Below are 55,441 nucleotides of genomic sequence, written 5' to 3'. Positions count from 1 at the left end.
CGGCCCTGGCCGGGCTGATGAACGGGCTGATGCCCTGCGCCCTGACTCTTGCCGTGGCGGTCAAGGCCAGCGCCGCGCCGCAGGTCTGGCAGGGCGGGGCGCTGATGCTGGCCTTCGGGCTCGGCACCCTGCCGTCCATGCTGTTCGTCAGCCTGATGTTGGGGCGGCTGGGCGCAGCGGCGCGCGGCTGGCTGCTCAAGGGGGCGGCCATCGTGGTCATCGTGCTGGGCGTGGAGACCCTGATGCAGGGCCTGCGCTTCTTCACGGTGATGAAGAATTTATCCAACTGGTGAGTTGTCTTGGAGAGGAGAACAGAATGAACCGTCGTAAATTTCTGGCCGCTGGTACGACCTTGGGTCTGGCCGCCACAATCGTCGTTCCCGCCGAGGCCGCCGAGGGCGACGGCACGCCGGTGCAGTTCATCCCGAAGAAACCCAAGGATGCCGCGCCTCTGGTGGATGAACTGACCAAGTACCCGAAGTGCCCCTATTGCGGCATGGACCGCAAGGAGTATCACTTCAGCCGCCATCTGGTGCATTACTCGGATGATCTGGTGGATGGAACCTGCTCGCTGCACTGTGCTGCCGTGTCGCTGGCGGTCAACCTGGACCGCGCGCCCAAGGCCATCTACGCTCCCGACAACGGTTCGGGCGAGGCTCTGAAGCCCATGACAAATGCCGAGGCGGCCACCTACGTCATCGGTGGCGGGCATCGCAACGTCATGAGCAAGAAGGCCAAGACCTCCTTCGCGTCCAAGGTCGCCGCCGAGGCGGCCAAGGGGGACGGCGAAGTGGTGAATTTCGACAAGGCCCTGATGATGACCTACATGGGCATGGCCGAGGACACCATGATGATCCGCATGAAGCGGGACGAACGCCGCAAGAAGATGATGAGCGAGATGCATCACAAGGGCTGAACCCGGTGGGGGAGGCCGTCCTTGGCCTCCCCGTTTTTCCAGGAAATCGTCATGCGCCTGATCTGCGTCCTGTTGCTGTCACTGTTCCTGTTCGCCGCCAAGACGGAGGCGGCAGAGGTGGTGGTGGCGCCGCCCGGTCCCAACAGCGTCTGTCCGGTTTGCGGCATGTTCGTGGCCAAATATCCCGAATGGGTCGCCGCCGTGGTGTTCAAGGATGGTCATACCCACTATTTCGACGGCGCCAAGGACCTGTTCAAGTTCATGCGCGACATGGGCAGCTACGCCCCCGGCCATGGTCCCGGCGATTTGGCCATCGTGGCGGTGACCGATTATTACGGGGTGAAGACCCTGGATGCTCGTGGGGCGTTCTTCGTGATCGGTTCCGACGTGCTGGGACCCATGGGGCACGAATTGGTGCCGCTGGCCTCCAGGCAGGACGCCGACGAGTTCATGGCCGACCACAAGGGCAAGCGTATCCTGACCTTCGATCAGGTCGGCGCCGAGATCCTGAGGGGGCTCGACAAGGGCTCACCCAAGTGAAGGCTGTTTCCGTCCCCGAAGATCGGATGTGGGCGGCGCTGGAGGCAGACATCGCCGATGCCGGCCTGAGCCACGCCCTGCGCGGCCGCCGGGGATTGCTGTCGCCTTGCGCCGTCGTTCTGCCGCGCCACGAGGCCGAGCGGGTGGAGCAGGCGGTGTGGGCGCTTCACATCGTCTTCGCGACGCCGTCGCTGGTGGCGGCGGCGTTGGAGATCGCCCGGGGCGACGGCCTGCCCGATCATGGCCTGGGCGGCTGGATGCTGGGCTTCGACTTTCACCTGACCCCGGACGGACCGCGGCTGATCGAGATCAACACCAATCCCGGCGGCATGCTGGCGGTGGCCGCCCAGGCCCGCGCCATGGCCGCCTGCCGCCCCGAGCTGGGGGAGCCCCCCGAGGTGGAGGGCTTCGCTCTGGATGCCTTCCGCGACGAATGGGAGCGCCAGCGTGGCGACCGGCCGCTGGGCCGGGTGGCGATCATCGACGACGATCCGGCCAGCCAATACCTGGAGCCCGAGTTCCAACTCTACCAGCACCTGTTCCGGCGGGCCGGTATCCCGGCGGAGATCCTCGACCCCGGCCAGTTCCACCCCGATACGGTGGACATGGTCTATAACCGTCTGGTGGATTTTAGCCTGAACTTCTCGCCCCATGCGGTGCTGGCCGAGGCGTGGCGGGAGGGGCGGACGGTGGTCACGCCCGATCCGCGCGCCCATTTTCTGTATTCCGACAAGCGGGTGCTGGCCCTGCTCAGTGACGAGTCCGCCCTACGGGCCATCGGGGTGCGCTCCGACATCGCCGCCACCGTCGCCCGCATCGTTCCGCCCACTGTCCCGGTCACCGCCGCCAATGCCGAGGAACTGTGGGGCGATCGCAAGCGCTGGTTCTTCAAGCCCGCCAAGGGCCATGCCGGCAAGGCGGTCTATCGCGGCGAGAAGCTGTCGCGTTCCACCTGGCCCACCATCCTGACTTCTCCCTATGTGGCGCAGCACTATATCCCGCCGCCGCGGCTGGCGGTCGAGCACATCGGCACCAGCCTCAAGATGGACCTGCGGGCCAATGCTTGGGCCGGCCGCGTAGTCCAATTGGCGGCCCGCCTCTACGAGGGCCAGGCCACCAATTTCCGCACGCCGGGCGGCGGCTTCGCGCCGGTCTTCACGGCTGGGCCAGCCGTCCGGCAGGGTTGACCTCCCCCTTGGACCGCCTCCACCACTCTTCGCCTATCATGACGCAGCAATGACGCCGCCAGGAGAACGGCAAGGCGCATTTCCCGGATCACGCCTCCTTGCCGGCGCGGCCAAGTCCTGCTGGCCGATTGTGGCCGGCAGGGTAAGGTCTCCGCCCAGACAGCGACGGTCCGGCGGACTTTTCGACCGACGGAACGCATTTGTGTCGGATGCTTGGCGGTGGTTAAAATAAAAACCATGTATATTCAAGATTCGTGTTTTTTATTAAGTAAATACAATGATAGTTGCGCCATAATTGATTTATACGATTCTCAATTAATAAGTTGTTAGGTTTAATTTGTGTAACACGGCCTGTGTGTGGCAGGCATTCTTTACCAAAGTCAACGAAATCATAGGTGAGTCAATTTACTTAATCTTTGTGATTGACCGAAATCAAATATTCTTTTTCTGTCGTTCACTATCCTGTGGGCCATGAAACGCTCCGTCCTGAAATACGCCGTGCTGTCGCGTCTGTTGGTCGGTCTGCTGGTTGCCGGATTGGCGGTGCAGTGGATGACCAGCGCCGTCGGCATGGGAGGCGGTGACGGCGGAATCGTTTCGGCCGCCACCCTGGACAATGCCGCCGACCGGGTTCTGGCCGACCTTGCCGCTTCCGTCTGCTCCAAGGACAAGGCCGATGGCGGCCAGGTGAAGGCCGCCCATTGCCAGCATTGCGTTCCTGCCGCCTTCCAGTTTTTCACCGCTCCGCAAGGCGAGTTCATTTCAAGATTGGCCCTGGCCGTGCCCATCGGGGCGGCATTCCAATCCCAGACCCTTCCCCCCTCCCGTCGCCAACCCGGCGACGGCCCGTCCCGTGCTCCGCCGCCCTTCGCCTGAGCTTGTTTCGCTTGCGAATGTGACCGGGTTCCCCTGCCTGCCGATGTCCGACCTCCACCTGGCGGTGTGAGCGGATTCGGCTGTGGCGAGGGCTCCCCAGAAGGAGCAAAGGATCATGAGATTGAGCGATGCGCTATCCGCAGGAGGGCGCGCCCCACCTCCTGTCTTCGACCATTGGCCGCGCCGGCGTCCGGAGCGGCAGGCCCTGGAGCGGTTGGGGCAAGTCCCCCCCTTCACCCTGCTTTCGCCGAACCAACTGGCGGATCTGGTGGCCGGGGCCGAGGTTCTGACGTTCACCGAAACCACGCGGCTGTTCGACGTTCAGGCTTCCGCCGACGCCCTTTACGTGGTGCTGCGCGGCACGGTGGTCCTGTTGGGGCCGGACGGCGTCATCGTCGATGGCATCAGCGCTCCCGGCATTCTGGGCGTGGCCGATCTGTTTTCCCGCCGCCATATGTTCAGCGCCGAGGCCATGGCCGCGCCGGTGATTATGAAACTGCCGAGGCGTGACGTCCTGATCGCGCTGGAGCGCAACGGCGCCATGGCCAACGCCTTTCTCGGCCTGGTCGCCGCCAACACCCAGACCTTGGCCAATGCCTTGATGGCCCAGCGCTGCCTGACCGGGGTGCAGCGTCTGGCCGCCTTCCTGCTGGACCAGGCGGATCAGGCCGGCGCCGACCAGTCCTTCGTGCTGGACATCCCCAAGAAGGCCATCGCCGGCCAGCTGGGCATGACGGCGGCCCACTTCGCCCGCTCGCTCACCCGCCTGGCCGAGGCCGGCGTCGAGCGGCGTAACCGCAACACCATCATTCTCAATGACATTTCGGCCCTGCGCCGCCTGCTCGAGGGGGAACTCGGGGTGGCGACCCAGGACGGAAGTACGGCCCAGCACAAGCAACTGGCCGCCTATCGGAATTTCCGAAACGTTTGAACCGGAGGAGCGCAATGTCGGAAGTGCTAACAAAATCCGCCGCCAGAAATATCTTTTATGGCGGCACGGCCTTCTTTTTCATCGTCTTTGTCGGATTGGTGGCGCACAGCGTCAGCACCGTCAACGCCATGTCCGAGTCCCATCCCGTCACCGCTTCCGTGGCGGGGGGCAAGCATGTCTGGGAAAAGCACGCCTGCATCGACTGCCACACCATCATGGGCGAGGGCGCCTATTACGCCCCCGAACTGGGCAATGTCTGGGTGCGCTTCGGTGGGCGCGAGGATGCCCAGGCCGGTCGTGACGCCATCAAGAACTGGATCAAGAGCATGCCCACCGGCATCGAAGGCCGGCGGCAGATGCCCAAGTTCGACCTGACCGAGAAGGAGCTGGACGATCTGGTCGACTTCTTCAAGTGGACCAGCGAAGTCAACACCCAGAACTGGCCGCCCAAGGTTTCCGGTTAAAAAGGGGGAGCAAGAGAGATGAAATACGAATCGCAAAAAGTCGCGCTCTACTACTTTGCCGGAGCGCTCGGTCTGTTCGTGGCCCAGGTGCTGTTCGGCGTGATCCTGGGCACCATCGTGGTGGCCCCCAACACGCTGTCCGAGCTGCTGCCCTTCAATATCGCCCGCATGATCCACACCAACGCGCTGATCGTGTGGCTGCTGATGGGTTTCTTCGGCTGCGCCTATTACCTGATCCCGGAAGAATCCGAGACCGAACTGCATAGCCCCAAACTGGCCATCCTGCAGTTCTGGCTGTTCCTGATCGGCGCAGCCGCCGCCGTGGTGGGCTATCTGTTCCGCATTCACGAGGGCCGCGAGTTCCTGGAACAGCCCCTGTGGATCAAGCTGGCCATCGTCGTGGTGGCGCTGATGTTCCTCTACAACGTCACCATGACGGTGCTGAAGGGCCGCAAGACCGCCATCACCAACGTCCTGCTGCTGGGGCTGTGGGGCATCGCGGTGTTCTTCCTGTTCTCGCTCTACAACCCGTCCAACCTGATCCTGGACAAGGTGTTCTGGTGGTGGGTCGTCCATCTGTGGGTGGAAGGCGTGTGGGAACTGGTCATGGCCGCCGTGCTGGCCTTCCTGATGATCAAGATGACCGGCGTGGACCGTGAGGTGGTCGAGAAGTGGCTGTACGTCATCATCGGCCTGGCGCTGTTCTCCGGCATCCTGGGCACCGGCCACCACTACTACTGGATCGGCATGCCGGCCTACTGGCAGTGGATCGGCAGCGTGTTCTCCACCCTGGAGGTAGCGCCGTTCTTCGCCATGGTGGTCTTCACCTTCATGATGGTGTGGAAGGGCGGCCGCACGCATCCCAACAAGGCGGCGCTGCTGTGGTCGCTGGGCTGCTCGGTCTTCGCCTTCTTCGGCGCCGGCGTGTGGGGCTTCCTCCATACCCTGGCTCCCATCAACTACGTGACCCACGGCACCCAGGTGACGGCGGCCCACGGGCATCTGGCCTTCTACGGCGCCTATGTGATGCTCAACATCGCCATGTTCACCTACGCCATGCCCAACCTGTTGAAGCGCGAGCCCTATAACCAGGTGCTCAACATGTGGGGCTTCTGGGTCACCTCGTCGGGCGTGACCTTCATGACCTTCGCACTGACCTTCGCCGGCGTGGTGCAGACCCATCTCCAACGGGTGATGGGCATGGGCTTCATGGAGGTGCAGGACGCACTGGGCCTGTTCTACTGGATGCGTCTGGGGGCGGGCGTCGCCACCCTGGTGGGCGTCGTCCTGATCGTCTGGTCGCTGGCGGTTCCCGGCGGCAAGCGGGCCGGGGCGGCGATTGCCCAGCCGGCCGAGTAAGTGAGAGCGGGGCGGCGGCGCGTTGCCGCCGCCCCATTTTTCTTCGGAGAAATTCATGTTATCCCCGTTGCCCTTCTACCTGCCCCAAGGCAATGAATGCGGCCTGTTCGAGCTGGCCTGGCGGCACCAATTGCCGCTGCTGCTGAAAGGCCCCACCGGCTGCGGCAAGACTCGTTTCGTCGCCCACATGGCGGCGCGTCTCGGGCGGCCACTCTTCACCGTCTCCTGCCACGACGACCTCACCGCCGCCGACCTCACCGGGCGCTATCTGCTCAAGGGCGGCGATACGGTGTGGACCGACGGGCCGCTGACCAGCGCGGTGCGCGGTGGTGGCATCTGCTATCTCGACGAGGTGGTCGAAGCCCGCAAGGACGCCACCGTGGTGCTGCACCCGCTGACCGACGACCGGCGCATCCTGCCGCTGGAACGGACCGGAGAGATGCTGGCGGCGCCGTCCGAATTCATGCTGGTGGCGTCCTATAATCCCGGCTACCAGAACGTCCTGAAGCAGCTGAAGCCCTCGACCCGCCAGCGCTTCGTCGCCATCGAATTCGACTTCCCCGCCCCCGAACTGGAGCGCCGCGTGGTCGCCGAGGAATCCGGCCTGGACGAGGGCAAGGTCCAGCCGCTGATCCTGCTGGCCCAACGGCTGCGGGCCTTGAAGGGCCATGACCTGGAAGAAGGCGTCTCCACCCGCCTGCTGGTCTATTGCGCCACCCTGATACAGGCCGGGCTGGCGGTACGCGACGCCGTCCAGGTCACCATGGTCGAGCCCCTGTCCGACGATTCCGAGGTCAAGGCCGGGTTGGAAGAGGTGGTCAAGGCCATCTTCGCATGAGCTGGCTGTCCATCCTGGAACTGGAGGAACGGGTCGGCACCCTGTGGCATCGCTGGGTGGGCGAGAAGGCCAGTTGGCCGTCCTTCCCCGAAGCCGAGGTCACCCTGGAATCCATGCGGCCCCGCCTCGCGGTGTTTTTCCGTGGAGTGGGTGGCGACCGGGGGCTCCAGATCGCCAGCGCCGCGGCGCGGGATTCGGGGCATCGCCTCAGCTTTCGCCAGCGCATCGGCATGGAGACCGAGCGGCTGGTCGCCGCGACCCGCGATGAAACCAGCCTGTCCTTGCCGCCCGCCATGGCGCTATTTCCCTCGGCCCAGTTGAACCGTGACCTCTATGTCTGGTTGGCGGCTTATTTCGCGGTGTTGGAGCCTTCGTTGCCGCCCGATGACCCCCTGGCCGCCGATCTGGCCCGTATCGCCCAGGCGGCACGGACCACCCGGGCAGTGTTGGAGCGGTTTCCCGGTCTGCGGCCCCGCCATGGCGCCCTTTGCGCGGCCTTGGCGGAGGTTCGCCCCCAACGCCGCCTGTCGGGTATGGAAGCCGAGGTGGAGGCCATGGTGCGGGCGCTGCTGGCCGATCCCGACGCGGCGCTTGCCGAACTGCCCGCCCAGGCGCCCCGTGACTACCGGCCCTTCCTGCCGGTGCCGCTGTGGGGCGAATGCCGGCCCGGCCTGTCCGGCGCCTTGCCGCCCGACGATGCCGAGCCCGAGATGGGAACCGGGGGCGAGGAAGGAGAGGATCAGGTCCGCCGCAAGGCCGAACGCCGCGACGAGGACAATGCCGACCGCAAGGACTCGCTGATTCTCAATCGCTTCGAGAAGATCCTGGCCATGGCCGACATGGTCAACGTCAACCGCACCGCCGACGATACCGACGAGGAAGAGGCCCGAAAGGCCGCCGAGGATCTGGATGCCATCACCCTGTCCAGGCATTCGCGCAAGGCGGCCACCAAGCTGAAATTCGACTTGGACCTGCCGCCCTCGGCCACCGACACCAGTCGTCTGACCGGCTCGTTCCTGCTGCCCGAATGGGATTGGCGAACCAACGCCTATCACCACGATCATTGCTCGGTGCTGGTCGGCCCGGCCGCCGAGGAGGGCGAGGGCTGGGAACCCGACGATGCCGTGCGCCGCCATATCCGGGCGGTGAAGCGGCAATTCGAGGCGCTGCGCACGCGGCCCATGCTGCTGCGCGCCCAGGCTGACGGGCAGGAACTGGATACCGACGCCCTGGTCCGGGCGCGGGCCGATCTGGCGGCCAGCGGCAACGGCTCGGATCGGGTCTGGCTGCAGCACCGCGCCCAGGAGCGTGATCTGGCAGTGATGGTGCTGGTGGATGCCTCGCTGTCCACCGACGCCTGGATCGACAACCGCCGGGTTCTCGACGTGGAGAAGGAGGCCCTGGCCGTGTTCGCCCATGGACTGGCCGCCTGCGGCGATCCCTTCGCCGTCGCCACCTTCACGTCCCGCAAGCGCGACTGGGTCAAGGTCGATGTGGTCAAGGACTTCCACGAGCCGTTCGGGGACAAGGCCATGCGTCGCATCGGCGCCGTGCGTCCCGGCTATTACACCCGCATCGGTGCCGCTATCCGCTATTCGGTTGCCCGGCTGGAGGAGCGGCCCGAGCGTCACCGCCTGCTGCTGCTGTTGACCGACGGCAAGCCCAACGACGTCGATCATTACGAAGGCCGCTACGGCGTCGAGGACACCAGGAAGGCGGTGCTGGAGGCCCGCGCCAAGGGACTGGCGGTATTCGGCGTCACCATCGACCGCAAGGCCCAGGGCTATTTCCCCCACCTGTTCGGGCGCGGCCATTACGCCATCATCGGCCATCTGGCCCATCTGTCAGCGGCGCTTCCCAAGATCTATCGGCAGTTGGTGGCATGAGCGAGAATGGCGAAGGCGGCTGGGGCGCCCTGTCCGAGCTACCCGGCAATCCCCTGATGTGGGTGCTGATCCTCAGCGAATTGCTGGTGTTCGGCGCGCTGTTGGTCGGTTTCGCGGCGGTACGCCTGCTCCACCCCCAGATGGTCCTGGCCGGGCAATCGGCCCTGTCCATTCCGCTGGGCGGTCTCAACACCCTGATCCTGGTCACCAGCGGCTGGCTGGCCGCCCATGCGGTCCGGCTCCGGTCGACCGGAGACATCGGCGGCTCGCGCCGACGCCTTGCCGGGGCTGGGGCGCTGGGGCTCGCCTTCCTGGTGGTCAAGGGGTTCGAATATGCCGACAAGGCGGCCCAGGGACTGGGGATCGAGACCGACACCTTCTGGACCCTGTTCTACCTCACCACCGGCTTTCATGCCGCCCATGTGGTGATGGGCATCATCATCCTGGCCATCGTCGGCTGGAAGAACACCACCGAAAATCTGGAGACCGGTGCCGCCTTCTGGCACATGGTCGATCTGGTCTGGCTGATTCTCTTTCCCTTGGTGTATCTGCTGCGATGAGCAAGGAAACCCACAGCGTCTGGGCGCGCCGCCTCGACCACGCCTGGATGATCCTGGCCGGGCTGACCATCGTATCGGTAGTGGCAGCCATGCTGAGCCCGCCCGGTCAGCGGACAAGCCTGCTTTCGGTGGTGGTGGCCCTGGTCGCCTCCTTCATCAAGGCGCGGCAGGTTCTGGACCACTTCCTCGACCTGCGGCGAGCGGGTAGCGGCTGGCAAGGGCTGTTCAACGGCCTGTTGCTAACGGTGCTGGGTACCTGCCTCGCCCTCTATCTGGCCGCCTTGAGCCGATAGTCGGCAGCCTTTTTCCCCATGAGCGTCGAGCAGATCCTCGACCGCTACCTGGTGCGCACCTCCGAACTGGCGTCGGCAGCCGCCGCCAAGCGGCTGGAACGCGAACAGGATCGGAACTGAGAGTCTGACAGTCAGACAAAACCGTCAGACTCGTTCGCGTCTGTTCCACAAACCAAAACCCCCGGAAAGCCAGGCTTTCCGGGGGTTGAATTTGGTGGGCGCAGTAGGACTCGAACCTACGGCCAGCTGATTAAGAGTCAGCTGCTCTACCAACTGAGCTATACGCCCTCAGTGTTTCCGGTTTCAGCCGCAGCCCCCGCCGGAGGGCCGCTTTATAGGTCGAACACCGGACCGGCGCAAGCGGAAAATTCACTTCTCCACACACTCTTTGCAACGGCGCCGTCCGGGCGTAAAACCGTACCCACAATACTACATCCCGAAAGGGGAGAGGGAGCGCTGCCATGACTGAGAGCACCAAGTACCTGCTGTCCGAGGATCGCCTGCCCAAAGCCTGGTACAACCTCAACGCCGATCTGCCGGTGCCGGCCCCGCCGCCCCTGCATCCCGGCACCGGCCAGCCCATCGGCCCCGCCGACCTGGCCCCCATCTTTCCCATGGCGGTGATCGCCCAGGAGGTGACCGCCGAGCGCTGGGTGGACATCCCCGAGCCGGTGCGCGAGGTCTATCGCCTGTGGCGTCCCAGCCCGCTGGTCCGGGCGCGCCGCCTGGAAAAGGCGCTGGGAACGCCGGCCAAGATCTACTTCAAGTACGAGGGCGTCAGCCCGGCCGGCAGCCACAAGCCCAACACCTCGGTCCCCCAGGCCTTCTACAACAAGCAGGAAGGCGTCAAGCGCATCGCCACCGAGACCGGCGCCGGGCAGTGGGGGTCGTCCATGGCCTTCGCCGGCTCGCTGTTCGGCCTGGAGGTCGAGGTGTTCATGGTCAAGGTCTCCTATGACCAGAAGCCCTATCGCCGGGCGCTGATGGAGACCTATGGCGCCAAGTGCATCGCCAGCCCGTCCAACCTGACCCATGCCGGCCGCTCGATCCTGGAGAAGGACCCCAATTCCAACGGCTCTCTCGGCATCGCCATCTCCGAGGCGGTGGAAGTGGCGGCCTCGCGCGACGACACCAAATATGCGCTCGGCAGCGTGCTCAACCACGTCTGCCTGCACCAGACCATCATCGGCGAGGAAGCCATGATGCAGATGGAGATGGCCGACGATCATCCCGACGTCGTCATCGCCTGCACCGGCGGCGGCTCCAACTTCGCCGGCCTGGCCTTTCCCTACATCCGCGAGAACCTCAAGGGCGGCAAGACCCGCGTCATCGGCGTCGAGCCGGCCTCGTGCCCGACGCTCACCAAGGGCCTCTACGCCTATGATTTCGGCGATACCGGCAAGCTGACCCCGCTGGTCAAGATGCACACGCTCGGCGCCACCTTCATGCCGCCGGGCTCCCATGCCGGCGGCCTGCGCTATCACGGCATGGCCCCCATGGTCAGCCACGTCAAGGAACTGGGCCTGATGGAGGCCCGCTCCTATCACCAGACCGAGTGCTTCGCGGCGGCCGTGCAGTTCGCCCGCGCCGAGGGCATCGTGCCGGCCCCGGAATCGTCCCACGCCGTCAAGGGCGCCATCGACGAGGCGCTGCGCTGCAAGGCGGAAGGCAAGGCCGAGACCATCCTGTTCAACCTGTCGGGCCACGGCCATTTCGACATGCAGGCCTATACCGACTTCTTTGCCGGCAAGCTGAAGGACAACACCTACGCCGAGGCCGACCTCAAGGCGGCCCTGGCGGAACTGCCCAAGGTGGGGTGAGGCGCCGGGCGGGCGTCCCGCCCGCATCCTACTCCGCCTTCTTCCTGCCGAAGGTCGAGAACAGGCCGCGCAGCGCGTCGCCGGCCTTGAATTTCCTGGGGGCGTCGGAGTTCTCTCCGGCGCCCTTGGGATTGAAGGCCTTGCCCAGGCCCTTTTCCACCAGCCAGCGCTGCAGATCGTTGACGTCGACGGCCTTGACCGGAGCGGCCAGCCGGCCCTCCAGCCGCAGCCCCAGCGCCGGGGCGTCGGGGGCGGCCAGCCTGAAGGCGAACTTCGAGGAAATGGTTTCCTTGGGCAGATCGATGGTGGCGATGCCGGTGGCGCCGCCGCCCTCGGCCACCAGGGCGAGGTCGCGGCTGGCGACGATCCCCCGGTCGGCGGCGAAGGTGCCCGACAGGCTGGAAAAGCGCGAGCGTCCTCCCGACAGCCCGGCCTGGACCAGCCCCAGCAGGCTGCCCAGATTTTCGATGTTGCGCATGCGGGAATCCATGGCGGCGAGATCGAAGCCGCTGACCTCGCCGTCGGCCACCTCCAACCGGCCGTTACCGGCCAGCGATGACACCAGGGCGGCGGGCGAGGTGCCGGCGGCGGCAAGGCGCATCTCGCCCGCCATCCGCCCCTTCTCCAGCCGCAATCCGCCCGAGGCGGGCTTGACCTGGGCGAGATCGGCCCCGCTCAGGCTGGCCGACAGGGTCACGGCATTGGCGGACAGACGGGCGGCGGCGGCCAGTTCGCCGCCCAGCAGGCGGCCCGACAGGCGGTCGAGGTCGGCGACGCCCCTGGTCAGCCCCACATGGAGGCGGGGCTGGTCGAGGCGCCAGCCGGACAGGCTGAGCGCCTTGGCGTCCAGGCTGAGGTCGGCGTCCAGGTCTCGCAGCCAGCCCAGGTCGAGGGGCGTGCGCGACCATCCGGTATCGGACGAGGCCGCCGCCGGCACCACGGGCGGCGGCGGCGGCGCGGCATGGCCTGCGCGGCGGCGGGGCTTGGGCTCCTCGGCCTTGTCCTTGCCCTCGGCGGCCAGGAACGGGTCGAGGGCGATGGCGTTTCCCGACAGGCTGGCGGTCAGTCTGGGCTGTTCCCCGAGGGAGAGGCTGGCCGTGCCGCTGATGGCGGCGTCGCCGGCCTTGGCCCGAAGGTCGTTGAAGGTCAGCAGGCCGTCGCCGCCCTCGATGCGGCTGGTGATGGCCAGTTCGCCGTTGCCGCGCGGGCGGTAACCGGGGGCGACGGCGCGGATGGCCTGGGCGTAGCCGGCGGCCCGCAGCGAGGCGTCGCCCGCCACCTTTCCGCCGTCCAGGGTGCCGTCGAAGCCGAAGGCCAGGCCGGACAGGCCCAATTCGGCCTTGAGCGGCATGGGCAACATCAGACCGGCGCCGACCATGCCGGTGATGCGCCGCTCGTCCAGGTCGAGCGTCAGGGCGTTGAGCGACAGGCGGTTGTCGGCCAGCCGCACCTTGCTTTCCAGCCGCGCCTTGACGGGGGTGGCAGCGGAACCGAGCCCCAACAACTTACGCAGTTCAGGGAGGTTGCGGCTGTCGGCCTTCAGTTCGCCATCGAAACGGGGGCGGCCCTCGGGGGTGGCCAGGGCGCCGGTCAGCTTGACCGCCCCGCCGCCGGGAAGCCTCGCCGAGGCCTGGGACAGGGTCAGGCGTCCACCCTCCAGCAGGGCATTGAGCTGGATGTTGGAGACGGTCTGGCCCCGCCAGATCAGGCGGCCGATGCCGAAATCCAGATTGGCCGCCAGATTGTGCGGCAGTTCGAAGGGTTGGGAGGCGGCGGGCGCGGCCTGCGGCTGCGGCGCTTGCGGTGATGTGGCGACGGAGGCGGGGACCTTGGCGGGCACCGGGACCGCCGCCGGGGCGGGGGTGCGCCGGGCATCCAGGTCGAAGCTGTCGGCCCGCAGCGCGATGTCCATCAAGGCGGGGGCGCCGGTCAGGCTGGCCACCACGCTGCCGGTGATGGTGGACTCGCCCAGAATCACCCCCAGGTCCGAAACGACCAGTTCGTCGGGCGACAGCCGCAATCCGGCCTGGGCGGAAAGGGGGGCGTCGGGCAACTGGTCCGATCCGGCGGTACGGGACAGGGAGGCCAGGGACAGCTCGAGCTTGCCGTTCAGGCCGCCCTTGCCGATGGTGCCCTCGAAGCCGGCGCTGCTTTCCAAGGTGGGCAGAGTTAGGGTGGCTTTCAGCGCGCCACCTGGACGGCGGCCGCTGGCCTCCAGGGTGGCGGGCTTGCCCCACAGCCGGCCGCCGCCGCCGAGGGTGAAGGCCTCGCCCGTTGCCGAGGCGCGCAGCGTCAGCCCGTCCAGGGGACCCATGCGGCCCCCCTCGATGCGGATGTCGTCCAGTTCGGGCCGCCCGGCCAGCAGGGCGCCCAGCGACAGGCCGAGGCGTACCCGGTCGAGGGCGGCGGCATCCTCCACCGCCACCGCCGCCAGGGTCACGGCGGGCGAGGGCAGGATGCGCAGCGTGATGGGGCCGGCGACGGTGACCTTGCGGCCCGCGAGGGCGGAGGCCTCGGCCTCGATGCGCCCCCGCCAGGCATCGCCGTCCATCAGGACGGGGGCGGCCAGGACGAGCGCCAGCCCGCCGGCCGCGATGGCGGCGGCGATGGCGGCGGGCGGGCTGACCGGCAGGCGGGACAAGGGCGGCCTCACAGAACCAGGGACAGGATGACCATCCATACCGCGAGAAGCAGGGCGCCGACCAGAACGAAGCGGCGGTTCCAGGTACGCGACACCACCTTGACCGGCACTTCGGCGACGCGGGCCACCGACATCACCGCCGCTCCCACCGGGGTGGTGCAGATGGACAGCGCCCAGGCGCCCAGCAGGCCGCTGGCCATGACCTGCGGGCTGATGCCGGCCTGGGCCAGGCTGCCGAGCGCGCTGCCCGCCAGGGTGACGGTGACCAGTTGCGAGATGCCCGCATGGGCCGCCGCCATCACTCCCCAGGCGATCAGCACGGCCAGGGCGATGGGCGGCAGGGGGATCAGGGCGATGGCCCGCGCCATGTCCTCGGGCGCGACGAAGGCGGCGACCACGACGCCCAGGAACATGGCGCCGCCCAGCATGGCCACCTCGGAACGGAAATTGGGCAGGCTGACGCCCAGGCGGCGGAGGAACAGCCGGGCGGTGAGCGCCGCGCGGGGCCGCGGCGGCCCCGATTGCTGCCGGTAGAGCCAGATTGCCGCCGAGGGCGGCACGACGATCATGGCGCCCACCACCAGACGGGCGTCCAGCACCTCGGCCATGGCGACGGCGCCGGCCACGATGGCCGCCACCAGGGCGGTCAGGCTGAGGATGGGCCGGAAATCGGTCCGGTGCGGATGATGGGGCAGGCGCCGGGTATGGGGCGGGAAATCCATGCGGTCCAGCGCCCAGCCCCAGCCCATCAGGATAAGGGAGAGGGTCACCTGCAAGGGCAGCAGCCGCCACCAGACCAGCCCCGGCACCGCCTGCTCGATCACCGTGAACGACACGGCCAGCGGCGACCACACGGTCATCATGGCGAAGCCGCGCATGACGGCGGTCATCATGCGGCGCTTGCGGATGCCCTTGACGATCTCGTCGCCGTTGGCGGCACTCAGCGTGTTGCCCTTGGCGACCATCACGCCGAGCAGGGCCAGTACGCCGAAATTGAGCACCAGCGAGATCAGGTGGCTGCCCAGGCTGAGCGCCGCATAGCGCCGTCCCGGACGCTGGCGCACCATCTGCTCGCCGCAGCGGCGGATCAGGCGCGAGCTTTGGGCGCTGTCGCGCAGCATGCCGAGCGTGGTGAACAGGCCGACGATGAAGGCGGCCTCGGCCAGGCCATGGCGCAGCACCGGCACGGCCTGGGGCAGCAGGACCAAGGCCGCCAGAGCGGCCGCCAGGGCGGCGGTGGCCATTTTGCGCCCGCCTCGGGAAATAGATGGCCATTCCAGCGCCAGGTAGAGGAGCAGGGCGGCCCCGGCCGCGTCGGTGGCCCAGGGCCAGCGGAACACCGCCCAGGCCACCGCACCGTTGATGACGACGATGATCGCCAGGGTGGCGAGCGCCGCCCGGATTTCCGTCCTGGTCACGACGGCCCGGCGGCGAAGCGCGAGCGGGGGGCGGGCAGGACCTTGGCCGGGCGGGGCAGGTCCTTCATCAGGCCGGGTCCGTTCATCATGGCGAAGCCGCCCAGCACGGTGCCCACCACCACCTTGCGCCGCCGGACGCCCCAGACGCAGACGGCGAGGCCGGCGGCGGCGGCCTCGCGCCGCACCTGCTGCAGGGCGGCCAGCAGGTGGTCGTCGTCGGTCTTGTCGGCATTGGGAAGTTCGGCGAGGTCGACGCCGACCATGGACACCCCGGCCAGGGCGGCGCGGTCCAACGCCGGATGGGTGAGCGGCACGCGGATCATGATCTCGCGGCACAGGGGACGGATGGCGGTGACCGCCTCGGACAGGGCGATGGGAGCCAGATTGGCCGGCAGGCCGAACAGGTCGATGATCAGTCCCTGGTTGCGGACCACCTCGGGAATGTCGGCGAAGGGGCCCAGCACCGACAGGCGGGCGCTGGTGCCCAGCGAGCCCCAGTGCAACGGCACCACCATGCGGGCGGTGCTGCCGTCGGCCATGGCCGCCTTGATGCCGCGCACCGCCGCGCCGGCCACGAAACGGTCGAGCCTGGGGATGGATTCGCCGTCGGCGGCGGGATAGGCGCGCGAGCCCTCATAGGCCGGTTCGCCCGGCTGGTCGACGCGCAGCACCTGGGCGCGGTAGGCGCCGATCACCTCGCCCTCCTCCATCCAGGTGGGGCGCCAGACCAGGGACAGGGCCGCGTCGCCCGGCAGGGGCGGGGTGGCGTCCAGGCCGGGGGCGGGGCCGCCGGCCGGCGCGCGCTCCACGGCGGCGCTCTGCCAGTTGGGATCGCCCCTGTCGCGCGCCGCCGCTTCCATGGCCGCCCATTGCGGTTCCTTGCCGCGCCGGGGGGCGGCATCGCCGCCCGGGGCGATGGGGCCGCGAAGGGGCTCCGTTTGCCCGGCGATCACCGCGCGGGTTTCGGTGATCGCGGCGGCCAGGGCCTCCAGGTCCAGTTCGCCGTCATCGTTCAGGGCGTCGGCCAGGGATATCTCCGCCGCCAGGGCCAGGGGGCGGTCGTGGCCGGTGAACTGGCTGCCCACCAGCCTTGTCCCCAGTTCCTGGGCGATGCGCACGGCGCGGCGCCGCGCTTCGGCGGGCGGTGTGGCGCGGAACACCAGGACGAACAGGTCCGAGCCCTTGCGGCCATAGACGTTGCCGGCCCCCAGGTGGAGATTGATGACCCCTTCGGCGATCAGCATCACCTTCTCGGCGATGCGGGACCACTTGTCGCCCACCGCCTCGTGGAACTCCACCAGGGAGATCAGGTGCAGCTTGGTCTGGTACTGGCCGTCATCCTCGGCCAGCAGCCCTTCCAGCGCCATGGTGAAGGAATCGTCCACCAGCGACGATGAGGAGGTTTCCCTGGGCAGGGCGACCGGTTCCTCGCCCGCCGGCCTGCCGCCGCCCACCAGCCGCCCGAGGGCGGCCAGCGGCCGAGTCAGGGCGGTCATCAGACCACTGCCGGAGGACTTGCCCTTCTTCGCCATGGGAAGGCCCCTAGGCCTTGAAGTACTTGGCGGCCAGTTCGACGTATTTTTCCGCCGAGACCGGGAAGAAGGCGATTTCCTCGTCGCTGAGGCGGCGCAGCAGCTTGGCGGGGTTGCCGCCCCACAATTCGCCCGCCTTGACGCGCTTGCCCGGCGTCACCACCGCGCCCGCCGCCACCATGGCCCCCGATTCCACCACCGCGCCGTCCAGCACCACGGCGCCCATGCCGACGAAGCAGGCGTCTTCCAGGGTGCAGGCGTGCAGGATGGCCCCATGGCCGATGGTGATGTCCGAGCCGATATAGGTGCCCAGTTTGCCGCCGGTGACGTGGATTATGGTGCCGTCTTGGATGTTGGTGCGTTCACCGATGCGGATCTCGTGCACATCGCCCCGGATGACGCAGTTGAACCACACCGAGGTGCCGGCGCCGATCACCGTGTCGCCGATCACCGTGGCGGTGGGGGCGACGAACACGTCGGGCGCGATGGTCGGGCTGACGCCCTGGAAGGGAAGGATATTGTCACTCATCGCTGTCCTCACGGGAACATGGGTTGCTGGGCCAGCGCCAAGGTCTCGGGCAGGCCGAACATCAGGTTCATGTTCTGCAGCGCCTGGCCCGACGCGCCCTTGACCAGATTGTCGATCACCGAGGTGATGATGATCCGTCCCGGCACCCGGTCGTCGAAGACGCTCATCAGGCAGTGGTTGGAGCCGCGCACATGCCTTGTGTGGGGCACCACGCCCTCGGGCAGCACGCGCACGAAGGGCTCGTTCTTGTAGACCGCGGCGAGCCGGGCCCGCAGGTCGGCGGCCTTGGCCCCGTTCCTGGCCTTCATGTAGATGGTCGATTGCATGCCCCGGCTCATGGGGATCAGGTGGGGGGTGAAGCTGACCAGCACCGGGGCGCCGGCGGCTTGCGACAGGCCCTGTTCGATCTCCGGCGAATGCCGGTGGCTGGCCACGCCATAGGCGTGCATGCCTTCGGTCACCTCGGTGTAGAGGTTGGCCTCCTTGGCGGCGCGCCCGGCGCCCGACACGCCCGACTTGGCGTCGATCACGATGTCGGCGGCCTCGATCAGCCCGGCCTGGAGCAGCGGGATCAGCGGCAGCTGCACCGAGGTGGGGTAGCAGCCGGGATTGGCTACCAGCCGCGCCTTGGCGACCGCGTCCCGGGCCAGTTCGGTCAGGCCGTAGACCGCCTGCTTCTGCAACTCGGGCGCCCGGTGCTCGTGGCCGTACCACTGGGCGTAGGTGTCCACGTCGAACAGCCGGAAATCAGCGGACAGATCCACCACCTTGACCGAAGCGGGCAGGGCGGCGATCACCTCCTGGGTGGTGCCGTGGGGCAGACAGCAGAACACCGCGTCGACGCTGGTGAAGTCCACATGGTCGATGGCGACCAGATCGGGAAGCTGAAGGCCGCCCAGATGGGGAAACACCGAGTCCATGGACTGGCCGGCCTTGCGGTCGCCGGTCATCACCTTGATCTTGAAGGAGGGATGCAGCGCCAGCAGGCGCACGAGCTCGGCACCGGTATAGCCGCTGGCTCCCAGGATGGCGACCGAAACGTCCTTCATGATGACCCTACTCTCTTGACCATGGGGGAGCGGACGATAGCAGGCCCCATTCCTGCCGACAACCGCCGGAGCTTGACGTCTCCATTGCGGCATTGTAGAGCCATGTTCGTCCTGCATCCCGGAACACGGTGAAATTCCGTGGCGGTCCCGCCGCTGTAATCGGGGACACGGACCACGGGGGCGCTTTGCGCCCCAGCCACTGGCGAAAGCCGGGAAGGCGTGGTTTCCGTGGCTGATCCGAGAGCCAGAAGACCTGCTGGACATGGTTGAACGAGGGGCGGAATCCGATGGCAAAGGGTTTCGGCGAAGGCGCATCCGCGTCTTGGCCGACAGCCCCTTTGGCTAACGTGAAGGATTATCGCCATGACCAGGACTGAAACCAAACCCCGCCCCGCCGTCATCGCCAGCCGCAAGACCTGCGATGCCGAGGGCACCGGCCTGTCCCATTACGTCCTGATGGACAAGCAGGTGAAGCCCGGGCAGGTGACGCGGTGAATCAGGCGGCCCCCATCCTTGGGGGCCGTCTTCCCGACGGCCTCCAGCGGTTCGAGATCGGCCATGCCGACTACACCGCCCTGATCGACGCGGACAACGCCTTCTGGGCGCTGGTGCGCAAGGACGAGATGGACAAGGTCCTGGACGACGGCGCGCTGGAACGCGACTGGCGCGCCAAGCGGGACGATTTCGCCCGCGAGATGGACATGCTGCGCTTTCACCTGAAGCCCTCGGCGGTCTATTTCAATCCGACGGAACGCTGCAACCTCGACTGCTCGTACTGCTACATTCCGCCGAAAATGCGCAAGACCGGCGAGCATATGAGCCGCGAGAAGCTGCTCGACGCCATGGCGCGGCTCGACGAATATTTCCGCCGTACGGTACCCGAAGGCCGCAAGCCGCAGATCATCTTCCACGGCGCCGAGCCGCTGCTCAACCGCGACGCCATGTTCGAGGCCATCGACCTCTATTCCGACCGCTTCCGCTTCGGGGTGCAGACCAACGCCACCCTGCTGGACGACGCGGCGGTGGCGTTCCTGACGTCGCGCGGCTGCGGCATCGGCCTGTCGCTGGACGCTCCCGTCGCCGAGGTGGCCGACCGTTCCCGCAAGCGCTGGACCGGCGACGGCGTCTTCCAGTCCACGGTGGACGCTATCCGCAGGCTCAGGGGCTATGCCGGCTTCAACGTCATCTGCACCATGAACCGCGAGAATCTGGGGCAGCTGACCGAGATGGTGGAATTCCTCCACGCCGAGGAGGTTCCGGCCTGCATGCTCAACGTGGTCCGCTGCACCCAGCCGGGCGGACAGAACGCCTGGGCCGAGGACCAAGCGGTGTCCAAGGCCTATCTGGCGGCGCTCGACCGCACCCACCAGCTCTACCGGGAAACCGGGCGCAAGCTGGTGGTGGCCAATTTCGTCAATATCCTGATCTCCATCCTGGCCCCCACCGCGCGGCGGCTGATGTGCGACATCTCGCCCTGCGGCGGCGGCCGGTCGTTCTTCGCCCTGGCCCCCGACGGCTCGCTGTTCCCGTGCTCGGAGTTCATCGGCCTGCCGGCCTTCGCCGGCGGCAACCTGTTCACCGACAAGGTCGAGGACGTGCTGGAAAGCCCGGCCTTCAAGCTGGTGACGGGGCGCAAGGTCGAGGACATCAAGGCTTGCTCCACCTGTCCGGTGCGGCATTTCTGCGGCTCGCCCTGTCCCGCCGAGGCGCACGAGGCCAACGGCGGCATGGAGGAGATCGGGGCCTATTGCGGCTTCTATCTGGATCAGGCCCAGTACGCCTTCCGCCTGATCGCCGACGGCATCGCCCCGGATTACATGTGGGACGGCTGGGACGACGGCACGGAAACCGCCTTCGCCTTCGGCTGCTGAAACTGATGTCCGGCAGGGTGGAATTTATTCCGCCCTGCCTTTAATTCCTGCCGCCCCCTCCCAACGTGACTCCGGATCAACACGAAAGGGGCATCATGATGAAATCATTCTTCGCCGCTACGCTGGCTCTCGGCCTGCTGCTGGGAAACCCCGCCGCCCGCGCGGCGGGCGCCATCGCCGTCGACGACGCCGACGCGACCAAGGCCAGCGAGGTGGGCTACGGCGTCGGTACCGGTTCCACCCGCGAGGAGGCCGGCATCGACGCGGTGCGCGAGTGCAAGAAGGCCGGCAACAGCAGTTGCAAGGTGGCGGTGCGTTACGATACCTGCGGCGCCTATGCCACGTCCAAGGACTACACCGGCGTGGGCTGGGGCAGCACCGAGGGCGAGGCCAAGAGCAACGCGCTGGAAGCCTGCGGCAAGGGTTGCAGGGTAGCGGTTTCCGACTGCCAGTAGATCCTGATCACTGCTTCGTCGGACGGGGCATGGGCGGTTCTTCGGCCGCCGGCCCCGTTTCGACGTTCTGGGCTTCCACCTTGGCCGGTTTGTCCGGGGCGGGCAGCGGCTTGGCCTCCACGTCGGGCAGTGGCACGGCGCTCTGGTTGGGCGCCGGCTTGGCGGCCTGCGGCGGAGTGATGGGCGTGGGGGCGGCCGGATCGGTGGTCTTGGCGACGGGAACCGCGCCGCCTTCCAGGCGCGGCAGCATGGCGCTCATCACGTTGGTGGCCAGGTTGTGGGCGATCACCGCCAGCTTGGGCGGCTTGCGCTTGCGCTCGAAGCCGGACGAGGTCGCCTTGTAGCGCTGGTCGGCGCGTTCCGGGCCAAAGCTCTCGTCGTCCTCGTCGGGCAACTCGAAGCCGCTGGAGGTGGCGGCGGCCTTGTCTGTCTTCTGCCATTCCTTCAGCGCCCGGCTGTTGACCATGGCCAGCACCCGGCCGCTCTTGACATCCAGGATGCGGGCGCGCAGCTCGTAGCCGGTGGTGGATCGGGCGGAATCGGCCACCAGCACCTCGACCATCACATCGGCCATGCCCTGCATGGCCATTACTTCCACGGTCTTGGGATCGATCTCCTCGGCCCCCGCCCCCATGATGCGGGTGATCATGGTGCGGTCGACCACATTGGCGTCGGCCTGCAGGAAGGGGGAGAGGAAACCGTCCTGGAACTCCCAGTCCCAGGTTTCGTCGCGCGCCGGGCGCTCGGCCGAATCGCCGGCGCGGCGCTGGGTCTCGGTGACGCTCTGCTTGGCCCCCGACTGCTTGAGGGAAAGGTCGCCCTCGGTGGAATTGCTGCTCTTGTCGGCGGTGACGGTGCGGGTCTCGGAATACCACTGGGCCAGGGTGTCCGACAGCTGCCGGTTCCACCAGATGGCCAGACGCGGCCGCCCGCCCTGGGCGTAGGCGTCGCGGAAGCGGTCGATGACGTCGTCCTGCGGCTTGAACGGGTTGGGCCGGGGCGCCGCCGCGTCCAAAGCCTCGCCGCCGTCGCGTGCCGGAGGGGCGGCCTTGGCCGGGGCCTGGTAGGGTGGTACCTTGGCGCCGACGGTCTGGGCCTCCGCCATGAGCGGGACCAGCAGGGCGAGGGCCGAAACGGCCAGGAGACGGGTGATCATTTGCCTTCCCTCATCTCGATCATGTAGCCGTCCACGGTCTTGTCGCCCAGGGACAGTTCGCGGTAGGTGTTGGAGGTGCGCGCCGGAAGCTGGAGGCGCCGCCAGGCGCTGACCGGCTCGGACGCCGCCCCGTCGTTGGCGTAGAACTGGGTGCGGGCCTCGGCGTTCAGGGGGAAGTCGGTGCAGTTGACCACCTGGGCCACCACCTCCACCGTCCCCGTCCCGGTGCGCCGCGCGGCGATGGAACGCACGTAGAGCTTCCGGATGATGTTGGGGTCGGTGATGCTCACCGAGTTCATGGGCATCTCCTTCAGCGGCGATGTCTCGCCCTCGACCATGGCGGGGCCGGCGACCAGGTCGCGCTGGCCGGCGACGCGGGACATGTCGCAATGGGGGGCCGGGTCCAGGGAGGCGCAGCCGCCGAGCAGCAGCAGGCCGAAGGCGGGGACGAGCAGGCGCTTCATTGGGGTGACTCCTTGGATTTGGCTTCCATGACGGCGGGCTTGGCCTCCGCCGCCGGAAGGACGATGGGCGAGGCCATCACGTCGGGGGGAACGCTGTTGGGGGCGCGGGGATTGCGGGGAACCGTCTGGCCGTGCCGCGCCCAGACCAGACCGCACTTGCCGGCGCGCAGGATGGGGCTCTCCACCGCCTCCAGGGGGGCGCCGCCCGGCGACTGGAACTCGACGGACAGGGTGGCGACCTTGTCGGGCAGGGCCAGGGTCAGCCCCTGGACCCGGTCGGAGAGGTTGTCCCAATAGCGGGTGTCCGCCTGCGCTTCGATGGAATGGGCGAACAGCTTGGACAGCCCGCCGACCACCGCGAGGCCGAGTCCGATCATGGCGGCGCCGGCCTGGGCCTGCTGGCGGACCTCCCGCTGTTCCTTGGTCTCGCGGCGCCGGGGGCGTTCGGTGGCCACCTTGGCCGCCACCGCCGCGCCGATCAGGGCGACGTTGCCCACCGTGTCGGCGGTGTCCTTGTACTCGGCCTTGCCCTCCAGGATGGAATCGAAGGGCCGTCCACCCCGGGTCGAGGCCTGGCGGAAGATATCCTCGAGCAGGATGGCGTCGCCGGCGGAACGGTCCTTGGGATGCTCGGGATCGGCCCAGGAGATGCGGGCGGTCTCGGTGGCGCCGCTGCGCTTGATCTTCAGGCGCGGTCCGTCGGAAATCTTGACCGGGGCGCTGCCGGTTTCCACCAGCACCAGCACGTTGTCCTTGTCGCGGGGCAGCGGCGCATCCTTGTTGAGGGCGCGGAACTCCTTGAAGTCCTCGGCGGCCAGGGATTGGTTGCCCGAGCAATGGGCGGCCCAGCCCTGCAGGAAGGGCATCAGGGCGAAATCGGCGCGGTACTGGTCCTCCTCGGCGAAGGCATCCTGCAGCAGGCCGCCCTTGAAGCTGGCCCGCGCGTTCTCGTAATCACCGGCCTTCATGTAGAGCAGGCCGCGATAGTAATAGGCCATGACCCGCTCGTAGGGCTCGCCCTTGAAGTCCTTGACGGTCTCCCCGGTCCACAGGCCGCGCGCCTTCCTGGCCTCCTCGTTGTCGGCGTAGACGGCCTCGATTCCGGCCAGCGCGTCGTCCAGCAATTGCTCGGCCAATCGGTCCCGGCCCAGGGCGAAGGCGGCCAGTCCCAGGCGCATGTGATTGAGCACCCTGTTGCGATCCCCTTGCGCCAGGGCGACGGCGAAATGGCGGTGCAGTTCGGCGGGCTTGTCGTCCAGATAGGCGCGGACCACGGCGGGGGTCGGGCTGGTCTCTTGCTCGCGCGCCGTGACGCAGCCCGACGCCAGTCCGGCGACCACCACTACGCTTAACCAGGAAGGCCGGGCGGCCATGGGAATGTTCCCCTCGGGGCTAGCGATAGATGATGTCGTCCTGGGCGGCCTTGGCGAATTCGTAGATACCGCTCCAGACGATTTCCGAACTTTCCAGGTCGACCATCTCGAAGACGATCTGGTTGTAGCGTTGCATCATGCCGCTCTTGGGATCGCGGGAATCGAGCGAGGTGATGCGGCCGCCCAGGCGGTAGTCGCCGCCCTTGGGGGCGCGGGCGGCGGGCAGGGTCGCCTTGTCCACCACGCCCTGGCGTTTCAGCTCGCGCTCCTTGGCCACCATGTCGGCGTAGTGGCGCCCGACGAACTGCATGCGGCCGGCCGCCGCGCGGTTGAGGCCCACCCGCAGCCGGTCGGTGATGGAGTTCTTGTTCAGGCGCGACGAGCTCTCGTTGTGGAAGTATTCGGAATCGATGATGACGTTGGGCGCCGCCTGGGCGTTGGCCAGGCGGGGCTGGGCCAGCATGTCGCGCATCATCTGGTCGGTCATGCCGATGATGTCCTGGGATTCGATGCCGACGCCCTTGACCGGCCCGACGCTGCCGGGGTCGATGTAGACGCTGGGGCTTCCGGCGGAATTGTCCACGCTCTGGCAGGCCGAGAGGGCCAGTCCGGCGGCGAGGGCGGAGGCAAGGGCGGGCAGGCGGCGCATGGCGGACGTCCTCGAGGAGAAGGGAACCGATGACAGAATCACCCGGAATTGGGGCGATGATATGGCATTCCCGTGTACCACGCATCACGCTTCCGCAAACCGGCGTAGGCGGTTAGTATCAGCGGAACGGGCCGGGCGGGTCGGCCAATTCGGGGGATCGCTGCGCCTTGTCGGAAACCATGTTCGCTCTGCTGGTTGAGGATTCTCCGACCCAGGCCCTGCTGACCCTCGCCGAGCTGGAGAAGGTCCCCAACGTCAAGGTGGATCATGCCGCTTCGCTGGCCGCGGCGCTGGAGTTCATCCAGCGCAAGCGCTACCACGTGGTCTTTCTCGACCTGACGCTGCCCGATTCGGTGGGTGACGAGACGGTGCGGCGCTTCTGCGGCGCGGCGCCGGAACTGGCGGTGGTGGTGCTGACCAACCACGACGACGACCAGCAGGCGCTGATGGCGCTGGAGCAGGGCGCCCAGGACTACCTGCTCAAGGCCAAGCTCGACGCCGCCTCCCTGTCGCGCTCCTTCCGCTACGCCATTCACCGGAAGCGCGCCGAGATCCTGGTGCGCGAGGCCCGCGACGCGGCGCTGGAGGCCAACCGCCAGCTGGAACGCCGCATGCGGCAGATCGACTGCATGTACGGCGTGTCGCGCATCCTGGAATCGCCCGAACTGCCGCTGCAGGTGGCGCTGGAGCAGGTGGTGGCCAAGGCGCCTTCCGCCTGGCTGAAGCCCGACACCATCGGCGTCCGTCTCAGTTGCATGACCGGCCTGTTGCCCAGCGGCATTGTCGAAACCCCCGGCTTCGTGGAAACCGCCTGCCGCCTGGAGGCCCAGGTGTTCGCCGGCTCGCGCCCGGCCGGGCGCATCGAGATCTGCTGGACCGAGACGCCGCCCGCCGAGGGCGACGAGGCCTTTTCCACCTCCGAGCGCGAGCTGGTGCGCGAACTGGCTCGCCGGGTCGGGCTGGCGCTGGAGCGGGCCTGCGTCCAGAAGGAACTGGTGCAGCTGGCCACCACCGATTTCCTCACCGAGGCCTGCAACCGCCGGCATTTCATGCAGAGCACCGCGGCGGAAATTCAGCGCGCCGGCCGCTATGGCCGGCCTTTGTCGCTGCTGATGATCGATCTCGACCACTTCAAGCGCATCAACGACCAGCGCGGCCACGCGGCGGGCGACGAGGCGCTGAAATCCTTCGTGGTCATGGCCCGCGACCTGTTGCGCGACCAGGACATCATCGGCCGCATGGGCGGCGAGGAATTCGCCATCGCCCTGCCCGAGACCGCGCTGAACCCCGCTTTGGTGGTGGCCGAGCGCCTGCGCATCCGCCTCGCCGGGCTGCAGGTGCCGGTCAGCGGCGGCGAGCCCATCACGCTCAGCGCCAGCTTCGGTGTCGCCGAGTGCAAGGTGGGCGCGGGCGAGGGGCTGGAGGCCTGCCTGGGCCGCGCCGACGCGGCGCTCTACCGCGCCAAGGCCACGGGCCGCAACCGGGTGGAGCCCGCCGAGTAGGTCAGAGCTTGCGCAGGCTGAACGGCCCGGTGCGGACGTAGAGCCAGGGATATTGCTCCGCCATGCGGCGGACCAGGGTCCGGCGCCAGGCCAGCAGCCCGATGGCGGCCAGCACGGCGCTGTCCAGCAGCCAGCCGGCAAGCGACAGCAGTTCGCCGCCGAACAGGGCGAAGCCGAGGAAGCGGTCGGCGGCGCCCAGCATCAGGGCATAGGGGATCACCTGCCACAGGGGCCGCCAGGTGGCGGCCAGGGCCTGGCCGGTCATGAAGGCGCAGCCGCCGAACAGGATGAGGGTCAGGCCGGCGAAGACGGGAAGCGAGGTGATCATCCGTGTCCTCCCCCCAGGTAGTGGGCGCGGATTTCCTCGTTGGCCAGCAGTTCGGCTCCGGTGCCGCTCATGGTGACCTTGCCGTTGACCATGACGTAGCCGCGATGGGCCAGCTTCAGCGCGTGGAAGGCGTTCTGCTCCACCAGGAAGACGGTGACGCCCTGCTCGCGGTTGATCTCGGCGACGATCTCGAAGATCTGGCGCACCACCAGGGGGGCAAGACCCAGCGATGGCTCATCCAGCAGCAGGATCTTGGGCCGGCTCATCAGGGCACGGCCGATGGCCAGCATCTGCTGCTCGCCGCCCGACAGGGTGCCGCCGCGCTGGTGCAGGCGTTCGGCGAGGCGGGGGAACAGTCCCAGCACCCGCTCGAGATCCTGGGCGAAATGGGCGGGATCGGCCATTGCCGCGCCCATCTGCAGGTTTTCCAGCACGCTCATGCGCGGGAAGATGCGCCGTCCCTCGGGCGAATGGGCCAGGCCGCGCCGCATGATGTGGTGGGTGGCCAGCCCGGTGATGTCCTCGCCGGCCAGGACGACCCTGCCGGCGCTGGCGCGGGGATTGCCGCAGATGGTCATCAGCAGGGTGGTCTTGCCCGCCCCGTTGGCGCCGACCAGGGCGACGATCTCGCCCTCGGCCACCGAGATGTCGACACCGTGCAGCGCCTGGATGCGGCCATAGCCCGATTGCAGCCCCTCGATGCGCAGCATCAGCCGGCCTCCTCTTCGTCGGGCTCGCCCAGATAGGCGCGGATCACCGCCGGGTCGGCCTTGATGGCCGTCGGCGCACCCTCGGCGATCTTGCGGCCGTAATCCAGCACGACGATATGGTCGGAAATCTCCATCACCACGCTCATGTCGTGCTCGATCAGCAGCAGGCCGATGCCGTTCTCGGCGCGGATGTCGAGCAGCAGGCGGTTCAGTTCGGCGGATTCGCGCGGGTTGAGGCCGGCAGCGGGTTCGTCCAGGCACAGCAGCACCGGCCCGGTGCACATGGCCCGGGCAATCTCGAGGCGGCGCTGGTGGCCATAGGGCAGGCTGCCCGCCTCCTCGTCGGCGAAGGCGGTCAGGCCCACCTTGTCCAGCCAGTGCCGTGCCCTCTCCACCGCCTGGGCCTCGGCTTGCGCGTAGCGCGACAGCCCCAGCAACCCGGCCAGGGAAAAGGCCGAGGCCGCCATCAGCCGGGTATGCTGGGCGACGATCAGGTTCTCCAGCACGCTCATCCTGGCGAACAGGCGGATGTTCTGGAAGGTCCGCGCCACCCCGGCCTTTCGGGTGATGGTGTAGTCGTCCAGCCGCTCCAGCAGCAGCGGTCCCGACGGGTGGTTCAGCGTGATACGGCCGACCTGCGGCTTGTAGAAGCCGGTGATGCAGTTGAACAGCGTGGTCTTGCCCGCCCCGTTGGGGCCGATCACCGCCGTGATCTCCTGGGGCCGGGCCGAGAACGACAGGTCGTTGACGGCGAACAGGCCGCCGAAGCGCATGGTGACGTGTTCCACATCGAGAAGCGCCTCGCTCATGGGGCGTCCTTTAAGCGGATGGCGGGCTCACGGGTCGACAGCAGTCCCGACGGCTTCCACAGCATGATCAGCACCATGGCGCCGCCGAAGGCCAGCATGCGGAACTGCTGCAGCTCGCGGAACCATTCCGGCAGGCCGACCAGCAGCAGGGCGGCCAGCACGATGCCGATCTGGCTGCCCATGCCGCCCAGCACCACGATGGCCAGGATCACCGCCGATTCGTGGAAGGTGAAGCTTTCCGGGCTGATGAAGCCCTGCCGTGTCGCGAAGAACGACCCGGCGAAGCCGGCGAACATGGCCCCCGTGGCGAAGGCCGACAGCTTGACCGTGGTGGGGTTGATGCCGAGCGAGCGGCAGGCGATCTCGTCTTCCCGCAGCGCCTCCCAGGCGCGGCCCACCGGCAGGCGGCGGATGCGCAGGGTGAAAAGATTGGTCAGCAGCGCCAGGGCCAGGATCAGGAAGTAGAGAAAGATCACCCGGTGGTCGGCGGAGTAGTCCAGGCCGAAGAATTCGGCGAAGCCGCGGCTTCCCTCGGGCGGGACCATCTTGAACGACAGGCCGAAGAACGACGGGCGCTCGATGCCGGAAATGCCGTTGGGGCCGCCGGTGACGTCCTGCCAGTTCTGCAGCACCACCCGGATGATCTCGCCCAGGCCCATGGTGACGATGGCGATGTAGTCGCCGCGCAGGCGCAGCACCGGGAAGCCCAGCACCAGCCCGAACCCGGCGGCCAGCATTCCGGCCAGGGGCAGGCAGAGCCAGAACGACAGGCCGAAGGTCTGGCTCAGCAGGGCGTAGGAATAGGCCCCGACGGCGTAGAAGGCGACGAAGCCCAGATCCAGCAGGCCGGCCAGTCCCACCACGATGTTGAGGCCCCAGCCCAGCATGACGTAGATCAGCACCAGGGTGGCCTTGTCCACCATGTTGCGCCCGGCGAAGGGCAGGAAGGGCAGGATCAGGGCGAAGGCCACCATGGCCCAGCCCACATAGGTTATCAGGGCGCGCGGCGGCGCCGGCAGGCTGGGCCCCCTGCCGGCCAGGGTCAGGCGGAGCGCGCCGATCAGCAGCCGCCCGCCGGCCACGATGCCCGCCGCCCACAACACCCAGTCGAAGCGGCCGCCGAGGGAAAGGCCGGTGGCCCCGTCCTCCAGCCGCACGCCCAGCATGGGCAGCGCCATGGCGGCGGCCACCAGCCCGCCGAGGGCGGCGTCCACAGCCAGGGCGCGGGCCTTGCCCCCCATGTCAGATCTTCTCCACGTCCGGCTGCCCCAGCAGGCCGGTGGGGCGGAACACCAGCACCGCCACCAGGATGGAGAAGGTGGCGACGTCCTTGTACTCGATGGAGAAATAGGCCGACCAGAACGCCTCGATCAGGCCGATCAGCAAGCCGCCCAGCATGGCACCGGGCAGCGAGCCGATGCCGCCCAGCACGGCGGCGGTGAACGCCTTGATGCCGGCCAGGAAGCCGATATAGAAGTCGATCACCCCGTAATAGAGGGTGACCATCATGCCGGCCACCCCGGCCAGCCCGGCGCCGATGACGAAGGTGGTGGAGATCACCCGGTCCACGTCGATACCCAGCAGCGAGGCCATCTTCATGTCCTGCTCGCAGGCCCGCTGGGCGCGGCCCAGGGCGGTGCGGGTGATCACCCAGGTGAACGCCGCCATCAGGCCGAGCGTCAGCGCCATGATGACCATCTGCATCCAGCTGAGGCTGACCACGAAATCGCCGCTGTCCATCAGGGTGACGCCGCCCCGGAACACCGGCGGCAGCGGCTTGGCCCGCGCCCCCTGGGCCTGGGCGACGAAGTTCTGCAAGACGATGGAGACGCCGATGGCCGAGATCAGCGGCGCCAGACGCGGCGCGGCGCGCAACGGGCGATAGGCCACCCGCTCGACGCTCCACCCCCACAGGGCGGTCAGCCCCATGGCGGCGAACAGGGTCAGCACCAGGGCCAGCGGCACCGAGGTGCCCAGCACCGTGGTGGCGGCCAGGAAGGTGATCAGTGAAATGAACGCGCCCACCATGTAGATGGTGCCGTGGGCGAAATTGATCATGCCCAGCACGCCGTAAACCATGGTGTAACCAAGGGCGACCAGACCGTAGATGGCGCCCAGGGTCAATCCGTTGATCAATTGCTGGAGAAAGTACTCCATCCCCCCACCCTGGCTGACGGCTTCAATTCAGTCGGATGGCAAGAAACCTACTCGGACGGGCGGTTCTGTCAACTGCCAAGGCGGTTCCGGCGGGATGATCGCCGCGCTTTTCCCCGCCGGCCGGCGCGGGGCTTGCCAATTCCATCGGCCATGCCCAGTTGCTTGGGGAGACTATTCCTTAAGTCAGGGGAGTGCCGGCGAGGGCCGCCGGAGCCGCCCCCGTATTCAAGGGGTCACGTTCATGCTTGACCGTTTCAACGTCGCCCAGAAACTGCTGATCGCCTTCGGGCTGGTTCTCATCGTGGTGATCGGCCTGTCGGCCTTCGCCATCAATCGCCTGGCGACCATGAACCTGGCGACCCTCGATATCGCGGAGAACTGGCTGCCGGGGCTCGGCGCGGCCCGCGAGGTCGATGGGTTGCTGGGCAAGCAACGGGCGACCACGTTCCGCCATATCCTGACCACCGACGACAAGCAGATGGTCGAGGTCGAACGGCTTCTGGAAGCCCAGGTCAAGGACTTCAGGGCCGCCAAGGAGCGTTACGCCAAGCTCCTGGCCACGCCGGAGGAAAGGGCCAATTACGAAGCCTGGACCAAGGTGATGGCCGATTACGACGCCATGGCCGCCAAGGTGCTGGAGCTTTCCCGCCAGAACCAGAACGACGCCGCCCGCGACATGGTGCTGGCCAACGTGAAACTCTATGCCGATTCCCAGATGCATGCCGCCAAGGCGGTGCAGATCAACGCGGAAGGGGCGAAGGGGGCATCCGAAACCGCCGCCGCCCTTTATTCCTGGTCGCGGGCGGTCATGATCGGCGCGGTGGCGGCGGTGATCACCCTGGTGGTGGCGTTCGGCCTGATGCTGCGCAACAGCATAGCGACTCCCATCATCGCCATGACCGCCGCCATGAACCGCCTGGCCGACAAGGACCTGTCGGTGGTCATTCCGGCTCAGGGGCGGACCGACGAGGTGGGGCGCATGGCGGCGGCCATGCAGACCTTCAAGGACAACATGATCCGCAGCGAACAGCTCGAGGCGGAGCAGAAGGCCGCCCAGGAGCGCAACGTGGCGCGCGGCCGCGCTGTCGAGAATCTTACCCGCGATTTCGACAATGCCGTCTCGCGCATGCTGGGTGAGGTGTCCGCGGCCTCCCACGACATGGAGCAGGCGGCCCAGGCCATGAGCGCCACGGCGCAGCAGACCAGCCGGCAGGCGGTGCTGGTCGCCGCCGCCACCGAGGAGGCGTCGTCCAGCGTCCAGACCGTGGCGTCGGCCGCCGAGGAACTGGCCGCCTCCATCCACGAGATCGGCCGTCAGGTCACTCAATCCTCGCAGGTGGCCCGCCTCGCCGCCGACGAGGCCGCCAGGACCAACCAGACGGTCAACGGCCTGGCGGAAAGCTCGGCGCGCATCGGCGACGTGGTCAAGCTGATCAACGACATCGCCAGCCAGACCAACCTTCTCGCCCTCAACGCCACCATCGAGGCGGCCAGGGCCGGGGATGCCGGCAAGGGCTTCGCGGTGGTGGCCGGCGAGGTCAAGCACCTCGCCAACCAGACCGGCCGCGCCACCGAGGAGATCAGCCAGCAGATTTCCGCCGTGCAGGAGGCCACCCTCCAGGCGGTGGACGCCATCGGCGGCATCGTCAAGCGCATCGAGGAGATCAACCAGATTTCGGCGGCCATCGCCTCGGCGGTGGAGGAACAGAGCGCCGCCACGGCGGAAATCGCCCGCAACGTCCAGCAGGCCGCCTCGGGCACCCAGGAGGTGTCGGCCAATATCGGCGGCGTCACCCAGGCCGCCGAGGAGACCGGTTCGGTGGCCACCACGGTGCTGACTTCGGTCCAGGCGGTCAACCGCCAGGCGGATTCGCTCCGGGGCGTCGTCGCCAATTTCCTGACGGGCGTCAAGACCGCCTGACGGCGAAAACAGGTGTTGACCTTCCAGTGACGGGAAGGTCAACACTGGGTCCATGAATCGCCAGCCGAGGACCCAGCCATGACCAGTCAAAGCCTGTCGTTGCCGGTGAAGGGAATGACCTGCGCCGCCTGTTCCACCCGCCTGGAGCGGGTGTTGGGCAAGGTGGACGGCGTCGAGCAGGCGCTGGTCAGCCTGGCGGCCGAGCGCGCCGACATCCGTTTCGACGGCGGCAGGGCGCGGCCGGAGGATTTGGTCTCGGCCATCGTCAAGGCCGGCTTCCAGGCCGATCTCGCCCAACAGGGCGACGAGGACCTGGACCGGGAGGAGGCCGAGCATGCCGCCGAATCGGCCCGCCATCTGCGCCTGCTGATCATTTCCGCCCTGCTGACCCTGCCGCTGGTCGGGCAGATGGTGCTGGACATGGCCGGGCTGCACATCATGATTCCGGCGGAAATCCAGCTGCTGCTGGCGGCGCCGGTGCAGTTCTGGATCGGGGCGCGCTTTTATACCGGCGCCTGGGCCTCGCTGAAGGGCGGGGTGGGCAACATGGACGTGCTGGTGGTGCTGGGCACCTCCGCCGCCTTCGGCCTGTCGGCCTGGCATGTGGTGGCCGGCGACGCCCATCACGGCAATCTCTATTTCGAAGGCGCTTCGGTGGTCATCACCCTGGTGCTGCTGGGCAAGCTGCTGGAAGGCCGCGCCAAGCGCTCCGCCGCCGGGGCGATCCGCGCCCTGATGCGCCTCAAGCCCGACACCGCGCGGGTCGAGCGCGACGGACTGGTCATCGAGGTTCCCGCCGCTCTGGTGGCGGTGGGCGAGGTGGTGCTGATCCGCCCCGGCGAGCGCGCTCCCGTCGACGGCAAGGTGGTGGACGGCGAGTCCCAGATGGACGAATCGCTGATCACCGGCGAAAGCCTGCCGGTGCCGCGCGGTCCCGGCGACGAGGTGGTGGCCGGTTCGGTCAACGGCGACGGGTTGCTGCGGGTCGCGGCGATCCGGGTCGGGGCCCAATCCACCATCAGCCGCATCATCCGCATGGTCCAGGGCGCCCAGGCGGCCAAGGCGCCGGTGCAGAAGCTGGTGGACCGCATCTCCGCCGTGTTCGTGCCGGTGGTGACGGCGATCGCTTTGGCTTCCTTCCTCGGCTGGTGGCTGCTGGCCGGCGACCTGCAGACCGCCTTCGTGGCGGCGGTGTCGGTGCTGGTCATCGCATGCCCTTGCGCGCTCGGCCTCGCCACCCCCACCGGCATCATGGTCGGCACCGGGCTGGCGGCGCGGCACGGTATCCTGATCAAGGACGCCGAGGCGCTGGAACTGGCCCACAAGGTCCAGGTGATGGTGTTCGACAAGACCGGGACGCTGACCGAGGGCCGCCCGGCGGTGGCGGCGGTCAGGGCCGCCGACGGCGACGGGGCCGGCCTGCTGCGCCTTGCCGCTTCCGCCCAGCAGGGCAGCGAGCATCCCCTGGCCCGCGCCCTGCTGGCCGCCGCCGGTACGTCCCTTTCGCCGCTCGGCGCCTTCCGCAGCCTGCCCGGAAGGGGGCTGGAGGCCGAGGTCGAGGGCCGTGCCCTGCTGATCGGCAGCCGCCGGCTGATGGCCGAGCGTGGCATCGTTCCGGGTCCGCTGGCCGCCGCCGCCGAGGCCGAGGAGGCTCAGGGCCGCACCCTGATGTGGGTGGCGGAAGGAGCGCGCATGCTGGGCTTCGTCGCGGTGGCCGATCCCGTCAAGACCAGCGCGGCCGGCGCCGTGGCGCGGCTGAAGGCGATGGGCATCGGGGCGGTGATGCTGACCGGCGACAATGCCCGCGCGGCCGCCGCGGTGGCCCGCGCCGCCGGGGTCGACCGGGTGCTGGCCGAGGTGCTGCCCGAGGACAAGGAGGCGGAAATCCGCCGCCTGAAGGACGAGGGCAAGGTGGTGGCCATGGTGGGTGACGGCATCAACGACGCCCCGGCCCTGGCCGCCGCCCATATCGGCATCGCCATGGGCACCGGTACCGACGTGGCCATGCAGGCGGCGGGCATCACCCTGGTCAAGGGCGACCCCGCTCGTCTGCCCGAGGCCATCGCCATCTCGCGCGCCACCACGTCGAAAATCCGCCAGAACCTGTTCTGGGCCTTCGCCTACAACGTGGTGGCCATTCCGGCGGCGGCGCTCGGCCTGCTGACCCCGGTGATCGCCGGCGCCGCCATGGCCATGTCCTCGGTGTCGGTGGTGAGCAATTCCCTGTTGCTGCGGCGCTGGAGGATGAAATGAACATCGGCGAGGCGGCACGGCGCTCCGGCGTCTCGGCCAAGACCATCCGCTATTACGAATCCGTCGGCCTGATCCCGGCGGCGGGGCGCACCGCCGCTGGCTACCGCGCCTATACCGCCAACGAGGTGGAGACGTTGCGCTTCATCCACCGGGCGCGTTCGCTGGGCTTTTCGGTGGGGAACGTGGCCGGGCTGCTGGAACTGTGGCGCGACCGCTCGCGGGCCAGCGCCGACGTCAAGGCCATCGCCCTGAAGCATGTGGCCGACATCGAGCGCAAGATCGCCGAACTGGATACCATCCGCCGCACCCTGCTGGACCTCACCACCCGCTGCTGCGGCGACGATCATCCCGCATGCCCGATCCTGGAGGAACTGGCGACGTGAACGATATCGCCGCGATTGTTTGCTAGGTAAACAATCTTGTTGCCAAAGTCGTTGACCTGGTCAACAATGCCCGGAATTGGAATGAGGGTATCGCCATGTCGGGCAGTCAGGTCATCGCCGCCGAACAGGACGAGGGAAGGGGAACCTCCTTCGGTCCCATGACCGACGAGCTGGGGTTTCACCTGCGCCGTGCCCAGGTGGCGGCCTTCAAGCATTTCGCCCAGACCGTCACCGCCGCCGAGGGCATCACGCCCGGCCTCTACGGCATGCTGCAGGTGATCGCCAACAATTCCGGCCTGACCCAGAGCCGTCTGGCCGAGGTGATGGAGGTGGACCGCTCGTCCATCGTCAAGGTGGTCAACGCCCTGGAGGACAAGGGGCTGATCCGCCGCGACGCCGCCCCCAACGACCGCCGCTCCTACCACCTGCGCATGACGCCCGAGGGCAAATTGGCGCTGCGCCGCATCGAGGAAGGAGTGGTCCGCCAGGACCTGGATTTTTCCGCCGGACTGTCCGAGGGCGATCGGCGCCTTTTGATCAGCCTGCTCAAGCGTCTGTACTGAACAACAAGACCCAAAGCTTCCGAGGGAGGAAGACCTTGAAAAGCATCCTCAGATTGACCCTCAACGGCCGTGCCCGCGAGGATCTGGTGCCCGACAACATGCTGCTGCTCGACTACCTGCGCGAGGTGACCAACCTCACCGGCACCAAGCAGGGCTGCGACGGCGGCGAGTGCGGCGCCTGCACCGTGCTGGTGGACGACCGGCCGCGCCTGGCCTGTTCGACCTTGGCCCACCAGGTGGCCGGGAAAAAGGTGGAGACGGTGGAAAGCCTGGCGACCCAGGGTACCATCTCCAAGCTGCAGGCCGCCTTCCACGAGAAGCTGGGCACCCAGTGCGGCTTCTGCACCCCGGGCATGCTGATGGCCTCCGAGGCGCTGCTGCGCAAGAATCCCAATCCCAACCGGGATCAGATCAAGGATGCGCTGGCCGGCAATCTGTGCCGCTGCACCGGCTATGTGAAGATCATCGAATCGGTGGAAGTGGCCGCCAAGGCGCGCTGCTCCTGTCAGGAGGCGGCCGAATGAGCCCGAGATTCCCCAAGAACGGTACGGTCGGCGCCCGCACGCCCCTGGTCGACGGCGTCGAGAAGGTGACCGGCAAGGCCAAGTACACCGCCGACATCGCCGCCCCCGACGCCCTGGTGGGGCGCATCCTCAGGAGTCCCGTGGCCCATGCCCGCATCGTCTCCATCGACACCTCGGCGGCCGAGGCGCTGGATGGCGTGTTCGCCGTCTGCACGGGCGTCGAAACGCCGGTCCCCTATGGCGTGCTGCCCATCGCCGAAAACGAATACCCGCTGGCCCAGGACAAGGTCCGCTATCGCGGCGATCCAGTGGCCGCCGTCGCGGCCATCGATGAACTGACCGCCGAAAAGGCCCTGGGGCTGATCAAGGTCGAGTACGAGGTGCTGCCCGCCTACATGACGCCCAAGGCGGCCATGAAGGAAGGCGCCGTCGCCATCCACGACGACAAGCCCAACAACGTGCTGCGCGAAGTGCACGCCGAGTTCGGCGACGTGGAGGCCGCCTTCAGTGAGGCCGACCTGATCCGCGAGAAGGTCTACACCTTCGCCGAGGTCAACCACGTCCACATGGAACTGAACGCCACCCTGGCGGAATACGATCCCGTCCGCGACATGCTGACGCTCAACACCACCACCCAGGTGCCGTACTACGTGCACCTCAAGGTGGCGGCCTGCCTGCAGATGGATTCGGCCCGCATCCGGGTGATCAAGCCCTTCCTGGGCGGCGGCTTCGGGGCGCGTACCGAGTGCCTGCACTTCGAGATCATCGCCGGCCTGCTGGCCCGCAAGGCCAAGGGCAATGTGCGCCTGATCCAGACGCGGGAAGAGACCTTCATCGCCCATCGCGGCCGTCCGTGGACGGAAGTGAAGATGAGGATCGGCCTGAAGAAGGACGGCAAGATCGCCGCTTTGGCCCTGGAGGCCACCCAGGCCGGCGGCGGCTATGCCGGCTACGGCATCATCACCATCCTCTACACCGGCGCGCTGATGCACGGGCTCTACCACATCCCGGCCATCAAGCACGACGCCTGGCGTGTCTACACCAACACGCCGCCCTGCGGCGCCATGCGCGGCCACGGCACGGTGGACACCCGCGCCGCCTTCGAGGCGCTGCTGACCGAGATGGGCGAGGAACTGGGCATCGACGCGTTCAGTATCCGCGAGCTCAACATGCTGCCGCAGATTCCCTACACCACGCTCTACGCCCAGAAGGTGATGAGCTACGGCGTGCCGGAATGCCTGGAGAAGGTCAAGGCGGCCTCGGGCTGGGATGCCCGCAAGGGCAAGCTGCCCAAGGGCCGGGGCCTGGGCATCGCGCTGTCCCACTTCGTGTCGGGCACCTCGACGCCGAAGCACTGGACCGGCGAGCCCCACGCCACCGTCAACCTGAAGCTCGACTTCGACGGCGGCATCACCCTGCTGACCGGCGCCGCCGATATCGGCCAGGGCTCCAACACCATGGCCTCCCAGGTGGCGGCCGAGGTGCTGGGCGTGCGGCTTTCCCGCATCCGGGTGATCTCGGCCGACAGCGCGCTGACCCCCAAGGACAACGGCTCGTACTCGTCGCGCGTCACCTTCATGGTGGGCAACGCCTCCATCTCGGCGGCCGAGGAGCTGAAGGCCGTCCTGGTCAAGGCGGCGGCCAAGAAGCTGGACGCCCGCGAGGAGGACATCGAGGTCATCGACGAGGTGTTCATGGTCTCCGGCAGCCAGGACCCCGGCCTGACCTTCCAGGACGTGGTCAAGGCGGCGCTGATCGACACCGGCACCATCACGGTGAAGGGCACCTATACCTGCCCGACCGAGTTCCAGGGCGACAAGAAGATCAGGGGCAGCGCCATCGGCGCCACCATGGGCTTCTGCTACGCGGCGCAAGTGGTCGAGGCCAGCGTCGACGAGATCACCGGCCGGGTCACCGCCCACAAGGTGTGGGTGGCGGTGGACGTGGGCAAGGCCCTCAATCCGCTGGCCGTCGAGGGCCAGACCCAGGGCGGCGTGTGGATGGGCATGGGCCAGGCCCTGTCCGAGGAAACCCGCTGGGAAGACGGCAAGATGATGCACGGCAACATCCTCGACTACCGGGTGCCGACCATGGCGGAAAGCCCCGATATCGAGGTGATCATCGTCGAAAGTCTGGACCCCAACGGGCCGTTCGGCGCCAAGGAGGCGTCCGAGGGCATGCTGGCCGGCTTCCTGCCGGCGGTGCACGAGGCGGTCTACGAGGCGGTGGGGGTGCGCTCCACCAAGTTCCCCTTGAGCCCCGAGACCATCACCGAACTGCTTGACGCGAAGGAAGCCGCAGAATGAACATCCTTCCCGATTTCCGGACCCTGCGCCCCGCCTCGTTGAGCGACGCGGTGGCCGCCCTGGCCACTCCGGGGGCCGAGCCCCTGGCCGGCGGCACCGACCTGCTGCCCAACCTGCGCCGCGGCTTGGGGCGTCCCGAGACCCTGGTGGACCTCACCGGCATCAACGGCTTCGCCGCCGTTTCGGTGGGGGCCGACGGTACCCTTCGCCTGGGGGCCGGCGCCACCCTCGAAGCCATCGCCGAGGATGCCCGCATCCTGGAATCCTGGCCGGCCGTCGCCCATGCTGCCTCGCTGGTGGCCGGGCCCAGCCATCGCGCCGCCGCGACGCTGGGCGGCAATCTGTGCCAGGACACCCGCTGCGTGTTCTATAACCAGTCCGAGTGGTGGCGGTCCGGCAACGGCTTCTGCCTCAAATACGAGGGCGACAAGTGCCATGTGGTGGTCAAGTCCGACCGCTGCTACGCCACCTATCACGGCGACGTGGCCCCGGCCCTGATGGTTTTGAACGCCTCGGCCGAGATCGTCGGGCCCAAGGGCCTGCGTCAGGTCGCCCTGGCCGACCTGTTCCGGGAAAGCGGGGCCGAGCACCTGACCCTGGAAGCCGGCGAGGTGCTGGCCGCCGTGCTGGTGCCGCCCGCCACCGGCTGGGTGACCGCCTATTTCAAGGTCCGCGTGCGCGACGCCATCGACTTCCCCCTGGCCGGGGTGGCGGTGGCCCTGAAGCGTGACGGCAACGTCATCGCCGGCCTGCGTGTCGCCATCACCGGCACCAATTCGGCGCCGCTGATGGTTCCCGCCGACGCCCTGTGGGGACGCCCGTGGAACGACGAGACCGCCGAGGCTCTGGTCCAGGCGGTGCGCAAGGTCTCCAACGTCCTCAAGACCACGGTGGCCGGGGTGAAGTACCGCCGCCGGGTGCTGCTGGCGGTCGCCCGCAAGCAGATGGACGACCTCTGGAACGGGAAGTAGCGCCATGTGCCTCGACGCCATCAAGTGCGACCCCGCCGACATGGCCGCCGATGACTGCGAGGTCCTGGCCACCGCGCTGAAATGGATGGATGAAGGCCGAAGGGTGGTCATGGCCGTGGTCATGGTCACCTGGGGCTCGGCGCCACGCTCCATCGGCTCCTACATGGCGGTGGATGCCGACGGCACCTTTGCCGGTTCGGTGTCGGGGGGCTGCGTCGAATCCGCCGTCATCGCCGAGGCGCGCGAGCTGGAGCCGAACGAGCCGCCCCGGCAACTGGCTTTCGGCGTCGAGGACGAGACGGCGTGGCAGGTCGGCCTGCCCTGCGGCGGCAACATCCGGGTGGCGGTGTTCCATCCCGAACGCGACCTGCTGGAAGAGGCGGTGCGGAGCCAAGCCGTGCGCCAGCCCACCGCCCTGGTTCTCGATCTGGCGACCGGCGCCCAGGCGCTGGTCGGCGACGACGGGGCGAGGGGGACGCTGGCCCTCGACGAGACCCGGCTGGTGGCCGCCCAGATGCATCTGGGGCAGGGAACCTGCGGCGTGGTGGCGGACGAGGTCTTCGTGCGCAGCCACGAGGCGCCCTGGACCCTGATCATCGGGGGCGCGGTCCATATCAGCCAGATCCTGGCCGGCATGGCGCGCCAGGCCGGCTTCGCCGTCACCGTGGTCGATCCTCGCCGGGCCTTTGCCGACGAGGCGCGCTTTCCCGGCATCACCCTGATCTGCGGCGAGCCCGACGAGGTGCTGGCCGGCATCACCATGGACCGCCGGACCGCCGTGGTCAGCCTGACCCACGTTCCGCGTCTCGACGACGCGGCGCTGCGGGCGGCGCTGGGCTCGGAGGCGTTCTACATCGGCGCCCTGGGCAGCACCCGCACCCACGCCAAGCGCTGCCAGCGCCTGGAGGACCTGGGGCCGGCGCTGAAGCGCATGGCCGCCCCGGTGGGCTTCGACATCGGCGCCCGCACCCCGGCCGAGATCGCCGTGTCGGTCCTGGCCGAACTGATCGCGGTGCGGCGGGGGAAACCCATGCGGGTGAGAGGTTAGGGCGGGCGTCCCGCCCGCACCTCTCGACTGCCCGAAAACGCAAAAGGCCCCCGGAGATTTCCGGGGGCCTTGGCGTTTCACCCTTGGGGCGAAGGGATCAGCCGTTGACGGCGTCCTTCAGGCCCTTGCCGGCGGTGAACTTCGGGGCCTTGGAGGCCGCGATCTTGATGGTGGCGCCGGTACGGGGATTGCGGCCTTCCTTGGCGGCGCGCTGAGTCACCGAGAAGGAACCGAAACCGACCAGGCGGACATCGTCGCCGGCCTTGAGCGCCGAGGTGATGGCGGCGAAGGTCGCGTCGATCACGTTGTCGGCAGCAGCCTTGGACAGACCGCTGAGCTCGGCAACCTTGTTCACCAGATCCTGCTTGTTCATGAGACCCCCAATGGAATTGTCGTGACCGGTTGAAAATGACACGACCGTTGCGGACGTCAACAACTCTGTTGCAAGGACGCCGTCCGGCCGAAACCCGAACCCCAGGCTGAAAACCCTGTCACAGGTGGGTTTCCGGCCAGCGGGGAGTTAAGCAATGTGTCGGGTTTTCCGCAACAATACAACGGTCCTGTCCCGAATCGCTGGGGGTTTTCCCCAGGAATCATCAAGCGATGAACACCTCATCGGGTAAAGACCCGAGTTCCGACGGATTTCGGCACATTTCGGCCAGATGACAGGCCTCGGGGAGCATCCAGTCGCGGACGAAAGCGGCCACGGCGCGGATGCGCGCCGGGTTGGCGGCATGCCCGGCCGCCGCCTCCAGCCGCGCCCAGGCCGAGCCAAAGGCGACTAATCCGGTCAGCCGCATATAGGCGGTGGCGGTCAGGCCGATATCCTTGCGGGCCAGCAGGAGGGGGCCGGCCTCGTTCCAGGCGGCCAGCGCCCGGCCCAGTCCCTGGGCGAAGGCGGGGGAGGCGACCGCCATGGCGGCCTCGACCTCGGCCTTGAATTCCGACAGCGCCTTGCCGTTGTCCAGGCGGATCACCCGCCCGGCCAATGTGGCGGCCTGGATGCCGTTGGTACCTTCGTAGATGCGGGTGATGCGGCCGTCGCGCAGGATCTGCTCGACCCGGTATTCCCGCAGGAAGCCGTAGCCGCCGTGCACCTGGATGGCGTGATCGGCGGCCTCCATGGCGGCCTCGGTGGCGAAGGCCTTGCACACCGGGGTCATCAGCTCCATCAGGGCCGGCCGGTCGCCCAGTTCCAGGTCGACCAGGGTGCGCATCACCATGGCGCGGCACCCCATGGCCAGGGCCATCTGGGCCAGCAGCATGCGCCGCACGTCGCCGTGTCTGGCGATGATGTCGGGACCCGTGTCCTTCCCGGCGCGGCCCTGCTTGCGCTCGTTGGCGTAGGCCAGGGAGCGCTGCAGCGCCACCTCGGCCAGTCCGACCCCTTGCACCGCCACGTCCAGGCGTTCGGCGTTCATCATGGTGAACATGCGGGCCAGCCCCTCGCCCGGCGCGCCGATGATCTCGGCCCGCGCGCCGTCGAAGGCCACCTGGCAGGTGGGCGAGGCGTGCATGCCCATCTTCTCTTCCAGCCGCACCACCTGGATGGGGTTGCGCGAGCCGTCGGGCAGCAGGGACGGGCAGAGGAACAGGGCGAGGCCCCTGACGCCGGGCGGCGCGTCGGGGGTGCGGGCCAGCACCAGATGCATGATGCGGCCCTGGGTCAGGTTTTGGTCGCCGCCCGAGATGAAGATCTTGCCACCCGAGATGCTCCACGAGCCGTCGGATTGGGGCGTCGCCATGGTGCGCACCAGACCCAGATCGGAGCCCGCCTGGGGCTCGGTCAGGCACATGGTGGCGAGATACTCGCCGGCGGCGAGGCGGGGAATCCAGGTCTTGCGCTGTTCTTCCGAGCCGCTGGCCGCCAGGGTCCGCATGGCGCCATGGGCCAGGGACAGCACCATCTGATAGGTGATGCAGGCGCCCGACAGCATTTCGGACAGGGCCGAGGCGAGGATATGGGGCAGGCCCTGGCCGCCGTCCTCCTCCGGCACGGCGAGGCCCTGCCAGCCGTCGCCGGCGAACTGGCGGTAGGCGTCGACGAAGGGCTGGGGCATCACCACGCGGCCGTCCACCAGCCTTGTGCCCTCGATGTCGCCCACCGGGTCGAGCGGCGCGATGATTCCGTCGACCATGGCGGCGGCGTGGGTCAGCACGGTCTCGGCGGTCTCGTCGTCCCAATGGGGCAGGCGGGCGGCCCCGGCCCCATGGCGGAGAGCGAACAGCAGGTCGCTAAGGGGAGTGCGATAATCGATCATGGTCTTGTCCCTGGGCTTTCTCTCGTCATCCCGGCCTTGAGCCGGGATCCAGGGGAAGCGGCTCCTGGATCCCGGATAGCGCTTGCGGGATGACGAATTTCATATGGATCGGGATGACGCTTTAAGGTCAACCCATCCGGATGAGGTCGGGATCGTCACCGGGGGCGTAGAGCTTCTCCACCAGTTGGGCGCGGTTGGTCAGCACGGCCCGCTGGTTGATGTAGCCCTTGTCGGTGATCTCGTTGGCGTCGATGGAGGGCGGCGCATCCATCAGGATGGCGCGGGCGATGCGGTGCGAACTGCCCTTGCCCTCGGCGGCCAGGGCCTTCATGGCGGCCAGCATCTTCTCGCGCACGGGGGCACGCTTGATCAGCTCTTTCAGGGGCGTGTCGGGCGCCGCGTCGGGGCACAGGCGCAAACAGCCGGGCAGGCTGGCGAAGCCCAGCAGGCCCACCTCCCCGCGGTCGTGGCCGGTGATCACCGCGTCCTGCAGCACCGGCGCGGCGGCGTCGATCACTGCGAGGCGCAGCGCCCCAACATGCACCCAGGTGCCCGAGGTCAGCTTGAAGTCCTCGGCGACGCGGCCGTCGAACACGATGCCCTTGGACGGATCGTCGGGATCGGCCAGCTTGCCGGCGTCGCCGATGATGTACCAGCCGTCCTCGTCGAAGGCCTTGGCGGTCAGGTCGGCGCGCTTGAAATAGCCCGGCGTGACGTTGGGGCCCTTGATGCGCATCTCCAGCTTACCGCCGTTGGGGATCATCTTGACCTCGCAGCCGGCCATGGGCAGCCCGATGATGCCGGCGCGGGAGATGTCGAAGTGCACGCTGGTAATCGCCGGCGAGGTCTCGGTGGAGCCCCAGGACGAGATCATGCGCACCTTGTAACCGAGGGTGCGGATGGAGAGCTGCTCCATCTTCTCCCACAGGTTCTGGGGCAGGGCCGCGCCGGCATAGAAGATGATCTTCAGGTTCTTGAAGAAGCTGGCACGCAGGTTCTCGTCCTTCTCCAGCAGCGGAATCAGCATGTCGAAGCCGCGCGGCACATTGAAGTACAGCGTGGGCGAAATCTCCTTGAGGTTGGCGGCGGTCTTCTCCACCAGGCCGGGCATGGGCTTGCCCTCGTCGATGTACAGGGTCCCGCCGTGGCGCAGCACCAGGTTGAAATTGTGGTTGCCGCCGAAGGTGTGGTTCCAGGGCAGCCAATCCACCAGCACCGGATGGCTCTCCAGCAGGAAGGGCCAAGCCTGGCGGATGGCCTGCTGGTTGGAGCACAGCATCTTCTGGGTGTTGATCACCCCCTTGGGCATGTCGGTGGAGCCCGAGGTGAACAGAATCTTGGCGATCGTATTGGGCCGCACGGCGGCGAAGGCGTTCTCCACCTCGGGGCCGGGGGTGCTGCCCAGCAGGGTGTCGAAGGTCACGCCGCAGGCGATGGGATTGATGCTGGTCACCACCTCGACGCGGGCCAGTTCCGGGATCACCAGGGCGTCGGCGAAGCGGGCGCCGTCGGCGGCGTAGACCAGGCCGGGCTTCAGCAGATCGGCGATGTAGCGCAGCTTGGAATGGTCCTGGGAGACCAGGGAATAGGCCGGCGAGATGGGCGCCACCGGCACGCCCACATGCATGGCGGCGAGCGCCAGCAGGGCGTGGTCGATGCTGTTGTCCGACAGGATCATCACCGGCCGGTTGCGGTTCAGCCCGCGGTCCAGCAGGGACTGGCCGATGGCCTCGACCATGGAAAGCGCCTGCTTCCAGGTGACCCTGCGCCAGCCGTCGCCGGCCCGCTGGGCCAGAAAGGTCCGGTCGGGGATGCGGTCGGCCCAGTGGACCAGCAGGTCGCCCAGGCAGCGCGAGAACGGCTTCAGGCTGTCCGGCGAACGGATGATGAAGGCGCCGTCGTCCAGCTTTTCCACTTCCACCCGCGCGGGCGCGAAATTGATGGGTGCCCAGGCAACCGAATTCATAGTGACCTCCCTAGCCGCCTTCAAAGGACCGCTTCTTTTTGTCGTCCCCGCGGAGTCCTTACAGGCCGAGATAGGCCTGGCGGACTCCGTCGTCGTTCAACAGGCCGGCGCCGGTGCCCGAAAGCACCACCCGGCCGTTTTCCAGCACATAGCCCCGGTCGGCCAGCTTCAGCGAGGCCGAGACGTTCTGTTCCACCAGAATCACCGTCATACCCTGGGCATGCAGTTCCTTGATGATCTTGAACATCTCGCCGACCACGGCGGGGGCCAGGCCGAGCGAGGGTTCGTCGAACATCATCAGGCGCGGCTGGCCCATCAGGCAGCGGCCGATGGCCAGCATCTGCTGCTCGCCGCCCGACAGCGTTCCCGCCGCCTGGTCCGAGCGGACCTTGAGCTTGGGGAACATCTCGTAGCAGCGTTCCAGCGTCTCCTTGCGCTTGGTCCGGGCGCGGGGCAGCACGGCGCCCATTTCCAGGTTCTCGGCCACGCTCATGGAGGGGAAGATCTGGCGGCCCTCGGCCACCTGGGCGACGCCTAAGTCGCAGATGATCGAGCTGACCCGTCCGGTGATGTCGTGGCCATCGAAGGTGATGGTGCCCCGGGCCGGCTTCTTCATGCCGGCGATGGCGCGGATCAGCGAGGTCTTGCCGGCGCCGTTGGCGCCGATGATCGCCACCACCTCGCCCTCGGCCACCTGGAGGGAGACGCCGTCCAGGGCCTGGGCGTCGCCGTAGAACAGGTCGAGATCGCGAACGTCCAGCATCATCCGTGATCCTCTCCCAGATAGCATTCCAGCACCTTGGGGTGGCTGGTGACCTCGGCGGGCGTGCCCTCGGCGATCTTCTCGCCGTGGTGCAGCACCACCACGTGGTCGGAGAGCGCCATCACGGCGCGCATGACGTGCTCGATCAGCAGGATGGTCAGCCCGGTCTCCTTGTTGAGGCCGGTGAGGATGGCCACCATGCGGTCGCATTCCACCGGGCGCAGGCCGGCCATCACCTCGTCGAGCAGCAGCAGCTTGGGCCGCGTCGCCAGGGCCTTGGCCACTTCCAGCCGCTTGCGGTCGGGCAGGGTCAGGGTCTGGGCCGGGTCCTTGGCGCGGTCGCCCAGTTCCAGCAGGTCGAGGATGGCCCGCGACGCGGCGCGGGCCTTCTCCACGTCGCCGTTGTCATGGCGCAGCGCGCCGACCATGACGTTCTCCTCCACCGTCAGCCCGGCGAAGGGCTTGACGATCTGGAAGGTACGGCCGACGCCGGCGCGGCAGATGGCCGCCTGGCCCAGGCCGGTGATGTCCTCGCCGTCCAGCACCACCGTGCCGTCGCTGGGCGGCAGGGCGCCTGCGATCAGGTTGAAGGTGGTGGTCTTGCCCGCCCCGTTGGGGCCGATCAGCGCGACGATGTCGCCGCGCGGCACCGAGAAGGCCACCTGGTTGACGGCGCGCAGGCCGCGGAAGCTCTTGCCCAGGTTGTCGACGGTGAGCATGGGAGTGGGAGCGTTCATCGTCCGTCCCCCTCCAGGCGCAGCAGCTTGCGCAGCCACGGCCACAGCCCGCCCGGCTTCAAGACCAGGATCAGCATCAGACAGATGCCGTAGGCGATCTGCTTGACCCCGTCGATACCGATATGGGCGCCCAACTCGGTCAGCAGCTCGCCCAGCGCGGTCAGCACCACGGCGCCGAGGATCGGCCCGAACAGGGTGCCGATTCCGCCGATGATGGTCCCCAGCATCAGCTCGATGGAGCGGTGCATGGAGAAGATGCTCTCGGGGTAGAGGTTGTTGTTGAAGAAGGCCAGGAACACGCCGCCCAGGCTGGTCATGGCCGCCGAGATCAGCACGGCGATCATCTTGTTCCTGAAGACGTCGATGCCCAGCGCGTCGGCGGCGTCCTGGTCCTCGCGGATGGCCTGCCAGTAATAGCCGATACGGCGCATCAGCAGGGCCCGGCTGAACCAGAAGGCGGCCGCCGTCATCCCCAGGATCACGTAGTAGAACATGGTGGTCGAGCCGCGCAGCAGCCACAGATTGTCCGGGCTGTTGTTGGGGGCGGGGGGCAGGAACAGCCCCGACGAGGCGCCCACCCAGCCCCAATGGTCGAACAGCACGCGGGTGAACTCGGCGAAGGCGATGGTCAGCAGGGCGAAATAGACGCCCATCACCTTGAAGCGGAAGCCCAGCGTGCCGATCACCGCGCCGACGGCGGCCGAGACCGCCATGCCGGCGATGGCGCCGATCCACGGCGGGGTGCCGTAATGGACGAACAGGGCGCCGCCGGCATAGGCCCCCAGGCCGACATAGAGGGCGTGGCCCAGGGAGAACTGGCCGGCGAAGCCCATCATGACGTTCCAGCTCATGCCGAGATAGGCCTGCAGCAGCACGGTGATCAGGATGGACAGCAGGTAGTCGCCCGCCGCCAGCGGGGCCAGGGCGAGGATCGCCAGCAGGCCGAGCAGCAGGACCGCGCGGCGGTCTTGGAACAGGGCGCTCATGGCTTCTTCCCCAGGATGCCTTGCGGACGCAGCAGCAGGACCAGGATCAGCAGGCCGAAGCTGAACATGCTTTTCAGGCTGGGGGCGATCAGCACGCCCGACAGCGCCTCGGACAGGCCGACCAGGATGCCGCCCAGCAGGGCGCCGCCCAGGCTGCCCAGTCCGCCCAGGATGACGATGATGAAGCCCAGCAGGGTGTAATCCGACGACAGGTGCGGGTGCACGTCCACCAGCAGCAGCAGCAGGCAGCCGGCGGCGCCGACGCAGGCGGTGCCGATGCCGAAGGTGATGGCGTAGAGCTTCTCCACGTCCAGGCCCACCACCCGCGCCCCCACCGGATTGTCGGCGCAGGCGCGGATGGCGGTTCCCGTGGTGGTGTAGCGGAAGAAGGCCCACAGCAGCAACGCCACCCCGCCGGCGGTGAAGGCGGCGATGACGCGGACCTTGTCCAGCACCAGGCCGCCGAGGCTGTAGCTCTCGAAGCTGGCGTCAAGCTGGATGTTGCGGGCGTCGGGGCCGAACACCATCAGGACCACGTTGGTGATGATCATGGCCACCGAGAGCAGCAGCAGGAACTGGATGTGCTCGGTGACTTCGAGGAAGTGGTTGATCAGGAAGCGCTGCAGCAGGTAGCCGACGACGAACAGGCCGCCGGCCACCAGAGGCAGCGCGGGGACCGGTTCGATCCCCAGCTTGGTGAAGAGCAGGAAGGCGGCGTACATCGCCACCACCATCATGTCGCCATGGGCAAAATTGACCACGCGCATGACGCCGAAGATGACCGATAGCCCAAGGGCCATCAGGCCGTAGACCAGGCCGGTCAAAAGACCGGCGCTGATCACGTTCATGAAGAAGGTGGCGTCCATCCCGGCTCCCCGCCAAGCATTGCCGATCGTACGGCTTTTTTAGGTGCGGCCCTTGAACGCCGGCATGGGGAAGACCAGCTTGGCCTCCGAGGATTCGGTGGGCAGAACCACCGTCGGCTTGCCGCCCAGGTTCTGCACCACCGCCGAGCGCAGGTTCATGTTCTGGCCGTTGGCCTCGAACTTGATCGGCCCGCCGATCATGGCCCGCTTGGCCAGGTTGGTGGCGCGCAGCGCCTCGGTCAGCGCCTGCGGATCATTGCTGCCGGCCCGCTTGTGGGCATCGGCGGCGATCAGCACGGCCTCGAAGGTGAAGCCGACGTTGAGGTCGAAGCTTTCCTCGGGGAAGGCCTTCTCGAAGGTCTTTTCCAGGGTCTTGGCCATCTCCTGCTTGGGATCGAACCAGGGAATGTTGACCGAGCAGTATTCGGCATATTTGCCGAGTGCCTTCACGAACTGCTTGTCGTACATGCCGGGTGATCCGGGGGAGGTGATCCCCATGGTCTCCACCTGCTGCTTGACCATTTCGCGGACCAGCAGGATGGCGTCGTTCAGGCGGGTGACGGTCATGACGAAATCGGCCTTGGCCGCCTTGGCCTTGGACACCTCGATGGAGAGGTCGCGGGCCTTGGGGTCGTAGGCGATGGTCTCGACGATGGTGAACGGCATGTCGAGCTTGGGCATCAGGGCGTTGATGCCGCCCAGCATGGCCATGCCGAAACTGTCGTTGATGTGCAGCAGGACGGCGGTCTTGGGCGTCACGCCGGTGGCGGCGAACATGTCCTTGTAGAGCAGCAGCCCGCCCTTGCCCAGCATGCCGGCGGAGGGGAAGTTGCGGAAGGTGTACTTGAAGCCCTGTTCGGTCAGTTTGGGTTCGGCGGCGATGTTGACGACGAAGGGCACGCCCTTCTGCTCGGCCACGCCGGCGATGGCCAGGGTGGTGGCCGAATCGAAGGCTCCCATCAGCATGTTGGCGCCTTCGCGGATCAGCTTTTCCGCCTGGGTGCGCCCCACGTCCGGGTTGGATTCGGTGTCGGCGTTCATCAGCTCGACGGAATAACCCATGTCCTTGAGCATGGGCAGGCCGATCTCGGCGCCGCGCTGGCAAGCCTGGCCGATCAGGGCCAGATGGCCGGAACGGGGCAGCAGCACGCCCAGCTTCAGCGGCGTCGCCGCCCGGGCCGGGCGCAACGGCAATCCGGTGGTGGTAACCAAGGCGCCGGCCGCCGCGGCCGTAGTGAACTGACGGCGGGTAATGGTCCGTGACGCGGACAGACTCGTGGTGTTGTCAGACATTGGGACGTCCCTTTCGCGTTCGAAAGCCTCCTGGGTCGCTCTGCGGCGACTTTGATGAACACGACTGTGAGGCAGTCGCCCGCGTTCGTCAAGAGGCATTGTTGGGCATAAAAACTGTTGTGCTGCACAACAATAAAATCGGTAAAGGATTTGAAATCCGGGCCGTTCCCTTGCTCCCGGCCCCCGGGAATGCGATAAAGGCAGCCTCTTTTCTCATGGATGCCTGGACATGCCCTCCGCCGCCGCGATCCGCGCCGCCATCCCCGGCGTGCTTACCGAAGCCGAGTTCCCCGAACTGCCCAATTACTACCGGGGCAAGGTGCGCGAGAACTACGACCTGCCGGACGGACGGCGCATCCTGATCTCCACCGACCGCCAGAGCGCCTTCGATCAGGTACTGGCGGCGGTGCCGTTCAAGGGCCAGGTGCTGACCCAGACGGCGCGCTTCTGGTTCGAGGCGACCCGAGACATCTGCCCCAACCACGTGATCGAGTATCCCGATCCCAACGTGGTGGTGGGCCGCCGCCTGGACATGCTGCCCATCGAGATGGTGGTGCGCGACTACCTTACCGGCTCCACCGACACCTCCATCTGGTCCATGTACAAGGCCGGGCGGCGCAGCATGTACGGCCTGGACTTCGCCGACGGCATGGTCAAGAACGACAAGCTGCCGGCCACCATCCTCACCCCCACCACCAAGGCCGACGTTGGCGGGCACGACGCCCCGGTCTCGCCGCAAGAGGTGGTCGGGCGCGGCCTGTTGTCCCAGGCCCAGTGGGACGAACTGGCGCGGCTGTCCCTGGCGCTGTTCGCCCGCGGCCGCGAGATCGCCGCCCGGCACGGCCTGATCCTGGTGGACACCAAGTTCGAGTTCGGGGTGGACGGCGAGGGGAAGATCACCCTGGCCGATGAAATCCTCACCCCCGATTCCAGCCGCTACTGGCGGGCCGACAGCTATCCCGGGCGCCACGCGCGCGGCGAGGAGCCGGAAAGCCTGGACAAGGAATTCCTGCGCATCTGGATCGCTTCGCGTTGCGATCCCTATACCCAGCCCATCCCGGTGATCCCCGACGACACCCTGGTGGAATTCTCGGCCAAGTATATCGCGCTGTTCGAGACGGTGACCGGCCAGGCCTTCGAAGCACCCTCCACCGCCGAGACGGTGAAGGAGCGCATTCGACGCAATCTGGCGCGGTACTTCCCCTGATCCCCCTGCGGTGAGGGCTGTCGCCTTGTCACCCTGCGGTGGGGATCATTGTTTTGTCACCCTGCGGTGGTGATCAATATTTTGTCACCCTGCGGTGACGTAGGCCCGCATGGCTTCGGCCTCGAACTCGGCGCGCTCCAGGCTGTTGGACACCAGGTCGCGGATCGAGACGATGCCCTTCAGCTGGCCATTCTCCATCACCGGCATGTGACGGAAGTGATGGGTGGACATGGTGCTCATCACCGAGGCGACGGTGTCGCTGCCCTGGCAGGTCAGCGGATTGCGGGTCATGTGGTCGCCCACCGGGTTCTCCAGGACGGCGGCGCCATGGGCCGCCAGGCAGCGGGTGACGTCGCGCTCGGTGAAGATGCCCAGCGTGCCGCCCTTTTCGTCCACCACCAGCACCGCCCCCACCTTGAAGGCCGCCATACCCTGGACGGCTTCGATCATGGCCTTGGACGGCAGGATCTTGAAAATCTTGTTGCCCTTCTTGGCAAGGATTTCGGAAACAAGCATCGGCGGTCCTCCACTTCGGAAACAGGCCCAGCAGGATAACCTGAACGGGCCGCTCCACAACCGGGATAATGGCGGACGACGCTTTCGCCTCAAAGCTCCTGCAGAATGTCGAATCCTTCGAATTCCGGGTGGCCCAGGACGATGCCCGACAGGCGGCCGTCGCCCTGATGGGATTTGCCGAAGGCCTGGGACTCCACCCAGCCGTCGAAATGCGTCCTGGACTTCCAGAGTGTATGCGAGGCGAACAGCGTGTGGTCCTGGGTGCTGGGGCCGCGCAGCAGCTTGAAATTGACGAAGCCGTCCATCTCGGGCAGGCGCGTCTCGCGGGTGCGCCATACCGTCTCGAACGTCTGTTCCTGGCCGGGAACCACCTTGAAGCGATTCATCGCGATGAACATACGGAACTCCTTATGAAGGGGGGGATTAGCGAAGCTGAAAGCGGACCGGCACCGCCAGGTCGATCCGGTCGCCGCTGCCGCCTGGCGGGCGCGGCAGGGGCTGGGCTCGTTCGATCAGGGCGAGGCCCTCGTGGTCGAGGGATTCGACGCCGCTGCCCCGTTCCAGCACGGCGGACAGCACCCGGCCCGAGGAATCCATGACGAAGCGGATGGTGGCGGCCCCTTCCTGGCGGCGCATCCAGGCGTCGCGGGGATAGCGCTTGTGCCGCTCCAGATGGGCGAGCAGCACGCCCTGCCAGCGCGCCAGCTCGGCCTGGGGCACGGCAGGGACGGAGGGCGCGGCGGACGGCGGAGTGGCGGCGGTCGTCGTCTCGGTCTGGGCCTGGACGGCGACCGGTTCGGCCGCCTGGGCGCTTTCGGCGGCCGGAACCGATGGGGCGGCGGCGGCCGGCTTCGCGGCGGACTTGCGAACCGGGCGGGGGAGCGGCGGGGGCGGTTCGGCCCTGGCCTGGGGGGGCTCCGCCTGGGGCTGGGGAGGCTGGGGCGGGGTTGGGACGGCGGCGGCCTCCAGGTCGATGGCGAAGGAGGGGGCGGGAACCGCCACGGGAAGCGGCGCCGTCCACCCCATGGCGGCCCATAGCAGCGCCGCGTGGGCGGCGGCCACCAGCGGGGCGGACAGCAGGATCGGCCGGACTTCCGGCTGGGCCGCCGGGACGGTGCTCACGGGTTGTCTCCGCCTTCCTGGCCGGCCAGCGCCACCTTCAGGTAGCCGGCGCCGCGCAGCCGGTCGAGCAGGCCCATCATGGAGCCGTAATCGACGCTGCGGTCGGCCTTCAGGTGAATCCGCGTCTCGCGGTTGCCGCCGGTCAGCCCGTCCAGGGCGCCGCCCAGGGCCTCGGGCGCCACCGGGACGCCATCGACCCGGACGGAGCGGTCGGCGGTCAGGGTCAGGGTCACCGGCTTGTCCGGCGTCTCGCGGCGGGCGGCGGTGGAGCCCGGCAGGTCCACGTCGGTGTCGACGGTGGCCAGCGGCGCCGCCACCATGAAGATGATCAGCAAGACCAGCATCACGTCGATGAACGGCGTGACGTTGATCTCGTGCATCTCGCCGGCATCGCCGCCGGGCTCGAACCCGCCGGCCATCACGCGGCCGCCTGGCGGAACGAGGCGCGCCCACGGTCGAGGTCGCGGCCCAGCAGCCGCAAGATCGCGCCCGAGGCCTTGGCCAGATCGGCCCGCCGGGCGGCGATGGCGCGACCCAGCAGGTTGTAGATCACCACCGCCGGAATGGCCGCCGCCAGTCCCAGGGCGGTGGCCAGCAGCGCCTCGGCGATGCCCGGCGCCACCACCGCCAGGCTGGTGGCCTGGGCCTTGGAGATGCCGACGAAGCTGTTCATGATGCCCCACACCGTGCCGAACAGGCCGACGAAGGGGGCGGTCGAGCCGATGGTGGCGAGGAAACCGGTCCCCGCCGCCAGACGCCGTCCGTGATCGGCTTCCAACTGGGCGAGGCGGGACGCCGCCCGCTCGCGGACGCCGTCGGGGGGCAGCCCGGCGGACTCGGCCATTTCCGCCAGGGCGGCGGCCACCGGCCCGGCGGCGTCGCCGGCCTGGGTCGCCTCGGCCAGGCTGCGCGAGCGGCCGAGGACGTCCAGCAGCCGTCCCAGGCGGCGGCCATGGCGGCGCAGTTCCACCACCTTGGCCAGGCCGATGCTCCAGGTGACCACCGAGGCGAGGGCGAGGCTGACCATCACCGCCTGGACGACCATGTCCGCCGACAGGAACATGCCCCAGGGCGTCAGTCCGTGCGGCAGGGCGGGAAGGGGGGTGTTCATGGCGTCATGCTCCGCATTGGGCAAGTTCGGGGAGGTCGTCGAAATCCTGTTCCGGGCGCTGCTGCCGCCGCCACAGGGCGGCATAGACCCCGTCCATGGCCAGAAGGCGGGAATGGTGGCCGCGCTCGACGATGCGGCCTTGGTCCAGCACCAGAATCTCGTCGGCGTCGACCACGGTGGACAGCCGGTGGGCGACGATCAGGGTGGTGCGGTTATGCGACGCCGCGCGCAGGGAATCCTGGATTTCCCGCTCGGTATGGCTGTCCAGCGCGCTGGTCGCCTCGTCGAAGATCCAGAGGGACGGAGCCTTGAGGATGGTCCGCGCGATGGCGACGCGCTGCTTCTCGCCGCCCGACAGCTTCAGGCCGCGTTCGCCCACCCTGGTGCCGTAGCCCTGGGGCAGCGAGACGATGAAGTCGTGGATGCGGGCCAGCCGCGCCGCCCGCTCGACGTCGTCGGCGGATGCGCCGGGGCGGCCATAGGCGATGTTGTAGCGGACGGTGTCGTTGAACAGCACGGTGTCCTGGGGGACGATGCCGATGGCGGCGCGCAAGGACCCCTGGGTCACCTGGCGGATATCCTGGCCGTCGATCAGGATGCCTCCGCCGTCCACGTCGTAGAAGCGCATCAGCAGCCGCGAGATGGTGCTCTTGCCGCCGCCCGACGGCCCGACCACCGCGACGGTATGGCCGGGCGGAATGTGGAAATCGACGCCGTTGAGGATGCCGCGCTCCGCATCGTAGCCGAAGCGTACCGCCTCGAAGCGCACCTCGCCGCCCGAAAGCACCAGCGGCCGGGCGCCGGGGCGGTCCTCGACCTCCGGGGGACAGGCCAGCAGGCCCAGCATGGCCTCGATGTCGGCCAGGGCGTGCTTGACCTCGCGGTAGACGAAGCCCAGGAAGTTGAGCGGCAGGTAGAGCTGGATCACATAGGCGTTGACCAGGATGAAATCGCCCATGGTCATGGAGCCTTCCACATAGCCCCGCCCGGCCAGCAGCGTCACCGTCACCAGACCGGCGGCGATGATCAGCCCCTGGCCGATGTTGAGCAGCGACATGGTGCTCTTGCTGACGATGGCGGCGCGCTCGAAGCGGGTCAGGGCGTGGTCCAGGCGGCTGGCCTCGTGCTCCTCGTTGCCGAAATGCTTCACCGATTCGAAATTGGTCAGCGAGTCCATGGAACGCGACGCCGCCTCGGAATCGCACTCGTTCATGGCGCGGCGGAACTTGGTCCGCCACTCGGTCACGCCTAAGGTATAGACGATGTAGGCCAGGATGGTGGCCACGGTGGCGGCGGCGAAGACGCCGTCATAGAGGCGGGCCAGCACCACCGCCACCAGCACGATCTCGACGATAGTGGGCAGGATGCTGAACAGCATGAAGTTGAGCAGGTATTCCACCCCCCTGGTGCCGCGCTCGATGGAGCGGGCCAGCCCGCCGGCCCGGCGGTCGAGGTGAAAGCGCAGCGACAGGCGGTGGAGGTGGCGGAACACCTCCAGGGCGGCGGTGCGGATGGCCCGCTGACCCACCGCCACGAAGGCGAAGTCGCGCAGCTCGGTGAACAGCGAGGCCAGCACCCGTGCCGCGCCATAGGCCGCCAGGACGCCCACCGGCACGGCGGCCCAGCCCATGGCGGCCTGCCCCGCCGCGCCCAGGGAATCCACTGCCTCCTTGTAGAGCAGGGGCACCGAGATGGTGGCGGCCTTTGCGGCCACCATCAGGAGAAGGGCGATCACCACCCTGGCGCGCAGCACCGCCTGTCCGGCCGGCCACAGGAAGGGCAGCAGACGGCCGAAGGCCCGCCATTCCGAACCCGGAGCGGCGGCGGATCCCGACAGGGGCGACAGGGAGGGCGAGCCCCTCATGGGTGCATCTCCCCTCAGGCCGCCGCGGTCAGGCGGAACTCGACGGTGTCGTCGGGCGCCGCCAGCCGGGTGCGGTCGATGGCCGACAGGGTGCGGCCCAGCACCAGCCTGTCGGTCAGGCAGGGCAGCAGCACGGCGGCGAGGTCCGGGCGGGTGATGCGGCCGTGAACCCGGGCATCCCCGTAAAGGGCGCCCTGGCCGGTGGGCGGGTCGCCGACCAGCCCGCCCGGCCTGACGATCACATGGGGAACGCCCGAGGCGCGCAGGTGATCCTCGGCCTGGGTCTTGGCCAGCAGCACCTCGCCGATGGCGTCCAGCAGGCGCTCGGAGGCGTAGGCCCGGCTGTCGCCGCAGCCCAGCGAGGTGACCAGGACCATGCGGCTGGCGCCGAACGCCTTGGCCGTGTCGGCCACGTTGACGTTGCCCAGGTGGTCCACCGGCCGGCCGGGGGGCCGGCCGCCCAGGGT

55 protein-coding genes, 1 tRNA gene and 1 riboswitch (1 of these 57 cut by a window edge) are annotated in these 55,441 nt (G+C 67.9%); of the genes, 26 read left to right on the top strand and 30 right to left on the bottom strand.

Going from position 1 to position 55,441, the window contains the following annotated elements; translation table 11 throughout:
* The 12 genes from H261_RS04985 to H261_RS04930 all read left to right on the top strand — a co-directional run.
* On the top strand, positions 1 to 293 hold the end of the coding sequence (locus H261_RS04985) for a sulfite exporter TauE/SafE family protein (RefSeq protein WP_008615030.1). It extends 397 nt beyond the left edge of the window; 293 of the gene's 690 nt are visible here — the last part of the coding sequence; the start codon falls outside the window, past its left edge; it ends in the stop codon at positions 291 to 293.
* Between the two features lie 23 nt (positions 294 to 316).
* The gene (locus H261_RS04980) at positions 317 to 916 is read left to right on the top strand and encodes a nitrous oxide reductase accessory protein NosL (protein WP_008615029.1); all 600 of its coding nucleotides are present in this window, start codon (positions 317 to 319) and stop codon (positions 914 to 916) included.
* 21 nt (positions 917 to 937) lie between these two features.
* The gene (locus H261_RS04975; RefSeq protein WP_008615028.1) at positions 938 to 1,456 is read left to right on the top strand and encodes a nitrous oxide reductase accessory protein NosL; all 519 of its coding nucleotides are present in this window, start codon (positions 938 to 940) and stop codon (positions 1,454 to 1,456) included.
* Positions 1,453 to 2,643 carry a hypothetical protein gene (locus tag H261_RS04970; protein WP_235062868.1) on the top strand — a complete coding sequence of 397 codons (1,191 nt, stop codon included), beginning with the start codon at positions 1,453 to 1,455 and terminating at the stop codon, positions 2,641 to 2,643. The genes H261_RS04975 and H261_RS04970 overlap by 4 nt, the downstream gene beginning before the upstream one ends.
* Positions 2,644 to 3,114: 471 nt before the next feature.
* Positions 3,115 to 3,519: a hypothetical protein gene (locus H261_RS04965; protein WP_008615026.1), complete on the top strand. Its 405-nt coding sequence runs from the start codon at positions 3,115 to 3,117 to the stop codon at positions 3,517 to 3,519.
* A gap of 115 nt (positions 3,520 to 3,634) precedes the next feature.
* Positions 3,635 to 4,450, top strand: coding sequence for a Crp/Fnr family transcriptional regulator (locus tag H261_RS04960; RefSeq protein WP_081608854.1), 816 nt, complete (start codon positions 3,635 to 3,637; stop codon positions 4,448 to 4,450).
* A 14-nt stretch (positions 4,451 to 4,464) separates the two neighbouring features.
* Positions 4,465 to 4,914 carry a c-type cytochrome gene (locus H261_RS04955; RefSeq protein WP_008615023.1) on the top strand — a complete coding sequence of 150 codons (450 nt, stop codon included), beginning with the start codon at positions 4,465 to 4,467 and terminating at the stop codon, positions 4,912 to 4,914.
* Between the two features lie 18 nt (positions 4,915 to 4,932).
* A complete protein-coding gene (locus H261_RS04950) occupies positions 4,933 to 6,273 on the top strand; it encodes a cbb3-type cytochrome c oxidase subunit I (RefSeq protein WP_008615021.1) in 1,341 nt (446 codons plus the stop codon).
* A 55-nt stretch (positions 6,274 to 6,328) separates the two neighbouring features.
* The gene (locus tag H261_RS04945) at positions 6,329 to 7,111 is read left to right on the top strand and encodes a CbbQ/NirQ/NorQ/GpvN family protein (RefSeq protein ID WP_040475710.1); all 783 of its coding nucleotides are present in this window, start codon (positions 6,329 to 6,331) and stop codon (positions 7,109 to 7,111) included.
* Positions 7,108 to 8,997 (top strand): nitric oxide reductase activation protein NorD, encoded by a 1,890-nt coding sequence (locus tag H261_RS04940; RefSeq protein ID WP_008615019.1) that lies wholly within the window; start codon positions 7,108 to 7,110, stop codon positions 8,995 to 8,997. Before H261_RS04945 ends, H261_RS04940 begins: the two co-directional genes overlap by 4 nt.
* Positions 8,994 to 9,557 carry a cytochrome c oxidase subunit 3 gene (locus H261_RS04935; RefSeq protein WP_008615018.1) on the top strand — a complete coding sequence of 188 codons (564 nt, stop codon included), beginning with the start codon at positions 8,994 to 8,996 and terminating at the stop codon, positions 9,555 to 9,557. The genes H261_RS04940 and H261_RS04935 overlap by 4 nt, the downstream gene beginning before the upstream one ends.
* A complete protein-coding gene (locus H261_RS04930; protein ID WP_008615008.1) occupies positions 9,554 to 9,850 on the top strand; it encodes a cytochrome C oxidase subunit IV family protein in 297 nt (98 codons plus the stop codon). Before H261_RS04935 ends, H261_RS04930 begins: the two co-directional genes overlap by 4 nt.
* Positions 9,851 to 10,062: 212 nt before the next feature.
* Here H261_RS04930 and H261_RS04925 read toward each other — a convergent pair.
* Positions 10,063 to 10,138: transfer RNA gene (locus H261_RS04925), tRNA-Lys, on the bottom strand.
* Between the two features lie 173 nt (positions 10,139 to 10,311).
* On the opposite strand from H261_RS04925, the gene H261_RS04920 reads away from it, so the two are divergent.
* Positions 10,312 to 11,670 carry a TrpB-like pyridoxal phosphate-dependent enzyme gene (locus tag H261_RS04920; protein WP_008615004.1) on the top strand — a complete coding sequence of 453 codons (1,359 nt, stop codon included), beginning with the start codon at positions 10,312 to 10,314 and terminating at the stop codon, positions 11,668 to 11,670.
* 28 nt (positions 11,671 to 11,698) lie between these two features.
* Here the strand turns inward: H261_RS04920 and H261_RS04915 are convergent, their stop codons facing one another.
* The 5 genes from H261_RS04915 to argC are packed head-to-tail and all read right to left on the bottom strand — an operon-like array spanning position 11,699 to position 18,842.
* Positions 11,699 to 14,311 carry an AsmA family protein gene (locus H261_RS04915; RefSeq protein WP_235062867.1) on the bottom strand — a complete coding sequence of 871 codons (2,613 nt, stop codon included), beginning with the start codon at positions 14,309 to 14,311 and terminating at the stop codon, positions 11,699 to 11,701.
* A gap of 8 nt (positions 14,312 to 14,319) precedes the next feature.
* Positions 14,320 to 15,729 (bottom strand): hypothetical protein, encoded by a 1,410-nt coding sequence (locus H261_RS04910; protein ID WP_008614999.1) that lies wholly within the window; start codon positions 15,727 to 15,729, stop codon positions 14,320 to 14,322.
* Positions 15,726 to 17,261, bottom strand: coding sequence for a hypothetical protein (locus H261_RS04905; protein ID WP_008614998.1), 1,536 nt, complete (start codon positions 17,259 to 17,261; stop codon positions 15,726 to 15,728). Before H261_RS04905 ends, H261_RS04910 begins: the two co-directional genes overlap by 4 nt.
* A gap of 10 nt (positions 17,262 to 17,271) precedes the next feature.
* Entirely contained in the window at positions 17,272 to 17,790 is a 519-nt protein-coding gene (locus H261_RS04900; RefSeq protein WP_008614991.1) for a gamma carbonic anhydrase family protein, read from the bottom strand.
* Positions 17,791 to 17,798: 8 nt separating this feature from the next.
* On the bottom strand, positions 17,799 to 18,842 hold the full coding sequence (gene argC / locus H261_RS04895) for an N-acetyl-gamma-glutamyl-phosphate reductase (RefSeq protein WP_200860229.1): 1,044 nt from the start codon (positions 18,840 to 18,842) through the stop codon (positions 17,799 to 17,801).
* A gap of 87 nt (positions 18,843 to 18,929) precedes the next feature.
* A riboswitch (cobalamin riboswitch) is annotated at positions 18,930 to 19,114 on the top strand.
* A gap of 88 nt (positions 19,115 to 19,202) precedes the next feature.
* Between argC and cbpA the strand changes: the two genes are divergently transcribed.
* From cbpA to H261_RS04885, 3 genes are all read left to right on the top strand, one after another.
* Positions 19,203 to 19,334, top strand: coding sequence for a modified peptide precursor CbpA (cbpA, locus tag H261_RS23765; protein ID WP_008614985.1), 132 nt, complete (start codon positions 19,203 to 19,205; stop codon positions 19,332 to 19,334).
* Entirely contained in the window at positions 19,331 to 20,710 is a 1,380-nt protein-coding gene (gene cbpB, locus H261_RS04890; RefSeq protein ID WP_008614983.1) for a peptide-modifying radical SAM enzyme CbpB, read from the top strand. Before cbpA ends, cbpB begins: the two co-directional genes overlap by 4 nt.
* A gap of 95 nt (positions 20,711 to 20,805) precedes the next feature.
* On the top strand, positions 20,806 to 21,165 hold the full coding sequence (locus H261_RS04885; protein ID WP_008614982.1) for a DUF4189 domain-containing protein: 360 nt from the start codon (positions 20,806 to 20,808) through the stop codon (positions 21,163 to 21,165).
* 7 nt (positions 21,166 to 21,172) lie between these two features.
* Here H261_RS04885 and H261_RS04880 read toward each other — a convergent pair whose 3' ends face one another.
* Genes H261_RS04880 through H261_RS04865 form a run of 4 tightly spaced genes read right to left on the bottom strand, consistent with a single transcriptional unit; the run spans position 21,173 to position 24,807 of the window.
* Entirely contained in the window at positions 21,173 to 22,321 is a 1,149-nt protein-coding gene (locus H261_RS04880; RefSeq protein ID WP_008614980.1) for a hypothetical protein, read from the bottom strand.
* Positions 22,318 to 22,785: a putative periplasmic lipoprotein gene (locus H261_RS04875; RefSeq protein ID WP_008614978.1), complete on the bottom strand. Its 468-nt coding sequence runs from the start codon at positions 22,783 to 22,785 to the stop codon at positions 22,318 to 22,320. The genes H261_RS04880 and H261_RS04875 overlap by 4 nt, the downstream gene beginning before the upstream one ends.
* On the bottom strand, positions 22,782 to 24,158 hold the full coding sequence (locus H261_RS04870; protein WP_040475707.1) for a hypothetical protein: 1,377 nt from the start codon (positions 24,156 to 24,158) through the stop codon (positions 22,782 to 22,784). The genes H261_RS04875 and H261_RS04870 overlap by 4 nt, the downstream gene beginning before the upstream one ends.
* Positions 24,159 to 24,177: 19 nt before the next feature.
* Positions 24,178 to 24,807, bottom strand: a complete 630-nt coding sequence (locus H261_RS04865; protein WP_008614969.1) for a hypothetical protein — start codon at positions 24,805 to 24,807, stop codon at positions 24,178 to 24,180.
* 179 nt (positions 24,808 to 24,986) lie between these two features.
* Between H261_RS04865 and H261_RS04860 the strand changes: the two genes are divergently transcribed.
* Positions 24,987 to 26,309 carry a GGDEF domain-containing response regulator gene (locus H261_RS04860; protein ID WP_152426709.1) on the top strand — a complete coding sequence of 441 codons (1,323 nt, stop codon included), beginning with the start codon at positions 24,987 to 24,989 and terminating at the stop codon, positions 26,307 to 26,309.
* A gap of 1 nt (position 26,310) precedes the next feature.
* On the opposite strand, the gene H261_RS04855 is transcribed toward H261_RS04860, so the two are convergent.
* The 5 genes from H261_RS04855 to H261_RS04835 are packed head-to-tail and all read right to left on the bottom strand — an operon-like array spanning position 26,311 to position 30,313.
* A complete protein-coding gene (locus tag H261_RS04855; protein ID WP_008614964.1) occupies positions 26,311 to 26,637 on the bottom strand; it encodes a DUF6867 family protein in 327 nt (108 codons plus the stop codon).
* Positions 26,634 to 27,347 (bottom strand): ABC transporter ATP-binding protein, encoded by a 714-nt coding sequence (locus tag H261_RS04850; RefSeq protein ID WP_008614962.1) that lies wholly within the window; start codon positions 27,345 to 27,347, stop codon positions 26,634 to 26,636. Before H261_RS04850 ends, H261_RS04855 begins: the two co-directional genes overlap by 4 nt.
* Entirely contained in the window at positions 27,347 to 28,156 is an 810-nt protein-coding gene (locus tag H261_RS04845) for an ABC transporter ATP-binding protein (RefSeq protein ID WP_008614954.1), read from the bottom strand. Before H261_RS04845 ends, H261_RS04850 begins: the two co-directional genes overlap by 1 nt.
* Entirely contained in the window at positions 28,153 to 29,397 is a 1,245-nt protein-coding gene (gene livM, locus H261_RS04840; protein WP_008614953.1) for a high-affinity branched-chain amino acid ABC transporter permease LivM, read from the bottom strand. The genes H261_RS04845 and livM overlap by 4 nt, the downstream gene beginning before the upstream one ends.
* 1 nt (position 29,398) lies before the next feature.
* Positions 29,399 to 30,313 (bottom strand): ABC transporter permease subunit, encoded by a 915-nt coding sequence (locus tag H261_RS04835; RefSeq protein ID WP_008614952.1) that lies wholly within the window; start codon positions 30,311 to 30,313, stop codon positions 29,399 to 29,401.
* Positions 30,314 to 30,554: 241 nt separating this feature from the next.
* Here H261_RS04835 and H261_RS04830 point away from each other — a divergent pair, with 241 nt between their 5' ends.
* The 8 genes from H261_RS04830 (at position 30,555) to H261_RS04795 (ending at position 40,282) form a co-directional block, all read left to right on the top strand.
* Positions 30,555 to 32,234 carry a methyl-accepting chemotaxis protein gene (locus H261_RS04830; protein WP_008614951.1) on the top strand — a complete coding sequence of 560 codons (1,680 nt, stop codon included), beginning with the start codon at positions 30,555 to 30,557 and terminating at the stop codon, positions 32,232 to 32,234.
* A gap of 78 nt (positions 32,235 to 32,312) precedes the next feature.
* Complete coding sequence (locus tag H261_RS04825) at positions 32,313 to 34,487, top strand: heavy metal translocating P-type ATPase (protein ID WP_008614950.1); 2,175 nt, start codon at positions 32,313 to 32,315, stop codon at positions 34,485 to 34,487.
* On the top strand, positions 34,484 to 34,870 hold the full coding sequence (gene cueR / locus H261_RS04820; RefSeq protein WP_008614949.1) for a Cu(I)-responsive transcriptional regulator: 387 nt from the start codon (positions 34,484 to 34,486) through the stop codon (positions 34,868 to 34,870). Before H261_RS04825 ends, cueR begins: the two co-directional genes overlap by 4 nt.
* Before the next feature lie 95 nt (positions 34,871 to 34,965).
* Positions 34,966 to 35,433, top strand: a complete 468-nt coding sequence (locus H261_RS04815) for a MarR family winged helix-turn-helix transcriptional regulator (protein ID WP_008614948.1) — start codon at positions 34,966 to 34,968, stop codon at positions 35,431 to 35,433.
* 35 nt (positions 35,434 to 35,468) lie between these two features.
* A complete protein-coding gene (gene hcrC / locus H261_RS04810) occupies positions 35,469 to 35,957 on the top strand; it encodes a 4-hydroxybenzoyl-CoA reductase subunit gamma (RefSeq protein ID WP_040475705.1) in 489 nt (162 codons plus the stop codon).
* Entirely contained in the window at positions 35,954 to 38,263 is a 2,310-nt protein-coding gene (hcrA, locus tag H261_RS04805; protein ID WP_008614945.1) for a 4-hydroxybenzoyl-CoA reductase subunit alpha, read from the top strand. The genes hcrC and hcrA overlap by 4 nt, the downstream gene beginning before the upstream one ends.
* Positions 38,260 to 39,234: a 4-hydroxybenzoyl-CoA reductase subunit beta gene (hcrB, locus tag H261_RS04800; protein WP_008614943.1), complete on the top strand. Its 975-nt coding sequence runs from the start codon at positions 38,260 to 38,262 to the stop codon at positions 39,232 to 39,234. The genes hcrA and hcrB overlap by 4 nt, the downstream gene beginning before the upstream one ends.
* A 4-nt stretch (positions 39,235 to 39,238) precedes the next feature.
* The gene (locus H261_RS04795) at positions 39,239 to 40,282 is read left to right on the top strand and encodes an XdhC family protein (protein WP_008614942.1); all 1,044 of its coding nucleotides are present in this window, start codon (positions 39,239 to 39,241) and stop codon (positions 40,280 to 40,282) included.
* A gap of 97 nt (positions 40,283 to 40,379) precedes the next feature.
* On the opposite strand, the gene H261_RS04790 is transcribed toward H261_RS04795, so the two are convergent.
* From H261_RS04790 to H261_RS04755, 8 genes are all read right to left on the bottom strand, one after another.
* The gene (locus tag H261_RS04790) at positions 40,380 to 40,655 is read right to left on the bottom strand and encodes an HU family DNA-binding protein (RefSeq protein ID WP_008614941.1); all 276 of its coding nucleotides are present in this window, start codon (positions 40,653 to 40,655) and stop codon (positions 40,380 to 40,382) included.
* Between the two features lie 223 nt (positions 40,656 to 40,878).
* Positions 40,879 to 42,543, bottom strand: a complete 1,665-nt coding sequence (locus tag H261_RS04785) for an acyl-CoA dehydrogenase family protein (RefSeq protein WP_008614940.1) — start codon at positions 42,541 to 42,543, stop codon at positions 40,879 to 40,881.
* A gap of 127 nt (positions 42,544 to 42,670) precedes the next feature.
* Positions 42,671 to 44,509 carry a feruloyl-CoA synthase gene (locus H261_RS04780; RefSeq protein ID WP_008614938.1) on the bottom strand — a complete coding sequence of 613 codons (1,839 nt, stop codon included), beginning with the start codon at positions 44,507 to 44,509 and terminating at the stop codon, positions 42,671 to 42,673.
* A 58-nt stretch (positions 44,510 to 44,567) separates the two neighbouring features.
* Positions 44,568 to 45,272, bottom strand: a complete 705-nt coding sequence (locus H261_RS04775) for an ABC transporter ATP-binding protein (RefSeq protein WP_008614936.1) — start codon at positions 45,270 to 45,272, stop codon at positions 44,568 to 44,570.
* Positions 45,272 to 46,009, bottom strand: a complete 738-nt coding sequence (locus H261_RS04770) for an ABC transporter ATP-binding protein (protein WP_040475704.1) — start codon at positions 46,007 to 46,009, stop codon at positions 45,272 to 45,274. Before H261_RS04770 ends, H261_RS04775 begins: the two co-directional genes overlap by 1 nt.
* On the bottom strand, positions 46,006 to 46,995 hold the full coding sequence (locus tag H261_RS04765) for a branched-chain amino acid ABC transporter permease (RefSeq protein WP_008614932.1): 990 nt from the start codon (positions 46,993 to 46,995) through the stop codon (positions 46,006 to 46,008). Before H261_RS04765 ends, H261_RS04770 begins: the two co-directional genes overlap by 4 nt.
* On the bottom strand, positions 46,992 to 47,861 hold the full coding sequence (locus H261_RS04760) for a branched-chain amino acid ABC transporter permease (protein WP_008614930.1): 870 nt from the start codon (positions 47,859 to 47,861) through the stop codon (positions 46,992 to 46,994). Before H261_RS04760 ends, H261_RS04765 begins: the two co-directional genes overlap by 4 nt.
* 39 nt (positions 47,862 to 47,900) lie before the next feature.
* On the bottom strand, positions 47,901 to 49,154 hold the full coding sequence (locus H261_RS04755; RefSeq protein ID WP_040475703.1) for an ABC transporter substrate-binding protein: 1,254 nt from the start codon (positions 49,152 to 49,154) through the stop codon (positions 47,901 to 47,903).
* 229 nt (positions 49,155 to 49,383) lie between these two features.
* Between H261_RS04755 and H261_RS04750 the strand changes: the two genes are divergently transcribed.
* On the top strand, positions 49,384 to 50,361 hold the full coding sequence (locus H261_RS04750) for a phosphoribosylaminoimidazolesuccinocarboxamide synthase (protein ID WP_008614927.1): 978 nt from the start codon (positions 49,384 to 49,386) through the stop codon (positions 50,359 to 50,361).
* Positions 50,362 to 50,445: 84 nt separating this feature from the next.
* On the opposite strand, the gene H261_RS04745 is transcribed toward H261_RS04750, so the two are convergent.
* From H261_RS04745 to H261_RS04715, 7 genes are all read right to left on the bottom strand, one after another.
* On the bottom strand, positions 50,446 to 50,877 hold the full coding sequence (locus tag H261_RS04745) for a CBS domain-containing protein (protein ID WP_008614925.1): 432 nt from the start codon (positions 50,875 to 50,877) through the stop codon (positions 50,446 to 50,448).
* A gap of 89 nt (positions 50,878 to 50,966) precedes the next feature.
* Positions 50,967 to 51,275, bottom strand: a complete 309-nt coding sequence (locus tag H261_RS04740; RefSeq protein WP_008614923.1) for an antibiotic biosynthesis monooxygenase family protein — start codon at positions 51,273 to 51,275, stop codon at positions 50,967 to 50,969.
* A gap of 25 nt (positions 51,276 to 51,300) precedes the next feature.
* On the bottom strand, positions 51,301 to 51,999 hold the full coding sequence (locus tag H261_RS04735; protein WP_008614913.1) for an energy transducer TonB family protein: 699 nt from the start codon (positions 51,997 to 51,999) through the stop codon (positions 51,301 to 51,303).
* On the bottom strand, positions 51,996 to 52,418 hold the full coding sequence (gene exbD / locus H261_RS04730) for a TonB system transport protein ExbD (RefSeq protein ID WP_008614912.1): 423 nt from the start codon (positions 52,416 to 52,418) through the stop codon (positions 51,996 to 51,998). The genes H261_RS04735 and exbD overlap by 4 nt, the downstream gene beginning before the upstream one ends.
* Entirely contained in the window at positions 52,418 to 53,110 is a 693-nt protein-coding gene (gene exbB, locus H261_RS04725) for a tonB-system energizer ExbB (protein WP_008614911.1), read from the bottom strand. Before exbB ends, exbD begins: the two co-directional genes overlap by 1 nt.
* 4 nt (positions 53,111 to 53,114) lie before the next feature.
* Complete coding sequence (locus tag H261_RS04720; protein WP_008614910.1) at positions 53,115 to 54,974, bottom strand: ABCB family ABC transporter ATP-binding protein/permease; 1,860 nt, start codon at positions 54,972 to 54,974, stop codon at positions 53,115 to 53,117.
* Between the two features lie 14 nt (positions 54,975 to 54,988).
* On the bottom strand, positions 54,989 to 55,441 hold a 453-nt coding region (locus tag H261_RS04715; protein ID WP_008614909.1), incomplete at its 5' end, for an NAD(P)H-binding protein.

The organism is Paramagnetospirillum caucaseum, from assembly GCF_000342045.1.
Classification (GTDB): domain Bacteria; phylum Pseudomonadota; class Alphaproteobacteria; order Rhodospirillales; family Magnetospirillaceae; genus Phaeospirillum; species Phaeospirillum caucaseum.
Note: the sequence above shows the minus strand (reverse complement) of the source record. Positions and strands in the feature narration are given on the sequence as shown.

What these genes read in the sequence shown, in the direction of transcription:
- H261_RS04980 (WP_008615029.1), top strand. Translation starts at nt 317, where the DNA reads ATGAACCGTCGTAAATTTCTGGCCGCTGGTACGACCTTGGGTCTGGCC.
- H261_RS04965 (WP_008615026.1), top strand. Translation starts at nt 3,115, where the DNA reads ATGAAACGCTCCGTCCTGAAATACGCCGTGCTGTCGCGTCTGTTGGTC.
- H261_RS04960 (WP_081608854.1), top strand. Translation starts at nt 3,635, where the DNA reads ATGAGATTGAGCGATGCGCTATCCGCAGGAGGGCGCGCCCCACCTCCT.
- H261_RS04955 (WP_008615023.1), top strand. Translation starts at nt 4,465, where the DNA reads ATGTCGGAAGTGCTAACAAAATCCGCCGCCAGAAATATCTTTTATGGC.
- H261_RS04950 (WP_008615021.1), top strand. Translation starts at nt 4,933, where the DNA reads ATGAAATACGAATCGCAAAAAGTCGCGCTCTACTACTTTGCCGGAGCG.
- H261_RS04945 (WP_040475710.1), top strand. Translation starts at nt 6,329, where the DNA reads ATGTTATCCCCGTTGCCCTTCTACCTGCCCCAAGGCAATGAATGCGGC.
- H261_RS04940 (WP_008615019.1), top strand. Translation starts at nt 7,108, where the DNA reads ATGAGCTGGCTGTCCATCCTGGAACTGGAGGAACGGGTCGGCACCCTG.
- H261_RS04935 (WP_008615018.1), top strand. Translation starts at nt 8,994, where the DNA reads ATGAGCGAGAATGGCGAAGGCGGCTGGGGCGCCCTGTCCGAGCTACCC.
- H261_RS04930 (WP_008615008.1), top strand. Translation starts at nt 9,554, where the DNA reads ATGAGCAAGGAAACCCACAGCGTCTGGGCGCGCCGCCTCGACCACGCC.
- H261_RS04920 (WP_008615004.1), top strand. Translation starts at nt 10,312, where the DNA reads ATGACTGAGAGCACCAAGTACCTGCTGTCCGAGGATCGCCTGCCCAAA.
- H261_RS04905 (WP_008614998.1), bottom strand. Translation starts at nt 17,261, where the DNA reads ATGGCGAAGAAGGGCAAGTCCTCCGGCAGTGGTCTGATGACCGCCCTG.
- H261_RS04900 (WP_008614991.1), bottom strand. Translation starts at nt 17,790, where the DNA reads ATGAGTGACAATATCCTTCCCTTCCAGGGCGTCAGCCCGACCATCGCG.
- cbpA (WP_008614985.1), top strand. Translation starts at nt 19,203, where the DNA reads ATGACCAGGACTGAAACCAAACCCCGCCCCGCCGTCATCGCCAGCCGC.
- H261_RS04885 (WP_008614982.1), top strand. Translation starts at nt 20,806, where the DNA reads ATGATGAAATCATTCTTCGCCGCTACGCTGGCTCTCGGCCTGCTGCTG.
- H261_RS04880 (WP_008614980.1), bottom strand. Translation starts at nt 22,321, where the DNA reads ATGATCACCCGTCTCCTGGCCGTTTCGGCCCTCGCCCTGCTGGTCCCG.
- H261_RS04875 (WP_008614978.1), bottom strand. Translation starts at nt 22,785, where the DNA reads ATGAAGCGCCTGCTCGTCCCCGCCTTCGGCCTGCTGCTGCTCGGCGGC.
- H261_RS04870 (WP_040475707.1), bottom strand. Translation starts at nt 24,158, where the DNA reads ATGGCCGCCCGGCCTTCCTGGTTAAGCGTAGTGGTGGTCGCCGGACTG.
- H261_RS04865 (WP_008614969.1), bottom strand. Translation starts at nt 24,807, where the DNA reads ATGCGCCGCCTGCCCGCCCTTGCCTCCGCCCTCGCCGCCGGACTGGCC.
- H261_RS04860 (WP_152426709.1), top strand. Translation starts at nt 24,987, where the DNA reads ATGTTCGCTCTGCTGGTTGAGGATTCTCCGACCCAGGCCCTGCTGACC.
- H261_RS04855 (WP_008614964.1), bottom strand. Translation starts at nt 26,637, where the DNA reads ATGATCACCTCGCTTCCCGTCTTCGCCGGCCTGACCCTCATCCTGTTC.
- H261_RS04850 (WP_008614962.1), bottom strand. Translation starts at nt 27,347, where the DNA reads ATGCTGCGCATCGAGGGGCTGCAATCGGGCTATGGCCGCATCCAGGCG.
- H261_RS04845 (WP_008614954.1), bottom strand. Translation starts at nt 28,156, where the DNA reads ATGAGCGAGGCGCTTCTCGATGTGGAACACGTCACCATGCGCTTCGGC.
- livM (WP_008614953.1), bottom strand. Translation starts at nt 29,397, where the DNA reads ATGGGGGGCAAGGCCCGCGCCCTGGCTGTGGACGCCGCCCTCGGCGGG.
- H261_RS04835 (WP_008614952.1), bottom strand. Translation starts at nt 30,313, where the DNA reads ATGGAGTACTTTCTCCAGCAATTGATCAACGGATTGACCCTGGGCGCC.
- H261_RS04830 (WP_008614951.1), top strand. Translation starts at nt 30,555, where the DNA reads ATGCTTGACCGTTTCAACGTCGCCCAGAAACTGCTGATCGCCTTCGGG.
- H261_RS04825 (WP_008614950.1), top strand. Translation starts at nt 32,313, where the DNA reads ATGACCAGTCAAAGCCTGTCGTTGCCGGTGAAGGGAATGACCTGCGCC.
- cueR (WP_008614949.1), top strand. Translation starts at nt 34,484, where the DNA reads ATGAACATCGGCGAGGCGGCACGGCGCTCCGGCGTCTCGGCCAAGACC.
- H261_RS04815 (WP_008614948.1), top strand. Translation starts at nt 34,966, where the DNA reads ATGTCGGGCAGTCAGGTCATCGCCGCCGAACAGGACGAGGGAAGGGGA.
- hcrA (WP_008614945.1), top strand. Translation starts at nt 35,954, where the DNA reads ATGAGCCCGAGATTCCCCAAGAACGGTACGGTCGGCGCCCGCACGCCC.
- hcrB (WP_008614943.1), top strand. Translation starts at nt 38,260, where the DNA reads ATGAACATCCTTCCCGATTTCCGGACCCTGCGCCCCGCCTCGTTGAGC.
- H261_RS04795 (WP_008614942.1), top strand. Translation starts at nt 39,239, where the DNA reads ATGTGCCTCGACGCCATCAAGTGCGACCCCGCCGACATGGCCGCCGAT.
- H261_RS04790 (WP_008614941.1), bottom strand. Translation starts at nt 40,655, where the DNA reads ATGAACAAGCAGGATCTGGTGAACAAGGTTGCCGAGCTCAGCGGTCTG.
- H261_RS04785 (WP_008614940.1), bottom strand. Translation starts at nt 42,543, where the DNA reads ATGATCGATTATCGCACTCCCCTTAGCGACCTGCTGTTCGCTCTCCGC.
- H261_RS04780 (WP_008614938.1), bottom strand. Translation starts at nt 44,509, where the DNA reads ATGAATTCGGTTGCCTGGGCACCCATCAATTTCGCGCCCGCGCGGGTG.
- H261_RS04775 (WP_008614936.1), bottom strand. Translation starts at nt 45,272, where the DNA reads ATGCTGGACGTTCGCGATCTCGACCTGTTCTACGGCGACGCCCAGGCC.
- H261_RS04770 (WP_040475704.1), bottom strand. Translation starts at nt 46,009, where the DNA reads ATGAACGCTCCCACTCCCATGCTCACCGTCGACAACCTGGGCAAGAGC.
- H261_RS04765 (WP_008614932.1), bottom strand. Translation starts at nt 46,995, where the DNA reads ATGAGCGCCCTGTTCCAAGACCGCCGCGCGGTCCTGCTGCTCGGCCTG.
- H261_RS04760 (WP_008614930.1), bottom strand. Translation starts at nt 47,861, where the DNA reads ATGGACGCCACCTTCTTCATGAACGTGATCAGCGCCGGTCTTTTGACC.
- H261_RS04755 (WP_040475703.1), bottom strand. Translation starts at nt 49,154, where the DNA reads ATGTCTGACAACACCACGAGTCTGTCCGCGTCACGGACCATTACCCGC.
- H261_RS04750 (WP_008614927.1), top strand. Translation starts at nt 49,384, where the DNA reads ATGCCCTCCGCCGCCGCGATCCGCGCCGCCATCCCCGGCGTGCTTACC.
- H261_RS04745 (WP_008614925.1), bottom strand. Translation starts at nt 50,877, where the DNA reads ATGCTTGTTTCCGAAATCCTTGCCAAGAAGGGCAACAAGATTTTCAAG.
- H261_RS04740 (WP_008614923.1), bottom strand. Translation starts at nt 51,275, where the DNA reads ATGTTCATCGCGATGAATCGCTTCAAGGTGGTTCCCGGCCAGGAACAG.
- exbD (WP_008614912.1), bottom strand. Translation starts at nt 52,418, where the DNA reads ATGGCCGGCGGGTTCGAGCCCGGCGGCGATGCCGGCGAGATGCACGAG.
- exbB (WP_008614911.1), bottom strand. Translation starts at nt 53,110, where the DNA reads ATGAACACCCCCCTTCCCGCCCTGCCGCACGGACTGACGCCCTGGGGC.
- H261_RS04720 (WP_008614910.1), bottom strand. Translation starts at nt 54,974, where the DNA reads ATGAGGGGCTCGCCCTCCCTGTCGCCCCTGTCGGGATCCGCCGCCGCT.